Origin of the sequence: Haloprofundus marisrubri, from assembly GCF_001469955.1 — an archaeon.
Taxonomy (GTDB): Archaea; Halobacteriota; Halobacteria; order Halobacteriales; family Haloferacaceae; genus Haloprofundus; species Haloprofundus marisrubri.
Map to the genome: position 1 here is coordinate 772,711 of NZ_LOPU01000018.1, position 55,939 is coordinate 828,649.

Consider the following 55,939-nt stretch of genomic DNA (forward strand, 5'->3'; position numbering starts at 1 on the left):
GCTGCCGCTCACCGGTCGACTCGCAATGGCGAACATCCGATTTCTCGCCCGGTTGGACCGTTTTGTCGGCTACAAAACGCTGAACCGGTGGCAACTGAAAGTCGGCAACCTGCTTCTGCCCGGTGTCTCCGGCGACGAGGAGACGGTCCAACGCCTCGTCGACGATGGTCCGACCATCCCGCACGGCGAGTTCGTCAAGATAGCCGACGCGACGGCCGGATTCCAGCACGTGGACCTCGACCTCTCGGTGGTCACCGTACCGACGCTCGTCCTCCACGGAGAGCATCTCCCGACGGCCAACGAGGAAACGACAGAGCGACTGGTCTCCTCGCTCGAAGACCCGGACACCGTCGTCCGCGTCGTCCCCGAGAGCGGACACGCCTCCAACCTCGACAACCCCGAGTTCTTCACGTCGGTACTTCGGGAGTTCCTCGTCGAACGGGTGTACCCTCAAGTGGTTGGGGACGGTGACTCCGCGAGCGTCGAGGGGTCGGCTTGAAACGTCGAGTCGGTCTCCCGTGATTCTCCTTGCTCTATTTCGTCCCGCGTGATAGAAGAACTGGCCACTCACTCGTCCGAGTAGCGACGAGAACGCCCACGGAGCCACTGACAATTTCCACGTCGGTGAGCGTGTAGCCTGCATCGGCGAGCAGGTTCGCAACAGTCCCCATCTGCGGGAGTGTCTCGTACTCGCCACGAGACTCCGGTGGCCCGAAGAACATCTTGTCGGCGACGACGAGGTGGCGGGGATTCAGCGACGAGATGCCCTCGATTGCGGCCCGCAACTCCTCCTCACCGCCCTCGTCGTACGCCATGTAGAGCGCGTAACTCGCAACGACGACATCTACCGCCTCGTCCACGTTCGGGTCTCGAAACGACCCGTAGTCAAACGAGACGTTTTCGACGCCTCTCTCCTCCGCTTTCTGTCGAGCGTACCGAAGCCACTCGTCGTCGATGTCGCGCCCGAGGACGCGTTCGCACTTCGATGCGAGTTCGAGCGCGACGATTCCGGTTCCGGTCCCCACATCGACCACCGTATCGTCGCGTCCGATTGGTGCGTGTTCGACGATATACGTCACGCACGTCTGGTAGGCTTCGTCCGCCGCGCTATCTTCGTCGTAATTCATCGGCGTATAACCGTGAGAGCCGTTTTCCGCGTCGTTCATAGCTGCTCAGCCGTAGCGCTGGTGAAAGGATAAGGGTTCCAAGAGTTATCGCTGACAGGTCTGTGGCGGAGAAACGTAGGTGGCCGGGCGTCAAGAGCTAACAGCTACCGGGTGCTTTGCTACCGACTCTCTCGTTGCTCGGCCTCGTTTAGTTTGATGACTGAACTCACACGCTCACGTGTACTTTCCGTAGTTTCGGAATTTAGTCTGTCTGTTCTGTTGAGGACGATGAGTGTCGGGTGCTTGTCGCTTGAGTCCCCGAGTTCTAAACTGGCAGTGGCAATTTGATTACTGGATTGTGTCCTCGTTCATCGACCACGGAACGAAAGACCAACTGCTGGAAAGAGAGTTAACTACCCAACCAGCAATACATCCTCTGAAGCGCTCAAATTAGGCTATCTGCTTTCGCGCTGCTCTACCTTGTTCAACTCGACAAAATCTACCATACAAGGCGTTGCAGAAAAGCCGACACTCCTTCCAATTTCGGCTGTCACACAGTCCCGAACGACTCCATCGAAATCCTCAGATTGCGATAGGGTTCAGCATGCGTGCTGAATGGGGTGCGTGAATCGGTTACTGACTGGTCGGAATCCAGTGACGTGTCGGAGTGAGAGAAACAGAGCGCAACTTGGTCGAGAGACTGAACCGGAAAAGAGCCATCTTACGAAGCTCAGATTCGTCTGGTCAGGTTCTACGACAAGTCGAGTACTTTTGCTTCTGCTTTGTGCAAATGTTCGTGGAACGTAGAGGTCGTAATACTCAACTCTTCAGCCAATTCTCCCGCTGTGCTGGCCTTTGGGTGCTGGTAGTAGCCTCGGTTCCGTGCCAGTTGAAAGATTTCCCGCTGCCGATGCGAGAGACGGTCAAGGGGAAGTGAATTCGAGCCCTCCGCACGGCTGGCACTGGTAATCGACTCCACGGTGATCGTTGCGTCTCGTTCGTCTCGAATCTCATCGAGTAGTGATTGAATCGTCTCACGACGGGCGTTCGAAAGGACTGTCCAGTGCTCGGTCTCTCCAAAGGCATCAACTGGGGCACCATATACGAACCCACGAGCGGTGAACGCATCGCTGATCTGTGTCTTTCCGTCGTGTTCGATTAACAGGTCACGGGTTGTATTGGCAGGTGTCGGAGAGTGCCCGTTCCGATACCCGTGGGCCATCTCCGAAACTGAATACACTGCTGGATGAGCTCGAACCAACGACAGGCCCTCCTCGATAGCGTCCTGTTCGTCGCCGTAGACAGTGTAGTGCGTGCTTGCTCTGCCACCCTCACGAGTGTAGATTGCGTATCCCAAGAACCCAACGTCAACCTGCGTCGTCACGTCCAGCACCCAACAGCCGGGATGCCAGACATCTAACGTGAGTCGCAGTGTCTCCGCAGACTCGGTCGCGCTCATAGTCGTACCTAGCGGTCACCGATAAAAAAACGAGATGGGTTGGCACCTGCTATAGCAGGTTACTTGCCTATTTCGTTGGCGTGGATGTACGAAGTATGAGCGAACAAAAGGTCGCTGTGGTGACTGCTGCCGGAAGCGGAATCGGCGAGGCATGCGCACGGAAACTGAGCGAGAATGGCTACACTCCGGTTCTCCTTTCGCGGTCAGGAAGCGCAGTCGACGTGGCTAAAGATCTCGGTGGAGATGGCTTCGAGGGCTCCGTCACGAATCCAGACGATTTAGCAGCCCTCGTCGAGACGACCCACGAACGTTACGGGCGTATCGATGCGGTGGTGAACAATACTGGCCATCCGGCATCTGGCGACTTGCTCGATATCTCCGACGAGGAGTGGCATGAGGGTCTCGATCTCGTGCTGTTGAACACGGTTCGGATGGCGCGACTCGTCACGCCCATCATGGAAGAACGGGGTGGTGGGGCGTTCGTGAACATCTCGACGTTCTCGGCGTTCGAGCCGTCGGCTACGTTTCCGGTCTCGTCGGTGCTTCGAGCTGGGCTCGGAAGCTTCACCAAACTCTACGCCGACCAGTACGCAGCGAGCGGCATCCGGATGAATACTGTGCAGCCGGGATTCGTCGATAGTTACGAGGTTGACGACGAGACACGAGCGCGAATCCCGATGGGGCGACCAGCACGAACGGAAGAAATCGCGGACGCAGTCGCGTATCTGCTCTCCGCAGAGTCGAGTTACATCACTGGGCAGAACATCCGCGTCGATGGCGGCCTTACAGAGTCCGTCTAACCTAAAGGTACGATTTCCCATCTACCGCTTGTACTTCCCGATGAACTCCGCCTCTGTATGCAGCAGATTCTTGTTGTCAGATACGGGTGAGAACCTTGAACCCGAATCGAAAAAACAGCTATCGGAAGAACATCTTTGAGACTAAGCGTCCCTCATACGGCTTGTATTGCTGTATTTCGAGCTATCGACTCTCTCGTTGCTCCACCTTGTTCAACTCGATGAGCAACCGGAAAATCGCCTTCACCAAGTTGGCGTCGACCTCGAACTTTTCGGCGTTCAGGCCCGCCCGTTCCATCACCTTGTCCTCTTGGGCTTCGTCGGTCGTCGGCAGGTCCCGTTCGCTTTTTACCTGCGCGATGGTGTCGGCGACGTAGGTTCGTCGCGCGATGAGTTCGACGAGTTCGCGGTCGATATCCTCTATCTCCTCGCGGAGTTCGTCGAGGCTCATCTCGTCGGGTCGCGGTCGTTGCTCCTCCGTGTCTGTGAGGTCGTCAGTCATGGATGTGTGCTCCGTTAGTTCGCGTCTCTGTCGAAAACGTCGTTCCCGCTCTCTCGTCCCACTGTTCCCGAACGCGTTCGAGCGCCTCGGCGTCGCCGACGGCGACGACGCTCGGTCCGGTCCCCGACAGCGAGACGCCGGTGGCGTCGGGCAGCGCCTCTATCGCTGGGTCCGTCGAAAAGCCGAGCGCCGCCGAGAAGGCGAAGCCGTTGACGGTCATCGCCTCGGCGTAACGCCCCGCGAGTGCGAGGTCGGCCACCGTCTCGGCGACGGAGGCGATGCGGGTGCAGCGGTCGGTGTCGGCATCGGCGCTGTAGGCGCGCTCCGGCGGCGTCCAGACGAGAACGTTCCAGTCGACTTCGTCGCGGGCCAGCAGCGCGTCCTCGCGGTTGTCGGTGACGGTGACGCCGCCGAGCATGCTCGCGGAGGCGTCGTCGAACGCCCCGGTCACCGTCACGCCCGCGTCGCGGGCGGCTTCGACGCCGATTCGGCAGGCGTCGAGTCGCGTGACTGCCGAGTCGTTGGCGTCGGTAGCGTCACGTCGAGTGCCGGCGCCCTCACTCTCGTCGTCGACCACGTCGACACCGAGCGCCGACAGCGTCGCCAACACGGTGGCGTTGGCGGCGGCGCTGGAACTCTTGAGGCCGGCGGCCATCGGCACGTCGCTCTCGGTGCGGACGGTGCCACCCTCGCCGTTTCCAAATCTCTCGACGACGCGTTCGACACAGCGTTCGACGAGTCGTGTGTCGGCGTCGGGGTCTTCGGCGACCTCGCCGCGGACGACGCCGGAGTCGTCGAGTTCGACGGACGCACGCGTCTCGGCGTCGATGGCGAACGCCGACCCGACGCCGGTGGCGAGTGCGTTCAGAACGGTTCCCGCACCGAGTGCGGACGCGCGGCCGTGCATAGCGGGAGGCGGCGACGCGCCACATTAGGTGTGGCGGTCGGTGCCGATTTCGCTGCTATTCGTCGTTGCTATTCGGACGTCCGTACCGCCGAGACGCGACGCTTTTGGCCGCCCCCTCTCTACGTCGGGTATGAGCGCGCGCAACGACATCGCGCCGAGCACACTCGGCGTCGAACTCATCGACATCGGCATCGAGGTGGAGTATCTCGACGGCCGAAAGACGCTGTACCGCGGCGTTCCGAAGAAACACAGCGGACCCCTGCGCACTGGGCCGGGCAAGGAGACACACGTTCTCGTCACCGACCCCACCGAGACGGAGGGTGTGATGATGTACATCAACGACCTGAAAACGCACGACGACATCCTCGACGACAGCGGCGTCGGGCGCATCATCCTCGGGGAGAACGAAGAGGAGGAACTGTTTCCGGGCGTCGTCGTCCGTCGTGTCGGCGGAATGCGCACGGAAGTCGAAGCCGACCCCGAGGTAGCGCGCGGCCGTGTGTTCGTCTTCATCGAAGACGACTGGGGCGAGGAGAGCTTCGAACTCGTCGACGACGAGTAACGCCGTCATCCGATTACTGTGGGCCGACTACTGCGGACCGACTACTCCAAGTGGATAGCGACTCACTCCGAGCGACTCACTGGAGGTACGACGGGTCCTCGGCGTCACACCCCGATTCGTGTTGCTCGGCGTCCGTCTCGTTCTCGAAGAGGAGTCCACACTCCTCGCACTCGTACCACGTCATCTCGTCGCGTTCTGTCGTGGCGACCATACCTCGTGGAAGGATAGCACGGGACAAATGCGTTACTCGGGTCGGACGAGAAAACATCCCAGTAGCGACGCTATCGACGACCGGCCGTGAGGAAGGGTAAAGAGCCATCACTGCAAAGGCGGTGACATGAGCGACGATTCGGGCGTCGAACTCACGGTCCGCGCCGCCGAAAAACGCGACGCCGGCCGTGGCATCGCCCGCCTCCCTGACTCCGCTCGACGCACGCTCGGTGTCCTCAGCGGCGACACCGTCGTCATCGAAGGCGAACGCGAGACGGTCGCCAAAGTGTGGCCCGCCGGGCCGACCGCCCCCGCCGGCACCGTCCAAGTCGACGCCGACACGCGAACGAACGCCGGCGCGAAAGTCGGCGAGTCCGTCCGAGTGCGGAAAGTCGCCGTCGAGACGGCCCGCTCGGTGACTATCACCGCCGCGTCGAGCGTCGGCACCGACGACGAAGACCTCCTCCGGCGTATCCTCAAGCGCGCACTGCTGGACCGCCCGCTCCTCCAAGGCGAACAGGTCCACGTCGAGCAGCTCGGCGACGCCCCGTTCGTCGTCAGCGAGACCAGCCCCGACGGCACCGTCAGAATCGCCGACTCGACGACGGTCCGCGTCGATATCGCCCGCAGTGACGACAGTGGAACCGAGAGCGAACACATCGCTCGGACCGTCGAACGCGCTCGCGAGAGTCGCGGCGAGAGCGACGACACCAGTCCCGCGAAACCCGCCACCGGCATCAACTACGAGGATATCGGCGGCTTGGACGAGGAACTCGAACTCGTCCGCGAGATGATCGAGTTGCCCCTCTCGGAACCGGAGGTGTTCACCCGCCTCGGCGTCGAGTCGCCGAAGGGTGTCCTCCTCTACGGCCCGCCGGGCACGGGGAAGACGCTCATCGCCAAAGCCGTCGCCAACGAAGTCGACGCGCACTTCGTCACCATCTCGGGTCCCGAAATCATGTCGAAGTACAAAGGCGAGTCCGAGGAGCGCCTCCGCGAGAAGTTCGAGGAGGCTCGCGACAATTCTCCTGCGATTATCTTCTTCGACGAAATCGACTCCATCGCCCCGAAACGCGACGAGGGCGGCGACGTAGAGGACCGAATCGTCGGCCAACTCCTCTCGCTGATGGACGGCCTCGAAGCCAGAGGCGAGGTCATCGTCATCGGCGCGACCAACCGCGTCGACGACTTGGACCCCGCACTCCGCCGCGGCGGGCGATTCGACCGCGAGATAGAAATCGGCGTCCCCGGCGAGACGGGCCGCCGCGAGATTCTCGACGTCCACACGCGGAACATGCCGCTGTCGGACGACGTCGACCTCGACCGTATCGCGTCGCGGACCCACGGATTCGTCGGCGCGGACCTCGAATCGCTCGGCAAGGAGGCGGCGATGATTGCACTGCGCCGGTCCAGAGACGGAACCGAGCCGATTTCGCTCGACGACCTCGAAATCACCCGTTCGGATTTCGAGGGCGCGATGGCCGCCGTCGACCCCAGCGCGATGCGCGAGTACGTCGCCGAGACGCCCACGACGACGTTCGAGAACGTCGGCGGCCTCGACGACGCCAAAGACGTGCTCGAACGCGCCGTCACGTGGCCGCTCACCTACGCGCCGCTGTTCGAGGCAGCCAACACCGACCCCCCGTCGGGTGTGCTCCTCTACGGGCCGCCCGGCACGGGCAAAACGTTGCTCGCGCGGGCTATCGCCGGCGAGAGCGGCGTCAACTTCATCCACGTCGCCGGCCCCGAACTCCTCGATAGATACGTCGGCGAGAGCGAGAAATCCGTTCGAGAGGTGTTCGAGCGCGCCCGGCAGGCCGCTCCAGCCATTGTTTTCTTCGACGAGATAGACGCTATCGCGGGCGACCGAGACATGTCCGGCGGCGACTCCGGCGTCGGCGAACGCGTCGTCTCGCAACTGCTGACCGAACTCGACCGCCTCAGCGACAATCCCAACTTGGTCGTGCTGTCGGCGACGAACCGCCGCGACTCGCTCGACCCCGCGCTGCTCCGGCCGGGGCGACTGGAGTCACACGTCGAAGTGCCCGCCCCCGACGAGGCGGGCCGCCGCGCAATTCTCGACGTTCACGTCCGCGACAAACCAATCGACGACGAGGTCGACTTGGACGCTGTCGTCTCGCGGATGGACGGCTTCACGGGCGCGGACATCGCAGCGGTCTGCCGAGAGGCGACGCTGCTTGCGATTCGAGACGTGGCGAACCGCTACGACGGCGAGGAAGCGAACGAACACGCAGACGAAGTGCTCGTCACCGACGACCACTTCGACGCGGCGTTGGAGACGGTCGAACCGACGCTCGGGTGAGCGTCTGAACGTCATCACCGCGTTTCGAGAACAGCCCTGTAGTAGGCGTCGTCGCCGCGGTGTACGTCCGCGACGCGCCACTGCGTTCCGACGACGGCGTCGGCGAGTCGTTCGGGCGAAAAGAGCAGAAACGTCACCGTTCGGCCCACCTCCCGCACCGCTTCGCCGTCTTCCTCACGACGATACTCGACGTGGAACGCCCGACGAGCGACGCCACGTCTGGGGTCCGGTCGGTGGCCGAAAAAGGAGTCCGCGTCGAGGCGGGTCGGGTCGTAGCTGTCGACGACGGCGACACCGGAGTCGTCGGTGACGGCCGCGAGGTCCGACAGAAACGACCGAACGCCCGCGAACGACCCGGCGAGACCGAGTTGCGTGCCGTTGACCAGCGCCGACCGGAATCGGTCGCGGGGGAAGTCGAGCGCGAACATATCCATCACACGGGCGTCGTCGACGCCGGCGTCGCGGGCCGTCTCCACGGCGCGTGGACTCACGTCGACAGCGACGACTTCGCGGTCGGCTTGCAGGAACAACGTGTGCTGTCCGGCACCGCAACCGACATCGAGAACCGGACCGGCGAGCGAGTCGAGAAGCGACCGCCACTCGTCTGACCACTCCGTCGGCGGTGTGAAGTAGTGCTCGGCGACGTGCGCGTCGGTCCGCTCCGCGCCGTCGACGTACTCGCAGACGCCGCGAAGGCCGCCTCGCTGGTAGTCGAGCATCGCGCGTCCGAGAGGGTCGGCGTCGGTCGATTGCTCGTCAACTCCGTCGGCGGGCGTTGCAGGCCTCGAATCGTGTTCCGTCACAGTCTGTCACACTCCACTACATGTGATAAACCCGCAACGAGGTTCGATACCGACTCCCGTAGTTGAGTCGGCGGTTGCGTCCGTCGTCGCTTATTTGTGAGTGGGTGTCACAGAGGCGGGTATGAGTGACACGTTGCTCACCGAGAAAGCACGGGACAGACTCACGACCACCTGTCGAACGGCGGTGGGCGACAGTTTGCGGTCGGTGACGTACTTCAGCCGTTTCGACTACGAGCAAGTGTATCTCCGCCGCGATTTGGAGCAGGACGCCGACCTGAGTTCCTTCATCGGCAACGAGTGGCACGACTTCAAAACGACACAGGACGCCTACCACAACTCGGAGTTGGGCGAGTATCGCTACACGATTCGTGTCTTCGACAACGGGTTTCTCGTCCGCATCACCACCGAAGACACCGGCGTGTTCATCACCACCGACGGTATCACGATGAAGGATTTCCAGTCGCTGGCGGCGGCCGTCGAACCCGTGCTCGAAGACTGGACGTAGCTCACGATTCGAACACAGTCGGCGTCTCCCGACACACGCCGCGCCACGAGTGACTGTTCTCGGGACGTGAAGAGCAGCTAATACGTTCTCTAGCGTACCAAGTCTGCCATGAAACGTGGTATCACGAGAACGGCAAGTGGCAACGCTACGAAACGAGATGTGCTGAAGCTCCTCGGTGCCGGTGCCGCGTTGTCGGCGACCGGAACCGGCGTCGCCGCCGCGCAGCACGGCGGTCACGGCGGTGGAGGCACGACGACCACACAGACGAGCCAAGCGCGAAGCTGTCCACAGCCGAACTGTATCGACCCGGAACTCGGGTATACGATGCTCTCGCCGGGACCGCTCCCACAGCGGATGCGACCCACAGAGCGCGTCCAACTGCTCATCGGCCCGAAGACGCTCACCGTCGGCCCGCAGGAACCGCCGCTGGACTTCTACTTCGAACCGGTCGGCCTCCGCATCGACCCGGGTACCGTCGTCTCATTCGACTTCGTCACACCCGAACACGGCGTCACGGGGTATCACGTGCTTCAGGGCCGCCAGCAACGGGTTCCGGAGTCCGTCCCGCCGCTGACGTCGCCGACGCTCGCGGGGAATCGCAGTTGGCTCTACCGGTTCGACGAACCGGGGGTGTACGACCTGTTCTGTCCGCCGCACGAGGCGTACGGGATGGCGATGCGCATCGTCGTCGGCGACGAACCCGGACCGATCGTCCGCGGCGAGTCGACCGGTGGCGACGAGGAGGGACCGGAACTCCGCCCGCCGCTGCCGGCGTCGGCGGCGGTGCTCGACGACCCGCAGCTACAACCGCAGAACATCGTCGACAGCGGACGCGTCAGTTGGGCGTCGTTGAACGTCACGGGTCAGCCAATGCAGGGCTGACTCCCGACCTGAGCGGCGACGAGCGACGACGAGCGACAGCAGCGCGACGAGCGGCGAACAACAACGAGCGACAGAACGAACCGTCAGTACTGGACGACAGCGTTGACGATACCCATCGTCTGGCCGACGCCGACGAGGCCGAGTGCGAGAACGGTCAACTCGTCGGGGGCGAGCACCTGCGTCAACGCACCGCCGAACACAGCGTCGGCGAAGAATGCGCCCCCGAGAATCGAGAGCGCGCCACCAGCCGTGTAGACGACGGGAGCCTCGTCCGTCGGCACCACCCGACCGGTGTACAGAAGCGCCACCGCCGGCACGACCATCCACCCGAACACCGTTGCGCGGCGTAGTGCCTCGCCACCACCCGTGACGAGCGCGTACGTGCCGACGAGCGTGATTCCGAAGCCGACGGCGATGACTGCCAGCCACGCACGGAGCACGGGGTGTTCGCTCATGTCGCGCCACGAGAGCGCGGCGAAGCCGAACAGGAGTACGTCCATCACGAGGTGAGCGATGAGCACCGTCCGTGGTTCGAGAAGTCGGAGATGTGCGGCCGTCGCAAACGTCCACGCCAAGGGAACGAGAAGAACCGGACCGGTCTCGCGGAGCCGTCGAAGCATCGGTCGGTGTTCGACGCGCGACAGTAAGAGTGTGTGGCGTCTCAGCGTTCGAACGCCGTTTCGGTCTCTGTTTCCGTTCCCGTTCGCATCTCTGCGTCTGTGTCTCTGTCTCCGGCGGAGTCCGCGGAAGTGCCACCGACTTCGGGACTGAGTTCCGAGAGCGCACAGGACCGACAGTAGTGGTTGTACGATTCGGAGTCGGTGTACACCGGGACGCCGGCGACGACGTACTCTTCGCGGAGTCGCCGAACCACACCCTGTTCGACCCGCGAGTCGCAGGCGACGCATCGTTCGCGGCAGTTCTCTTCGGCGCGGACGACGCGGTTGTCGACGGTGCGAACGGTACCGAACCGGTCGACGGAGTGACGGCGGTTCAGTCGACGGCGGAAACGCGGGTTGACGAACACGCCGAAGGTGACGAGCGTCAGCGAAAACAGCAGTACGAAGCCCATCACGAGCGGGTTCGTCGACAGTCCCGAGTTGCCGAATACCGCACTCGTGACGTTGAGGAATCCGGCGGCCCCGAGAGCGACGAGCAGCCATCCGGCGATGCCGTTGGCGAGGTCCGAGATGGAATCTGCGAGCGTGACGATGGAGGAGTCGTCCGACATCAACTGGTCAGATGATATGTTGATGTAAAAATGAATCGAACAGCTATCAGCTGGAGAACAAAATGCAGTCTCGGAACGAAGCACTCAGTCCCAGAACGACTGTGTCCGGGCGTACTGACGCTCCTGTGTGAGTATATCGCGGTAGAAATCGTCCTCGTCCTCGCGGAGTTTGGCGATGATGCGCGCGGCGTTGTGCGGGCCGACGCCGCGGGCGGCCATGGCGACGACGGCCCGCTTGCCGTGGCTCTGGACGAGATTCGCGGATTTGTACGCTCGTCGGGTCATCTTCTCCTGTTCGTCGTCTTTGTTCTTCGAGCGGACCGCTTTCACCACCTCGTCGGCCCATGGGTTCAGCGAGGCGATGCGCGTCGACCCGCAGTCGGGGCACGCCGGTTGGTCGGAGACTCTTCGAACCTTGGTCTTGCGCGTCCAGTCGGTGCAGTGCAGACAGAAGAGAATGACTCGGTCGTCTCTGATGCGCTCTCGAATCGCTTCGATGACGCTCGCGTCGGCGTTCTCGGGCACGAGGAACTCGCGGCCGCTCGACCGGCCGGCGACGCCGATAGGGGTGCGCTCGCGGGCGACGGCGAGTTCTATCTCACCCGACTCGATACGCCGCAGCAACGCCACCGTGTTCGGCACGTCCAAATCACGGTGAAACACTTCTCTCACGGCTTCGTCGTAGACAGGGGTGTCTTCGAGCGCCGCGAGCAATCGGTCCGCGCCGAAGCGGTTGTTGCCTTGATAACGCTTGAGCGCGCCGAACTTCGCGGCGACCTGTGCGAGCGTGAATTTGAGTGTGTCGGAGTTCTTCAACGCGAGTTCGAGCAACCCTTCGACGTGGTCGGGGTCCGTCGATTCTAGAACCTCGACGAACGCCGAAGGCCGGACTTTCGGCGGCACCTCGAACTCGATTCTGTAGGGGTTGACCTCCATCCCCACCGAGGAACCGGTTCGCTGCCCGACGAGCGCCGACAGAAGTCGCCCGAGCGTCTCGTTGACCTGGTGGCCGAAACAGGCGTTGACGACGACCTGTCTGCCTTGGCCTTCGACGACGATGCGGTCGGCCGTCGGCAGCGGTTCGCCCGTCTCGGCGTGGCGGTCCAGCAGTTCCATCGCCTCCGTGATGGTGTGTTCGTCGGTCGGATACCGCGCGAGGAAGTCGCCGGCGACCGACTTGACGGAGGCCCCCGACTCGAACTGCGGGCCGGCGACGTTACGCATCTCGCCGACTTCCTGGGCGACACCCATCGGCACCGGAATCTCCCGGCCGGTCCACGACGGAACTTCGCCCGCCGGGTTCTCGATGGGCGCGACGTTCACCCGCGTCTCCTCGTCGTCGATGTCGTTGATGCGCCACATCTCGCCGCGCTGGATGAACACCTCGCCGGGTTGCGCGAAGTTGACGACGAAGCGCTCGTCGAGCGTCCCGATTTGCTTTCGGGAACTCATGTCGTGGACCTCGTACGTCTCCTCGTCGGGAATCATCGAGAGGTTCGCGTAGAAGTACTGCCACGTCCCACCCGATTTTTCGAGCAAATCCTTCTCCTCGTCGACCCAGAGCAGGCGGTTGCTCGACAGTTCCTGTGCGACCTGTCGGAACTGTTCTTCCTCCAACTCTCGAAACGGATACGCCCGGCGAACCAACTCGAACGCGCCACGAGCGCTCATCTCGCCGGTGTCCATCACGACGCCCACTATCTGGTTCGCCAGCACGTCGAGACTGCCGTGGTGAATCTCGGCGGACTCGACGTCGCCATCGACGGCGCGGCGGGCGATGGCCAGCGCCTCGAACGTGTCGTCGGGGTCGCTCGTGACGACGGTACCGCGGGAGACGGCGTCGCGGCGGTGGCCCGCCCGGCCGACCCGTTGGAGCAGACGGGCGACTTCGCGGGGGCTGCCGTACTGGACGACGTGGTCGACGCGGCCCACGTCGATACCGAGTTCCATCGACGAGGTGCAGATAAGCCCGTCAACATCGCCGGCCTTGAACCGGTCTTCGATGTCGATTCGCGCCTCCTTCGAGAGCGACCCGTGGTGGACGCCGATGTTCGCCCCGAGCGTCTTGAATCGAGAGCCGAGCGCTTCGGCCGTCTGTCGGGTGTTGACGAAAACGAGCGTCGACTCGTTGTCGGCGACCAACTCACGAATCGTCCGGACGTGGCTCGCAATTTCGGCGTCCGTTGCGAGTTTCCCAGCGAGACGCTCGTCCTCGGGCGTCACCTCCGGATGCGTCACGGTGAACTCGACTTTGCTCCCCACGTCGACCTCGACGATTTCGAAGTCGCGGTCGCCGGGTTCCGTCGACGGGCCAACCCCAACCAGAAACTTGGCGACCTCTTCGGGAGAACCGACCGTCGCCGAGAGACCGATTCGCTGGAACGGCCCCGCCACCTCGCGGAGGCGTTCGAGACCGACCGTGAGTTGGGCACCGCGCTTCGAGGAGGCGAGTTCGTGTACCTCGTCGACGACGATGTGTTCGATGTCCGCGAGCGCCTTTCTGAGTTTCTTGCCCGTGAGCATCGCCTGTAGCGTCTCCGGTGTCGTCACTAGCACGTCCGGGGGGTCGTCGGCCTGCTTGCTGCGTTGATACTGCGTCGTGTCGCCGTGTCGGACCTGGATGTCGAGGTCCAGCGTCTCGCCCCACCAGTCGAGGCGCTCGCGCATGTCGCGGTTGAGCGCCCGCAGCGGCGTGATGTACAGCGCGGAGATGCCGAACGGTTTCTCGTCGCGTTCGGCTATTGAGTTGAAAACCGGGAGCATCGCCGTCTCGGTCTTGCCAGTCCCGGTCGGGGCGATGACGAGCGCGTTCTTCCCGGCGGCGAGCGGTGGAATCGCCCGGCGCTGCGGCTCCGTCGGCGTGGTGAAGCCGCGTTCGGAGAGGGCCTCGCGCACGGCGTCGCCGAGCGCGGTGAAGGCCCGAATCCCCGTCGCGGCCTCCGACTCAGACATTGGCCAAATTAGCGGTGCGAGGGGGTTAAGGCCTACGCTTGTGGCGGTCTTCGGGTATTCACGCCCTCGCTCGGACAACTATCGAATCACGCCGATTCTGTCGGGATGTTTATACTGTGTTCGTGTGTTTTCGACGATTATGAACCGGGGTCATCTCGTGCGGGCAGCGCTCGGAATCTACGCTGTGGGTGTGTTCGTCCGAGGCGTGAACGAACTGACGAGTGGCGAGAGCGTCGCCGCCTGGGTCTCGCTTCTCATCGGCGGTGGCTTGCTGGTCGTCGTCGTGTTTCGGTACGACGACTCGATGGAGCAACTGGAGCGGACACCCTACTTTCAACTCATCGTCGGGTCGGTGGTGCTGTTCGTCGTCGGTGTCGCACTGGGCATTCTCTGATTTTTTCGGCTCACACCGTTCGATAGTCGCCCAATCGCGTTCCGTCAAGGAGGTACAACTCACCCGACTCTAACCCCTCGGGCAGAAACGGCGAGAGGAACTCCTGCCCGTCGACGTTCACCCACGTCCCGCCCGAGCGTTCGTTGAACACCGGGAAGACGACGAGTTCCGGGTCCGCCCACTCGAAGGTGCCATCGTCGACGCCGAGATGCTCGGCGAACATCTCGCGTCGAAGCGGGCCCCGAAGCCACGCGGATTCGACGCGGCCGCCACCCACCGAGTCCTGCAGTTTCACGGTGACGTGCTCGTGACCCATGCAGACCGTCTCGGCGCGAAGTACTTCTTGGCTCGGCCACGTGTGCCCGTGGAGAAAGCCGACGTTCCCCATCCGCACACCGTCGCCGGGCGTCACGTCGATTCGGTCTTCGAACGCGTCGGCGACGCCGCCGTCGTGGTTCCCGGCGACGAGCGTCAACGGCACGTCGCGCGAATCGAGGGCGTCGAACAGCGCCACGAGTTCGTCTCGCTCGTCGCCCTTCGGGTTGCCGATGCGGTGGCCGATATCACCGAGAACGACGACTCGCTCTGCACCGATTCGGTCGAGAAGCGAGAGCAGTCGCTCGCGGCGGGCGTCGGCGTTGCTCGCGAGTTCGACGCCGCGTTCGTAGCGGAGACCGACTTCGATACCGGCGTGGTAGTCGGCGACGACGAGCGCTCGCTCGTCGCCGAGGTCGGCGGTCGCCGCCGGTTCGCCCGGTACGGGTTCGACCGCGGGTGGCGCCATCAGATAGCTTTCAGTTTACCGTCGGCGGGTTCGTAACACTGCCCGCTCATCAGTGCGTCCTGAATCGCGTCTTCGACGTTGCCGGGGTCCGCACCGTGTTCGTCGACGACGGCGGCGACGACTTTCTCGCGGTCCGCCCCGTCGCCGTCGTCGAGGTCGGTCATGGCGTCGACGGCCGCGGCTTTGAGGTCCGCTTCGTCGAGCGGTTCGTCCGCGTCGGCTTCGTCGTCCGCCGCTTCGTCCGTCTCGTCGGCAGCGACGTCGTCCGTTTCGGGACCGGCGGCCTCCGCGGGCTCTGCGGCCACGTCCTGCGTCGACTCGGCCGTCTCGTCGACGACCGAGTCGGTCGAACCGGCGGCCGTCGTCTCCGCGGCGGCCGGGTCGGCTTCCTCGTCGCCGGTCGGCACGTCGATGTCGGCCTCGCCGGGTTCGTCGACTTCCGCGCCGCTCGTGAACTCGGTGCCGAACTCCGATTCGACCTCTTGGCGTTCGTCCTCGTCGAGTTCGTACATCCCGTCGTCGAAGTCGCCGAGACCCTCGTCTTCTTCGGCTTCGTCGGTATCGGCCGACTCGGCGGAGTCGTCGAGGTCACCCGACGTGTCGTCGAAGTCACCGAGCGCGTCCGACGGTTCGGTTTCGGTCGATTCGGACTCGCTGGTCGTCGGGTCTGTGGACTCGGATTCGACCGTCGACTCGGTCTCCGTCGACGCGGCGGTCGTCTCCTGTCCCTCCGGAGCGACGGCTTCGGCGGGTTCGGCGGCCGTGTCGGTCGTCGGTTCGGGCGTGTCGGTCGACTCTTCGGTGTCGACCATCGTTTCGGTCGACGCTGCGGCGGTCGACTCTTCGGCGGCCGGTTCAGACGAATCCGTCGTCTCGTCCGACTGAGCCGCCTCGCTCGTCTCGGTCGACGCCGAATCGAAGTCGGACTCGGTTCCGGTGTCTGTGCTCGCCTCGGCACCGGAGTCGGTTCCGGCTCCCGGGGTCGCTTCAATAGTTTCGGCTGACTCCGTGGATTCGACACCTTCGGAATCAGTGACGTCGGACTCGACATCTTCAGACGCTTCGACAGCCACGGCCGAGAGGTCGGGGCGTTCGATATCGGCGGGTAGCGCGCCGAGTTCGGTCGCGTCGCCTTCCGAGGGCCCGACGGTCAGCGGACGAACTTCGTCTCGGTCGCCGGCGACGACTTCCAGCGCGTCGACGGCCAGTTGTCGAATCGCTTCGAGGTACGCCGTCGTCGTGCCGTAGTGGTCGATGGCCCGCGGGATGCCCGCGGCGAGCGTCTCGTCGACGCCTGCGTCGACGAGTGCCTGTTCGAGGTCGTCGCCGCGTCGGTCGTCGGCGAGCGCTGCGTCGAAGGCGGTGACGCGTCGGAGCGTCGCCTCGGCGGTCGAGACGACCCAGCGGTCGCGGGTGTCGGCGTCGACGGCGTTGACGCTCTCAGGGCGGACCGACGTGAACACCCGGTCGGAGTCCTCCGGTTCGAAGGTTCTCGCCTTGCCGGTGAGTGCGACGAACGCCGGCGGGGTCGTCCGGTCGATGAAGGCCATCGCCTCCGGTTGGTACTGGCCGGCGTAGGTGACGAACGCGCCCGTCGGGTCGGCGACGCGCCCGCGAAGCACGTCGTCGTTGACCGATTCGACTTCGGTCAGCACGCCGACGGCGAACAGGCGGTTGACCCGCGCGCCGGTGGGCGTGACGACGTAGTTCGGCGCGCGTTCCTCGTCGCTCTCGGAGTACGACAGCGACGCGTCGTCGTATTCGGCGGCGAAGAGGCGATAGGCGACTTCTCGTCGCCCCGGGGCGTCGGCACTCATTCTGCCACCTCCTCATCCGCGGCCGAGGAGTCGACGGCCGAAAGCTCCGAGAGCACGTCTCTGGCGCGCTCTGCGGGGTCGTCGTCGGTCTCTTCGAACTCGCTGGCGTCGAGGTTCGCGCCGTACTCGTCGACAGAGAGGTTGCCGCGGACGCGGTGTTCGAGGCCGACGAGTTTCTCGCGGATGTCGTCGGCGACGACTTCCTTGTCCATCGCGTCTCTGGCAGCCTCTTTCGCGTCGTCGATGCCGCCGCCGTACACCTCGCTCGTCTCTTCGGCGTCGAGAACGACGGTGACCGTATCGGTGCCGTCGTCGAGAATCGCTTTTACGCGTAGGTCGTCCTCGCCGTCGACGTTGCCGTGGCTTCGACACTGGCCGTTCTGGACGACGCGGCCACACTCCGGACAGCGCTCGATGAGGCCGGAGCCGTCGCGGACGGCGATGACGTTGCCGACGAGTTCGACGTCGAACATCCCGCCGGCGTCGACGGCTTCGTCGATTCGCATTTTGGGGGCGGCGTCGCGGACCTCGACGGGGTCTGTGAGTTCGGAAACAGTGGTGAACTCCGAGAGGTTCACCGAGGGGACACCGCGGAACTCGCGGATGTACACGTCCTCGATACGGAGGTTCGCGCCTTCGGTGACCTCCGCGCGGGGGGTCCAGTCGGTGAAGGGCAGTCGAGCGGTTTCGTCGGCAAGAACGCCGGAGAGGATGTCGGTTTTGCCGTCGCGGCCGTCGATGGTTCGTTCCTCGACTTCGAGTACCCGGACCTCGACGTTGCGGCCGCGGTCACCCGGTTCGAGTGCGAGCAGTGTGGAGTCGCCACCGACTTCGTAGTCGGTCGCAATCGACTCGGAGGCGACGGCGACGCTGCTGCTCTCGCCGAGGTTGAGTTCGGGGCGGCCGTCCCACTCGCGGACGTTCGCGTTACCGATGGTGACGGTGTCGCCGGCCTCGAAACCGAAGTCGGTCCACGCCGTGTACGAGAGTTTCCCGGACTCGTCGGCGAGTTCGCCCTCTCGAATCGTCTGGTCTTTGCCCTGATAGCGAATCGAGCGCGTCCCGACGGTGAGTACCGTCGCGGTGACGGTGACGCTGCCGTCTTCGGGCGTGATGTCGGCGATGTTTTTCGAGGTCGGTGTCGCACCGCCACCGCCGCTACCGCCGCCGTGCTTTCGGCGGATGCTCTGTTTGGCTTCCTCGATGGGGACGCTGTACTGCAGCAGGTTCTCCAAGTCGCGTGTGACCTCCTCTTTGTCGACACCGAGAGCGGAGGCGAGCTCCTCGGCATGGTCGTCTACTTGCATCGGGCGGGGTTTCGACCCGCTGTGTTAAAAAGCGTTGCACGCGCGGGCGCGAGAGTTGGACGAACCGACAGACTGCCCGCGGACGGACCGACAGATTGCCCGCGGAGCGCCGAACGAGCACACCGCCGAACGAACAAACGCCTAAGTAACGTGGCTGAGAGTGTTGGGCATGGACGAGTTCGCGTTCGAGACACACATCGACGAAGACGGCGAGACGATGATAGATGTCGTCGGCGACCGAGCCATCGCCGTCGTCGTCCGCTCCGAGTCCGGAGAACGAATCTACTTGCCGCCGGAAGGGTTCGACCGACAGCGAGACGACGACAGCCCCTACCAGTCGCGCGACAGCCCGTATCAAAGCTCCGGGGACAGTCCGTACCAGAGCAGCGCCGACAGCGACAGCCCGTATCAAAGCTCCGGGGACAGTCCGTACCAGCGAAGCACCGCGCCGAGAAAAATGGGCGTCTCGATGACCGCAGAGGGTCTCCAGATTCGCCATCCCGAACCCGTCACACACGTCGAACTCTACCGCGGCGACGACTGACCGCACCCGACCGTTCGGTGAGTTTCTGTTCTCACCGCGCGTTTTAGACGAGTTCTCTGTAGTAGTCGGCCGTCTCCTCGACCACTTCGTCCCAGCCACGGCGTTCGTACTGCGGCGGTTCGTCGCGCGAGAGCGCCTCTTCGATGCCGTCGGCGATGGAGTCCGAATCGGGTTTCACTTCCACGAGACAGTCGTCGGGGAGCACTTCGGCGACGCCACACTCGGTGGCGACGACGTGGGTTCCGACTTCGAGTGCCTCGGTGATGGTGATGCCGAACGGTTCGGCCAGCGACGGCGAGACGAACACGTCCGCGGAGGCGTAGTAGTCGCCGAGGGCGTCCTCTGGGACGTAGCCGACGAAGTTCACCTGCTCTTCGACGCCGAGCAGTTCGGCGAAGCGCTTGAGTTGGTCGGTCAAGTGACCTTTTCCACCGACGACGAGCGTCACTTCGGGGTCGCGGAGTTTCTTGATGGCGTACAGCAGATGGGCGATACCTTTCTGGTCGGTGTGGCGGCCGACGTACAGCAGCATCGGCCCGTTGATACCCAGTTCCTCTTTGTAGTCGCGGCCGGTCGTGTCCGGCGTCGAGAAGCCGTTGTGGATAACCGTCGACTCGCCGCCGTACTCCTCTTTCAGGTTCCCAGCGAGGAGATGGCTAACCGAAAGCAGATAGTCCGAGCGGTCGGTAACGCGCCGTTCGGTCTCCAGTTCCCGCTGTGGCGGGTCGATGTTGCGGTCCGACGACAGCGAGTGAAACGTCGTCACCCACGTCACGTCGGTTTGCTGCTTGGCGCGTGAGGCCGGACCGTAGCCGAACCAGTCGTGGGTGTGGACGATATCGAAATCGGCGGCGCGTTCGGCGAACTGCTTGCTGATGCGGCCGATTCGGGTGACGATGTCACCGTCGCCCGTCGGCACGCCGACGATGTTCTCGCGGTCCTCCGGCGCGTACTCCTCCGGGAGCATCAGTTCGACTTCGATGTCGGTCTCTTCCAACCCATCGAACAGCGCCCCGACGTGCGTGTCGAGTCCGCCGGCGACGTTCGGTGGAAACCCCCATCCCAACATGAGAACGCGTGGTGGCATTGTAAACGATTCTCAGAGACAATACTTAGTGTTTTGCTGAAACGCCGTGTCGGAGCGCCGACGAGTTCTGAGGACACTGTCGTGAGAACCCACCGACGGAAGCATCGAAAGGGGCATCCCGTCACCTGACGAGTCACCGAGCATGCACGTAGTGGTCAACGCGGCGACGAGCGCCGACGGCAAACTCTCCTCTCGACGGCGCGAGCAGGTCGTCATCAGCGGCGAGGACGACTTCGCGCGCGTCGACCGTCTCCGCGCCGACAGCGACGCGGTGATGGTCGGCGTCGGAACGGTGCTCGCCGACGACCCGCATCTGGTTCTCGACGACGAAGCGTATCGAACCGACCGGCGTGAGAATAACCGACCAGAGAACCCCGCCCGCGTCGTCGCCGACTCGCGCGCACGGACACCACTCGACGCCCGGATTCTCGACGACGAAGCACGCACGTATCTGCTCGTCTCCGAGGCCGCTCCGAGAGACCGTCTCGACGACCTACGCGCCCACGGCGCGACTATCGTCGTCGCCGGCGAGGACCGAGTCGACCTCCCCGCCGCGTTCGACACCCTCGAAGCCGAAAGTGTCGACCGTCTGATGGTCGAAGGCGGCGGCGAACTCATCTTCTCGTTGTTCGAGGCGACGCTCGTCGACGAACTCTCCGTTTACGTCGGGTCGAAGATTATCGGCGGCCGAGATGCGCCGACGCTCGCCGACGGGGAGGGGTTCGTCGAGACGTTTCCGGAACTCGCGCTCGAATCGGTCGAACGCGTCGACGACGGCGTGTTGCTTCGGTACTCGGTGTCCTGACCGTACGGTCTTCCTCGGTACTCGGTAGCGTGATAGAGTGACGAAGCCGTTTTCGGTATTGCGCACACCGGGACAGACTGCTCAACGTTTATGAGTCGCCGACGGTTACTCTTCGTCAGATGAGTACACCAGAAAGTGCAGAGAAGCCGGTATACGTCGAAGGCCAGAGCCACCTCGAATCGCTCGTCAGCGACAACGACGTCGTCGTCGTCGACTACTACGCCGACTGGTGTGGACCGTGCAAGATGCTCGAACCCACGCTCGAAGAGTTGGCCGCCGAGACGGACGCCGTCGTTGCGAAACTCGACATCGACGAACATCAACAGCTCGCGCAGTCGGCGGGCGTGCGCAGCGTTCCGACGCTCGAATTCTACGCGAACGGCGAGGCCGCCGAACGCGTCGTCGGCGTCCAAGAGAAGTCCGCGCTCGAATCGATGGTTTCTCAACTTTCGTCGTAACCGACGTTTCAGAGCGACTGTTACTGTTCTTGTTCTTCGAGCGGGTCGAACGCGTCGACGAGTTCGTCGTGAGCAACTCCGTTCGACGCTATCAGCCCTTCGGAGTCGTGTCTCCATCGGTCGCCCGAAAGGTCGGTGACGGTACCGCCGGCTTGGTGAACGAGAAACGCGCCCGCAATCGTATCCCATGGCGAGAGTTCGACCGTCGAAACCGCCGCGTCCAACTCGCCGCTGGCAACCATCGATAGCGTCGTCTGCCCACTTCCCACTCGGCGCAAGTCGCCGAACTCGGTGACGATTCGCTCTGCGGCGTCGGCGAGCGCCCGACGCTCGACCTGACTCAGTCCGAACACCGGGTCGATGGTGAACTCCGTCGCCGCGGCGGTGTTGCTCACCTGTATCGAACTGCCGTTTCGGGTCGCTTCGTCGCTCGCCGCTACGTATCGCTCGTCCATCGCTGGAAGGTAGTTCACTGCGAGACGGGGGTCACCCGCTTCGACGACTGCGACGCTCGTCGCCCACCGTCTGTCGCCGGCGACGTAGTTGTTGGTCCCGTCGATTGGGTCGATAACCCACGCGATACCGCTGTCGGGCACCTGTTTCGCCGCGTCGTCCTCCTCGCCCACGATGCGGTCCTCGGGAAACTGCTCGGTGATTCGTTCGACGATGCGGTGTTGGACCGCCCGGTCGACGGCGGTGACGGCGTCCATCGGCCCTTTCTTCGTCTCGACGGCGAGGTCCTGTCGAAACGACTCCAGCGCGAGTTCGCCACCTTCGCGCGCTACCTCGAGGAGAAGAGACTCACGTGCGTCGATATCGTCCGTGTCGTCTACGTCGTCCATGTCCGTTCGTCGAACGGGACGCCGAAAGGTCTACGCAATCTGGCGGAACGCGACTCGGTGGCCGAACTGGCTGCTGTGTTCGGTCGAGAGGTCCGACGCCGTGGACTCGCTGGCGGTGAGATGCTCAGTTCGGCAGTCCCGGCAGACGACGTGATACGTACGCTTCATCGATATCTCTGCTTCGGGCTATCGGCCCATAGTTAATCGTCCCGTTACCGTTTTCTGGGCCCCTCTGCAGTATCGACAGCGACCCACTACCGAGGTCAGAACGGAACGTCGGAGAAATCGTCGTCCGGACTCGACCCGAATCCACCCATGCCGGTGGACGCGTGGACCGTCCGAATCTCGTCGAACTCGGAGACCATTCGGCTTTTCAGCGCCTGCACCGTCATCGGCGAGATACCACACCCGGAACACGCGCCGCCGAGCGCAATCCACACTTCGCCGGACTCCTCGTCGATGCCTTCGATTGCGGCACGGCCGCCGTGCATCTGAATCTGTGGGAAGTTACGCATCATGAACAACTCGATGCGGTCTTCGAGGCTCTTTTCGGCGTCTATCGTGCTCATGCGAGAGCGGAGGGTGGGAGCCGTTATAGCGTTTCGTACTCCGTTAGATGAGACGGCGCGTCACCGCGCCGATGACGAGAATGCCACCGGCGAGTGCGGCGAGGCTGACGGGTGATTCGAGCGGGTCCGCGGGGAGAGCGCCGCCGAGGGGGCCGTCGTCTTCACCGTAGTGGTAGGGTTCTTCGTCCCACGAAGCTTGGACGACGGTGTACGACTCGTTCTGGTGGGTCGTAGATTCGTCCGCCGAACCGTTGAATTGGACTTGGTCGTACCCCTCGGAGACGTTTCCGTCGTTCAGTCGCAGTTCTCCCTGGACTCTCGTTCCGGGCGCTTCGTCGAGTGGGATTTGGACCGTCGACGTGTCGTTCGGACCGGTCGAAGCAAGTTGGTAGGTCGAGGTTTCTTCCGTACTCGCAAGCAACACCATCGGATACGGGTGAATCGTTGGGTTCGAGACGGTTGCATTGACGACAGTCGTCTCCTCGCCGTCGATAACGGCTGTTTTGACTTCGACATCGGTTATCTCCGGTGTCGGGACGGGGCCGGAGTCGGTGTTGTTGACCTTTTGTGTGAAGTTGTAGGTCGTGTGGTCGCCGAAGGTTGATATTGTTACTGTGTGGTTGGTTTGGGAGGGATCGATGTGCTTTTTCGGAATAATTTTCCAAGTCCGCTCTTTTGCAGCTTCCATTTTAGTGATTCCATTGATGGCTCTGTCACCATCAATTGAGACAACTATCGTAGAATTCACTGTCTTTTTAGCCTTATTTTCCCCAGTTATTATGAGTTTATCATCCGAAAATGTTATGCAATATTGAACACTTTCTGCAGAAGTAATCGAATCCTCACAAAGGTGTTCGGTTTCAGTTGGTCCTTGTGAGGCAGCAACGATGCCTGTACCGGTACCAATAATAAGCAAAAATGCGAATACCTGAAACCATTTCTTTACAGTGCCTCTCATTGGATTTACCTTCTTCTCCCGCAGTCACAGGCTTCTGAGGTTGTCTTTGAGACGGTAGAGTTGGAGAGAATTTCAGAACGGGTATATAATCCAGAGGCGATAAATTCTTGTTCGGAATTGCCTATGGTTTGGGTAACTGTATCTCCCGTCATCGGATCAGTTAGCGTTTGCTCCACGTGCCCCTCAACCTCAGCCTGTGTTCGAATCACGTCGTTCGCATCGTCGTAGGTGTTTGAAGTTTCTTTCGACTCGCTAACTTTCTTTTTCAGAGACCACCGTCTAATCTTCGATGTGGAAGCAACACGGAAACCATCGTGACGAGTTATCTGGTCGGCACGCGGTCCGCTGGTCGTCGTCTCGTAGTGGACCCAACCGTACTGTGCAGGTCGTACCTGCTCGCGCTTTTCAGCAATGTAGGTCGTGGTGGTTTCCTCGTGACGTTCGCGGTACTCGTACTGGTACTGCTTCTCGTACTCGGCAGGGGCCGTCTGGATGCGGCGAACGTCGCCGGTTCGATAATGGTCGCTTCGGAACGGTTGCGTCGACCAGTAACTCTCGGTCTCTGTGGTGTAGTACGAGTAGGTCTCAGTCGTTGTTACTGTGTACGTCTCGCGGTCGGTAACGGTGTAACGCTCGGTCGACTCGAAGCATCCCCACTGTGTACAGCGGGTGACGGGGCGCTCTCTAACCTCTGTAGTCGTTCTAGTTCTCGTCTCTGTGACTCTTCGTGTTCCAGTCTTCCGAACTCGATGGTCGTACTCGTACTGCCGTTCTGTTCGGTATCGTGCTGGTTCGACTCGAACCGTTCTTGTGTCGCCGGTGAAGCTACCCTCTCCGGCCTTGTTATCCCGCCATTCGGATTCGGTCGTGTACCACATGTCGGTGGTCGTTTCACTCCCTGCGGCGACCCAATCTGAGTTGGTATCCAGGAGCAGTTTGCGAGAATCGTATCTATCGAAATGCTGCTGCTCTGTGTTATATTTCGCTGACTGCGTCTTTTTATACTCCTGTATGTTGTATTCGACTCCTTTTCTGTCGGTGGTGTCGACTACGTAGCCAGCCTCGCGGTACCGCTGGAGACTTGTATAGTCGGTGGCTTGTCGCCAGTTGTACTCTGTATTGAGTACTGTATACTTTAGATTGTTGATACTTTGACCGACGAACCGAACTCTAGTTGGTTCATAAACTGCTACGGATGGAACGTCTTCTGAGCGGACTGTAATATTCGGATTTTCCTTGTTATAGAGCTTGATAGTCGGATCTTTACCCACATCTTGGAATTCTGAAGCCGGAATTTCGATAGTACCATTCCAACGAATCTCGCCCTTGTAGTTGTCTGGTGCTCCACCATAGTCAGGGCCCCATTTCTTGATATGGTAATTATCGGCGTTCTGGACATCTAGTCCGATCGCAAGACCACCTAGTTGCGCGTACTCTTGTGTGACTATGTTTACTCTAACTGTTTCATTTGGCAAATAGGATTGCTGCTTTCGCACTATCTTTATTTTCCCTACTCTCGGAGTGTAATACCCTACAAGACCTTTGCTGTCAGTTGTTGTGTACCCATACGCGTCAATTATTCCTATTTTCATACTAGCTAAGTTCGTAAAATCAACCGGCTGATATATAGCGTCGTCAGCATACATGTCGTCTCTCCAAGAATATTTCAACTCCGTTCCGTCTGGGTCAAACGAGTCGCTAGCATCAATCACAACTGGTCTATCGCCCTCAGCTCGTTTTTCATTGTGATAGCTGACATTGACACGGAGTTCCGGTGGGCTCCGCTCAACCGCTAAAGTATCGGAAGCAACATCACCCGGACCAAGTTTATATCCCAATTTGAACATAATTGGATAACTACCCGGTGTTTGAGCGTGTATACCTCTACGGACGATTAGCAAGTCATCTGAGTCATGATGTTCTCTATTAATACCCTCAATCACGATTTTGGTATGTCCTGTCGGGATGAGAGATTGCGTTGAAACATCCTCCGGATCTGCCCCGTTCAAATCTATCCGCATCTCGTGATACGCGATGTATCGCTCCGAGTCGATACGCTCGTGATACGAGTCTACAGGCGTGTTCAAGAACCGAGAGCTGACAATCTCTGGTGAGCCCGATGGAGTAACTGACCGAGTAAACACCCTTTTTTGCCCTCGCGCGTCGACAACCGTTACACGAAGCACGTGGTCCTCGTTCGGCGTCGCGTTCGCCTCGAAAGAGAGGTCGTTCCGTGACACACCGCTTCCTGACCCCGACCACGAGGCTATCTGTCGCCCGTCGAGTGACACCGTCATTGCGCGAAGGTTTCCGAACGCGTCGCTCCCGACCGCAGTTCCGGAGACTGTCCCCCTTTCGAGGCGTAACTCGGAGACCGAAGCGTTCGGTCGTGGGTCTGCCACAACACTGCGCTCACCGTCCTCGAAGCGAGCGACGTCACGAGAGCCTGTCTCGTAGTGAAGAACCGCGTACAGCGTGTGAGTCCCGGGGTCCCACTCGTGACTGAATCGCTCTCCGTTCCCAATCAGACCGCGTTCGCTGTACCACTCGACGGTCTCGACGTTAGCGAACGACGGGGCGTCGACGCGGTATGGCCCTTCGAGAGGTCGCTCACCGGTCACGACTCGGTCGCCTCTCACGACCGTCGGGTCCGAATCCGGCCCAGTGGGTGCGGTTTCGCCAGTATCCGGTTCCGCTGAGGCCTCAGCAGCGATGTGAACCGATTTTGAGTCAGTATCCGAGCGGTTGTCGCCGTCGACGACAGTCACGGAGATGTCGTGTGTTTCGGCAGTCCCGAACGGCATCTCCAACACCGCGACAGCCGCCTCCGGTGACAGAGACTGTCGGGAGACGACAGTCCCGTCAACACGCCACACTGCCGTATCGAGCGGAGCAGCGCCACGCGTTATCTCTACACGGAACCGTCGTTCCTGGCCCACGAAGCCGTCTTCGGGGCCGGAGAGACGAACCGACGGAGCGTCGCCCGGTTCGACTGTTACGTACAGCGTGTCGGAACTCGTTTTGCCCTCGTCGTCGGTGACGGTGAGAGTGACCTCGAACCGTCCGACGACGTCGGGAACGAAACTCGTGTGTGGTGCGGATGCGTTCTTCGGCACGACTGTTCGGCCGTCCGGACCGCGAATCGACCACTGGTAGGACGTGAGTTCACCGTCGGGGTCACGGGAACCCGTTCCGTCCAGAAGTACGGTTGACCCGCGCTCGACGGTCTGGTCCAACCCGGCATCCACCAACGGCGGTTCTGGCGCTGTCCCGACTGCAGCGTTCGGTATCGTCGCCGTGACGACGAGCAGTACGACGAAGAGTCGACGTTCGTTCATCGTGTCAAGACAAGCATAATCTCCATACAGTTTATAAAACTTTAGAATAAAAGTAGGAATATAATACTGTACGGAGAGTTTATATAGAATAGCGAGTAGTTTAGACAGCCAAATTAGTCTACGGAGAGAAGAAGAGGCCGAGACGGAGTACCGACTCCCCGAGAGAGCGTCGAGTGAGGAGGGCAAGCAGTGCCGAGGAGGGCAAGCAGTGCTTTTAACCCCGGAGGCAGTACTCCGTGGTATGATTTCGCTTGACGACGCCGTGACGGCACGACTCGAATCTCACGGAGCGCGTTTCGAGGTACTCATCGACCCTGACGCTGCCCTCGCCATCAAACGCGGCGAGTTCGACGGCGACTTGGAGGAGGTCATCGCCGCCGAGGACGTGTTCGAGGACGCCTCTCGCGGCGACAGACCCGCCGAGGAGGACTTGGAGAAAGTGTTCGACACGACGGACCCGATGGAGATAATCCCGGAAGTCGTCGAACGCGGTGAGATTCAGATTACGGCCGACCAACGCCGCGAGATGCAAGAGCAGAAACGTCGACAACTCATCAACCGCATCGCGCGCAACGCGGTCAACCCGCAGATGGACGACGCGCCGCACCCACCCGAACGCATCGAACGCGCCCTCGAAGAGGCCGGATTCCGCGTCGACCCGATGGAGCAAGTCGAAACGCAGGTCGACGATGCACTCGACGCACTTCGTCCCGTCATTCCGATTCGGTTCGCGGAGGTCACCGTCGCGGTTAACATTCCCGCGCAGTACGCCGGGAGCGCACAGGCGCGCGTCCGACAGTTCGGAGACTTGGAGCGCGAAGAGTGGCAGAACGACGGGTCGTGGGTCGGTGTAATGACCTTCCCCGCCGGCATGCAGAACGACTTCTACGACCTCGTCAACGAACACACGAGCGGCGAAGCCGAGACCCAGATAATCAAAGACAAAGACGATTTGGCGACACGCTAAGCTAGCGGGGTCGGTTCGCAAACGAAAAAGAAAACGAAACTACCCTTTCTTGAAGCCGACGAGGAACCCGCCCGTGAACCCGGCGGAGATGGAGAGCGTCGACAGAATCGTCATCATCCAGTCCGGCGGCGTGCCCGTCGCGGCGGCGTTACCGGTTTTCAGGAAGCCAGCAGTCAGTTTGTCCCAGTCGACGGAGAGAATCTCGCGCGATTCGAGGAACTTGAACAACGCGAGTTCGAGACCGACGAGGACGGCGATAACCTTCGCTACTTTCTTCGCCGCGAAGCCCATGATGGCACCGATGATGGTGCCGGTCCCGGCTTCCATGGCGAGTTGTTGTACGTCTAGTTCCATCGTACCAGACCGTCCTCACAACTAACTTATTACCTTTGTGGATACGTGTCGGTGCGGCGAGACGAATTAGATGGGCAGCGCGAACTCGGACGAACTCGGACGACGCCGACCCGAGGAAGGTTCAAAAGGACGCACGACATACACCCGCACATGCGAACCGAGGTGGAGAGCACCCATCCCTGAAGACGGGACCGCCGTGGTCGCAAAGCGCGTCGACTCCGGGAGCGCGGACCTCGGAGAGATAACGGAACTGGCGCGTGCGGCCGGGTACAGCGTGGTCGGTGAACTCACACAGAGCCGCGAGGAGGACCCCGCCTACGAGTTCGGCGAGGGGAAAGTCGACGAACTCGCCGCGTTGGTCCGCCGTAGCGACGCGGATACGCTGGTCATCGACAACCGCTTGGGACCGTATCAGACGTACAACATCGGGCAGAAACTCCCCGAGGGCGTCGAAGTCGTCGACCGCTTCACGCTTATCCTCGATATCTTCGGCCAGCGCGCTCAAACCCGCAAGGCCCAGCTTCAAGTCGAACTCGCGGAACTGAGATACGAACTCCCGCGTGCGGAGGCGAAGGCGAGTCTCGCAAAGCGCGACGAGCGCCCCGGCTTCATGGGCCTCGGCGAGTACGACGAGAGCCGCGAGCGGGACATCAAAGCCCAGATAGCGAACATCAAGCAGGAACTGGACGCTATCGCCGACAAGGAGGAAACCCGGCGTGAGCAGCGCCGCGAATCCGGATTCGACCTCGTCGCGCTCGCGGGCTACACGAATGCGGGAAAGTCGACGCTTCTCAGACGACTGGCCGCCGAACTCGACGTCGACGAGAACGAGGACCTGCATCCCGACTTGGAGGCAACGGCGGAGTCCGAAGACCGCCTCTTCACGACGCTCGGCACGACGACGCGGCGCGCCGAAACCGGGAAACGAAACGTCCTCCTCACCGACACCGTCGGGTTCGTCTCGAACCTGCCGCACTGGCTGGTGGAGTCGTTCAAGTCGACGCTCGATTCGGTGTACCGCGCCGACCTCGTGCTGTTAGTGGTCGACGCCTCCGAATCCGTCGAGGAGATGCGCGAGAAGCTCGTGACGAGTCACGACACGCTGTACGAGCGCAACGAAGCGCCCATCGTCACGGTGCTGAACAAGATAGACCGCATCGACGACGACGAACTCGAAGAGAAGAAGGCGGCGCTGACCGCGCTCGCACCGAACCCCGTCGCCGTGTCGGGGAAAACCGGCGAGAACGTCGAAAAACTCCAAGCCCGCGTCGAAAGCGAACTCCCCGCGTGGGAGCGCGAGCGACTCATGATGCCGCTCGTCGACGACACGATGAGCGTCGTCTCGTGGATTCACGACCACGGCCACGTCGAAACCGAGGAGTACGACGACGACCACGTACTCGTCGAGTTCGAGGCGCGGCCCGCAATCGTCGAACAGGCGCGGGCGAAAGCCGCCGATCTGACGCCCGTCGAGTCGGCCTGAACTGCGGTCGACGGGTCGAAAACGAGTACCGTCGACTCACACCGACGAAACGGAGGATTATTGTTTCCGCCCCCCTTCGCTTGTCGGGGACAATGCTACTCTCTGGAACCGTCGTCGCCGACGCCGACACCGTCATCGAAGACGGGGCCGTCGTCGTCGACGGCGACCACATCGTCGCCGTCGGCGAGCGCTCGGACCTCCTCGACGGCTATCCGGACCACGAGCGTACATCGTACGACGTGTTGCTGCCGGGTCTCGTCGGCGGGCACATCCACTCGGTGCAGTCGCTCGGCCGCGGCATCGCCGACGATACGTCTCTCTTGGACTGGCTGTTCGACCACGTCCTTCCGATGGAGGCGAATCTCGACGCCGAAGGGATGCGCACCGCCGCCGAACTGGGTTATCTCGAACTCATAGAATCAGGAACGACGACGGCCATCGACCACCTCTCGGTTCGCCACGCCGACGAGGCGTTCGAGGCCGCCGGCGAAGTCGGCATCCGCGGCCGCATCGGGAAGGTGCTCATGGACAAGGACTCCCCGCCGGGACTCATCGAAGACACCCAAGCAGCGCTCGACGAGACCGAGCGACTCATCCAACGGTACCACGGGTCGTTCGACGACCGCATCCGCTACGCCGTCACCCCGAGATTCGCCGTCAGTTGCACTGAGGAGTGTCTCCGCGGGTCGCGCGAACTCGCCGACCGCTACGACGGCGTCCGCATCCACACCCACGCCAGCGAGAACCGCGACGAAATCGCCACCGTCGAACGCGAAACCGGAATGCGCAACATCGAGTGGCTCGACGAAGTCGGCCTCACCGGCGAGGACGTCATCCTCGCCCACTGCGTCCACACCGACGAGACCGAACGCGAAATCCTCGCCGAGACGGGGACGCACGTCACGTACTGCCCGTCGTCGAACATGAAACTCGCCTCCGGCATCGCGCCCATCGTCGACTACCTCGACCGCGGCATCAACGTCGCACTCGGCAACGACGGCCCGCCCTGTAACAACACCCTCGACGCGTTCACCGAGATGCGGCAGGCGAGTCTGCTCCAGAAGGTGCAGACGCTCGACCCGACGACCACACCGGCAAAAGTCATCTTCGAGATGGCGACCCGCAACGGCGCGAAGGCCGCCGGCTTCGAACAGGTGGGCAAGCTCCAGCCGGGATGGAAGGCCGACATCGTCGGCCTCACGACGGACCTCACGCGCGCGACGCCGCTGCACGACGTGCTCTCGCACCTCGTCTTTTCGGCGCACGGCGACGACGTGCAGTTCACGATGGTCGACGGTGAGGTACTGTACGAGAACGGCGAGCACGTCCGCGTCGACGCCGACGAAATCAGAGCGAAAGCCAACGCGTACGATATCACGAAAAAACGCCGCGAGTGCGAACACGAGCCTCCCGCGTAGTCGCCTCTGCCGACAGACCGCTTTTCGCCGTTTCCGGACGAGCGTTTATCTCCGAAGACGGGGCCACCCCTTCACGTGTAGCGAACGAGGCCGCGATTCGGGCGAGGCGGGTGTACGACGTCCCGGTCGCAAGCGAGTCAAATTCCGGTCCGTCGTCTGTTCGCCCTTCTACTCCCCTGACTCCAGCGTTCGCTTCTCCTTGGAGACGACTTCCACGTCTCGAATCGACGTGCCGGGATACTGCCCGTCGTCGTCTTTCTCGGCAGCCTTCACCATGTCCCAGACGACGTTCAGGCCGGTGGTGACGCCTTCGAGTGCCTCCATCTCGCAGCCGGTCTTGCCGGTAGTCTCGACGGCGACGGTGAGCACCACTCGGTCGTCGCGGACGTCGAACTCGGTGTCGACGTTCGTGATTGGAATCTGGTGGCACATCGGAATCGTCTCCCACGTGTGTTTGACCGCCTGCACCGCGCCCACGCGGGCCGTCGCTAACACGTCACCCTTCTCGATTTCGTCGCCACGAATCGCCTCGATAGTCGATTCGCTCAGTCGAATCTTGCCGCGTGCCTCGGCGCGACGGGACGTGTCGGGTTTCGAGCCGACATCGACCATCTGGACGTTCCCCTGCTCGTCGGTGTGCGTCAGTTCCGCATTCTCCTCTTCGATTTCGTCCCCGTCGACGGGGTCGCTGTGGTCCGCGGGTCGCTTGGACGTTCGGTCTTCGGTCATACGCCTTCAACCTCGCCGCCGCGGTTCATCGCTTTCGGTAACGCGTCCGGGAGGTCCGTCGAAACGAGGCCGTAGCCTCGTTCCGCAGCGACGATGTCGCCGGCGTGGCCGTTCGCCCACGCGGCGACGCAGGCCGCGTCGAACGGCTCTTGGGTCGCTGCGAGCGCACCCGTAACCCCGGCGAGGACGTCGCCCGTGCCGCCGACGGTCATTCCGGCGTTACCAGTTCGACTCACGCGCGTCTGCTCGCCGTCGGAGACGATGTCGTACGCACCCTTCACGAGGAGCGTCTGCCCCACGTCGCCGGCGAACACCTCGACCAGCTCGGCGCGTTCCTCCCAGTCGTCGGCCGTCTCGCCGCCCATCTTCTGCAGTTCGCCTTGGTGTGGCGTGCAGACGAGCGTCGCGTCGGTGTCAACCTCGGGGACGACCTGCAAGGCGTCGGCGTCGACGACGGCAGTGCCCTCGAACTCGGCGAAGAACTGTTCGACGGCGTCGAGCGTCTCGTCGGCGCTGCCGAGTCCCGGACCGAGGACGACGGCGTCTTTGCTCTCGGCTCTCCCGAGCAGTTCGTCGACGTGTGCTGGCCGAAGATGGTCGCCGTCAAGGTCGTGGACGATGAGGTTCTCGCTGTAGCCACGAACTGCATCGGCAACGTCCTCGGGGCACGCGACGTTGACGAGGTCTGCGCCCGCACGGAGCGCCGCCTGCGCCGACAACGCCGGCGCACCCGAAAACGGGCCACCGCCGACGACGAGGATATCGCCGTTGTCGCCTTTGTGACTCGCCGGGTCTCTGACGACGACGTTCAGGTCACCCGGACCGACGAAGCGCTCTGCCGCCGTCGGAATCCCGATGTCGGAGACGACAACGGTCGCGCGGAGATTCGAGAGACCGGGTTTGCCGTCGTGGAACGTCACCACGTGGTCGGCGTCGACGGCCACGCCTTCGGAGTCGCCGGTGTCTGCGTCGACACCGGAGGGAACGTCGACGGCGAGAACGGTCGCACTGTTTCGATTCATCGCTTCGGCGGCCGACGCCTCCGGTTCGCGGAGTTCGCCCGTGACACCGGTTCCGAGCATCGCGTCCACGACGAGGTCCGGGTCGTCGAGGTCCAGCGTCTGAGAGTCACGGACGACTCGCGTGTCGAATTCGGCGTGCTGTAGCGCCTCCCAGTTCTCGCGGGCGATATCGGTCGAAATCGTCTCGGGGCGGCCGAGCAGGTGGACCGTCACGTCGTACGCCTTCAGAAACCGCGCGGCGACGAACGCATCTCCCCCATTGTTGCCGCGGCCGGCGACGATAGCGACCGTTGCACCGTCGTCAGCGAGCGACCGTACCTCGCGGGCGACGGCGTTTCCGCTGGACTCCATCAGTTGTTTTCGCGGGACACCGAGCGCTTCGGCGTTCTCATCGACGGCGGCCATCCGTCGGGACGTAATCATGGGAAAACAATCGGAGGCGCGGGCGAAAAACGATAGGGTCGAGTGAGTCGGGAGAGTCGACAGCATCGAACTGCGGGCAGTATCAGCGTCGGCGACGGCTACGAGAACACGCGGCGACGAACGATGTCGGGAAGCGCGTCGATGAGCAGTGCGACGAGTCGCCACCGTCGGGTGACGTAGGCACGTCGTCGCTGCTTCCGAACGGCGTGGAAAATCTGGTCCGCTGCCGTCTCCGGCGACGCCATCCAGAAGCTGCCGCCCGCGAGTTTCGTGTCCACGAACCCCGGTTCGATGGTCGTCACCGAGAGGGGGAAATCGAGTCGCCGCGCCCGGTACCGAAGCCCGTCGAGGTAGTTCGAGACGAACGCTTTCGAGGCGCTGTACGCCGGCGAGACACCGCTTCCGAAGTGTGCGGCGACCGACGAGATACCGACGAGATGGCCGCCCCCGGCGGCCTCGAACTGCGCCATCGCCGCAGTGGCGATAGCGACGAACCCGCGGACGTTCGTGTCCACCGTCGTCCGCTCGTCGTTCCACGCCAACTCGGGGTTCTCGAAGGCGACGCCCGCGTTCACGACGACCACGTCGACGCCACCCATCGCATCGGCGAGGCGGTCGAACCGCTCGCGCGCGCTGTCGGGGTCGGTCACGTCGATTCGTGCGACGTAGCTCTTCGTCGGCAGTTCCTCGCCGAGTTCGACCAGTCGGTCGGTCCGCCGTGCAGCGAGTCCCAGCGTGTATCCAGCCGCAGCGAACCGTCGGGCGAGTGCGGCCCCGATACCGGAGGACGCGCCGACGACGATGCACCGCTTCTCGTCAGCCATGCATCTCGTGGGACTGCGAAGATGATAATCGGGATGGGTCGGAGTGGTTAGTGCGGCCGGTGTAGGCCAGCCCGAGAGACGCGAGACCCCGGGAACGGCCGCTTTCGCAACGTTTGAAACGCCACCCGACCAACGCCGCAGCAGTGACACGTCGCCTCTTCGGCACGCTCTGTGGATTCGTCCTGCTCGTCAACTTCGGGCGGACGGCGTTCGCTCCGCTGGTCGAACCGCTGCAGGCGGCGTTCGGCGTCGGCCCGGCGGCTATCGGTCTCGTCACCTCGCTCGTCTGGTTCGGCACCGCCGTGCCGCGAATTCCCGTCGGCTATCTGCTCACCCGCGTCTCTCGCCACCGCGTCGTGTTGGGGACCGGCGTGCTGTTGACCGCGGCCGCCGCGTTCACCGCGACGGCGACGACTCTGCTTGCGCTTCAACTCGGCGCGTTCACCATCGGTATCGCTTCCGGCGCGTACTTCGTCGCCGCGGTTCCGCTCGTCGGCGAACTGTATCCCGACGCCGTCGGGCGGGCCGTCGGCATTCACGGCACCGCGAGCCAAATCGCCGCCGTCGTCGCCGCGCCCGTCGTGGTAACGTTGCTGGCCGCCGGCGACTGGCGACACGTGTTCTGGTTGTTAGCAGCCTGTACGGCGCTTATCACGCTCGTCCTCGTTCTCGTCGTCCGTCGCCGCGGGACGGTCCCGTCGTCGGCCGGCGAGGACCGAAACTTCCGCGAGGCGCTCTCGCACTGGCGCGTCATCGTCACCGGGATAGCGATAGTCGGGGTCGCCGGGTTCGCCTGGCAGGGGCTGTTCAACTTCTACGTGCCGTATCTCACCGCGTCGAAGGCGTTCACGCAGACACAGGCGAGTACGATGCTGACCGTCGTTTTCGCCGCCGGCGTCCCCGCGTTCTGGCTCAGCGGCCGCCTCGCCGACCGCCTGCCGCATCTTCCGTACGTGCTCGGTATCGTCGCCGCGTTCGGTGTCTCACTCGTTGCGCTGACGGCGGTGTCGGGGTTCGTTCCGGTGTTGGTCGTGACGGCGACGCTCGGCTACGTCATCCACAGTCTGTTCCCGGCGCTCGACACCTACATGCTCGGTGCACTCCCGGCAAGCGCCCGAGGCAGTGCGTACGCTGTCTACAGCGGTGTCGCCCTCTTCATCGAATCCGGCGGTAGCGGCGCAGTCGGCTTTCTCACGGGCGCGGCCATCCCGTTCGACAGCGTGTTTCGACTGTTCGCGCTGGCGGTCGGTGTCGAACTCGTTGTTCTCTTGATGCTGTACGCCGCGGGACGGCTACCGGACGGTGGTCGAAGCGCCGACGTCGCCGCCGACTGACCGCAATTTCGGTTGTCCAACCACACTGCGACGCTGACTGTCGAGCCGATTGACTGGAACACGTAACTGAATCTGTCGAAGGCTTTACTAACCCGTCCATGGAATGAGAATCCATGTCAGGACTGCTCCCGTCCGACAGGGACACAGAGCGGGAGACGCGAACCCCTCGCGTTCTGTGGCTCGACGACGACGACGCGGAGCAACTCATCTCCTCGCTCTCCTCGGAGACGGCCCGTTCGATTCTCACCGAACTGTACGAACGGGACGCGACGGCCTCGGAACTCTCCGAGGCCGTCGATACCTCCTTGCAGAACGTCCGGCACCATCTCGGAAACTTACAGGACGCCGGCCTCGTCGACATCGTCGGCACGGAGTACTCGGTGAAAGGCCGCGAGATGAACGTGTACGCGCCCGTCGACAGCCCCCTCGTCGTCTGCGCCGGTCAGGAAGACGACCGTGCGTCGGTGCTCGATTCGCTGCGAAAGTTCGTCGGCGTCGCTGCGATACTGGCCGTCGGCGCAGTGCTCGTCCAGTGGCTGTTCGGGGCGGCGGTGACCGTCTCGGACGTCGGCGGGCCGGGAACGGCACCCCGCGTCGGCGACAGCGTCGCAGACGGTGTCGCGCCGCTGCTCGGGACGCTCCCGCCGGGCGTCGCGTTCCTCGCCGGCGGCGCGCTCGTTCTCGCCGTCGTACTCGCACTGGAGGGTTTCCAGCGGTGAGTCGGCCCGGCGCTCGTCGGGGGATGTACGCCCTCTGACCGATGAACCGACGGTTTCTCGCGTGCGTGCTCGCCGTCTGTGTGCTGGTCGCTGCGTCGAGCGCACCGCTCGCCGGGTCCGTCGCGGCGACGGTGCCGTTGCTCTCGGGGACGGACTCGAAGACACCAGCCCCGTTCGGACAAGTGAGTCGAACCGGCGGACACATCGTCTCGACCGGAGACGTCCACGACCGCGGCATCACCGGCAGCGGCGTCGCCGTGGGCGTCGTCGGCACCGCCTTCGAACCGGAGGGGTCGGTCGTCGCCAACAACGTGGCCGGCCACCGACGCGCGCCCGACGAGGGAGCGACCGGCGAAGTCGTCGTCGGCCCTCGCGGTCGTCTCGATAGTCGCCACGACACCGCCGTCGCCGCCGCCGTCGCCGAAACCGCGCCCGACGCCGACCTCTATCTCGCGGCCGTCGGGGACGACCCGACGCCGGAGGAGTACCAGCGGGCTATCGACTGGTTGGCGGCCAACGACGTGGAAGTTGTCGTCGACGCCGGCAGCTACTTCGCCTCGAACCCCCGGACGAACGAGCGACTCACCGCCGTCGCCGAACGCGCCGCCGCCAACGGGACCGTCTTCGTCACCTCGGCAGGCAACTACGCGAACAGCCAGTGGGTCGGCGACGGAACCGCCGACGGCTGGGTCGACTTCTCGAACGCGACGGAAGCAAACCGACTGGCGGGTGGGGAGATAACCGGTGGCGACGTATCGCTCCGTCTCTCGTGGAACTCCTCGGCTGACTACGACCTCTATCTGTACCGCGAGCGGGCGAACGGTCCCGACCCGGTCGTCGCTAAATCCGTCCGGCGGCAGGCGGGAGCGAACAACTCGACGCGTTCGACCAACTCGGCCAACCCGGCCAACTCGACTAATGTGACGAGTTCGACAGACGCTACGGCGTCGTGGGAGTCCATCGATGCGACGGTCCCGCGCGGGAACTACTACGTCGCCATCGACGCCCGCGACGGCGACAACAAGAGTCAACTTAGACTGCTGTCGAGTCGGCAGTCGCTCGAACACGCCGTCTCCCGCGACAGCGTCGTCGCGCCGGCGACGGGGACGGGCGTCGTCGCCGTCGGTGCCGTCGACACCGACACCGGCGAAATCGCGCAGTACAGTTCGCGCAGCGGGTCGTTCGTCGACGTCTGGGGGCCTGCGACGGTACACACGGAGTCGGGGACGCTCGAAGGAACCTCCGCTGCCACACCGTACGTCGCCGGAACGATGGCGCTCGTGGCATCGGCCTGCGAACGCGACGTCCGTACCGACGAACTGGTGGAACTGCTCCGAGCGTCGTCGGTCGGTGACGACCGATACACGCCTGACTCGGTCGGCGTCGTCGAAGCCGCCGCAGCGGTCGAAACCGCCGAGCGAACCACGGATAACCGAAGTTCCGGTGGGTGTTACCTCGCCGACTGAGCGTCGTTCTCGGCCGCTCGCCCTCGACTTTTTCCGTGAAGACGGGCCCACTCCGTCACACCGTGTCGACCCCGAACTCACCGACTGCCTCCGACACCGATAAGCGTCCGCCCCGGCGAGAGTCGGGCGTGACTTGGCGCGAGGTGTTCGGACACGACGAGCCGTATCCCGAGCAGGCCGACGGTATCGACACCGCCGTCGAGACGGCCGACGACGGCGGATTTACCGTCGTCGAAGGTGCCTGCGGGACTGGCAAGACGATGCTCGCGCTGACCGCGGGCATCGACCGCGTCCGCGACCCCGACTCGCCCTACGAGCGCGTCGTCGTCCTCACCAGCGTCAAACAGCAACTCCGCCAGTTCGAAGACGACCTCCGGACCGTCAACGCGAACCTCCCCGACGACTGGCGACCCGTCTCGGGACTGACGCTCGTCGGCAAATCCGACGTCTGCCCCTACAGCCGAGAACGCGTCGCCGGTGTCGACGACTCGAACGTGTACGAACGCTGCGAAGGCCTCCGCGAGCGAACCAGAAACCTCGCAAGCGAGAGTGGACCGACGACCGCATCGGCGCTGGCAGGCGAGGCGCGGCGCGCACAGACCGGACTCGCCGACACCGGTTCCGGTGGCCCCTCCTACCTCGAAACGGCGGGCGAACCGACGCCGTACCTCCCCGAGCTGCCCGAACACGGCGACACCGAGTTCTGCCCGTTCTACGCGCAGTTCCTCGACGACCTCCCCGAGGACGGCGAGCCTGTCGAAGCTGTTCCGTTCGACTTCGAGGACGCAGGGCTGCTGGAACCGTCGGACCTCGTCTCGCTCTCGGCGGGGTTCGGCACCTGTCCGCACTCGACGATGGGGGCTGTGCTCCCACACGTCGAGGTCGTTTTGGGCAACTACTACCACGCGTTCGACCCGACGACGGTGGCGACGTTTACGGGTTCGTTGGTCGACGAGACGACGTTTCTCGTCTGCGACGAGGCGCACATGCTCGAACCCCGAGTGAGGGATTTGGTGAGTTCGGGCGTCGGCGACCGAAGTCTCCGCGACGCCGAAAACGAGGTGACGCGCGTCATCCAACCCGTCGAGTTCGACGAGGCGGGCAGAGAGACACAGGGGTCGACCGCCGACGCCGACCTCGTCAAAGGGGAACTGAAGAAAAGCGACGTGACACTCCGCGAACTGAAGGAGACGCGCGAGTTCCTCCGCGATTTGCGCGAAGAACTCGACCGCCGCGTCACCGCCCATCTCGACCGCGAGATGCCCGACTGGCGAGCGGACCTCACGCGGCTCGATGACGCCGAAATCCCGCTCAGAGAACCCGAAGAACCTGCAGTCGACGAGATAAGCGAGTGGGCCGAAGAAGTCGGATACGACGGCGGGACGTGGGTGCGTGCCGAAACGGTCGGGGCCGTCGTCGGTCGCATTCTCAACTCCGCCGAAGAGGACGACAAGCGTCGGGCCGCGCCGGGCGTCGGCCGCGTCCTCGGCGAGTGGTACCGCTGCGACCACGAGCGCTACTTCCGCGAACTCGAACTGGAGCGGACGTGGGACGAGATGGAACCGCCGGATTCGTGGCGACGCGCGTACAACGCCCGTCTCGCGCTGTACAACTGCGTTCCCTCCGACGCCATCGGCGACCGACTCGCGGAGTTCGGCGGCGGCGTCCTGATGAGCGCGACGCTCGCGCCGATGGATATCTTCCGGACCGTCTCGGGACTCGACGCCCTCGCCGAGTCGGGTCGACCGGTCGAAGAACGAACGTACGGGCTGACGTTCCCCGCGGAGAACCGTGCGAGCTTCGCCGTCGACGCACCGAAGTTCACCTACGCGAACCGCGGGTCGCCGGACGAACAGAACCCGACACGGCAGGCGTACGCCGCCGCCGTTTCAGAGGTTGCTGAGTCGCCCGGCAACGTCCTCGTCGGGATGCCGAGTTACGGCGAGGCGGAGTGGATGGCCGGCGTGCTCCGCGGCATCGTCGACAAGCCGGTCCTCCTCGACGAGTCCAGCGACGATGGGGCAACAGAATCGCTGAAAGCGGAGTTCTTCGGCGGCGAGGCGAAAGTGCTCGTGACGAGCCTCCGCGGGACGTTGACCGAAGGCGTCGACTACCGCGGGGACCGCCTCTCGGCGGCCGTCGTCTGCGGGGTCCCGCTCGTCAACACGTCGAGCCCGCGGACGAAAGCGGTGAAGACGGCGTACGACCGCGCGTTCGACGGTTCGGGCTTCGAGACAGCACTGACGGTCCCGGCAGTCAGAAAGGCGCGACAAGCCATCGGCCGGGTTATCCGCGGCGGCGACGAAGTTGGCGTCCGCGTCTTCGTGGACGCACGCTACGCACGCGAGTCGTGGAACGGCGTCCGCGAGTACTTCCCCGACTACGAACGAGAGGAGTTTCAGCCGGTGAGCCCCGACATGCTGGGGTTCGGACTCGAACGGTTCTGGTCGGAGCGGTAGCTCCGACGTTCAGTCACGCTTCGGCGACGGTTGCGCTCACGGTCCGTGCGCCGCAGCGGTGAGACCGGAGTCGGCGGCGAACAGATACCCGGAGACGACGACGAACGAGAGCGCGAGAACGCCGGTAGCGACGCCGACATCGAAGAACGCTCGCCCGCCGAGCAGCCAGACGACGCCCAGTGCGAGCGTGTGGACGATTGCGACGAGGTAGCCGACCGGTCGCCAGTACGTCGTGAGGTAGACGGCGAGACCGGCGACGTACACCGCACCGACGACGTAAAACGTCGTCAGTCCCGTCTCGGTACCGAGCCAGAGGTGAACGCCCGCGAGCAGCGCCCCGAGACCGAACCCCGTCGCGTGTAGTGGCTCTCGAATTCGTCCGAGTTCGAGTATCGTGTTCCGACGCCGGTCGTCGTTCATCCCTGCCGACGGTGCCACGTCGACGGTGAAAAGTGCTCGCAGACCCGAGATGCGATGAATTCGCCGGGGCGCGTCGAGTCGTCGGTGCCGGAGTGTTCAGCTTGCGTCGTAGCTCTCGCGGCAGTCGTCGCTGCAGAAGTGACGATGCTGGACGGTTCCGTCTTCGACCCATGTGACGACGCGGTGCGTCGGCGACTGGACGATTTTCTCGCCACAGGTTGCACACTCGGGCGCGTTCTCCTCGTCTACGTCGTCGCCGAGCGACGAAGTGGGGTCGACCATGTCGTCGGTGTAAGTAATCGGGGCACTTTACTGCTCTCGTAGTTACTTCTTTCGCCGCAGTTTCCGCCGTCTCAGCAGTCACCACAGTCTCTGTTGTCTCTGCCGTCTCCACCGTCGATGTCGTTTCTCACCCGGAAGGATGCTCGATGGTCATCTCGGTTCGCGCCGTCACGTCGTCGTCGACGCGGACCCGGCCGTCGGGCCACCGCGTGACGAGTCGTGTCGGTGCTGCGTCGCCGAGTCCGAAGTGGGCGACCGGTTCCGACTGGCTGTGCCCGCCGCTGCCGGCGTCGACGAGGCGCGACTGGACGCCGTCTGTCGTCTCCAGCGTGACTGTCGCCCCCCGCGCCGGCGCGCCCGCTTCGGTGAGTGGCCGGGCTCTGAACCAGTCGTTGTCGTTCGGTGCGCAGAACAGCGATAACGGTTGTGCGCCCGCCTCGCCGTGGACGACGAGCAGTTCGAGCGTCCCGTCGCCGTCGACGTCCGCAGTGGTGACGCTCGTGCCGAGTCCCCGCGGTTCGAGCGCCGCCCCCGCGCTCACTCGCTGCCAGACGCCGTCGGTACGGGTGAACACGCGGTTCGGCGCGCCGAGGGCGTTGACGAACAGTTCGAGGGAGCCGTCGTTGTCGAAGTCGGCGGCGACAACCGAACGAGTCCGGGTCGGTTGGGCGAGTTCGGGCGGGGCGACGTCCCGAAAGCGGGGTGACACGGAGCCTGCTTTCCCGTTTCGTGCGAACAGTCGTGTCGGACCCTCCCAGTTGCCGCAGACGAACTCGCCGGTGGGTTCCGCACCTGCGCCGACGAACGAGAGGCAGCGAGCGTCGCAAGCAGCGTCGGCGACGCCGCTCTCGGTGGCGACGTCGGTGAACTGCCCGCCGTCGTTTTTGAGCAGTCGGTTCGGGCCGTGTTCGGTGGCGACGAACACGTCCATTCGCTCGGTGACGAGCGGACCGCTCGCCAGCGCACGGACGTCGGCGGCGACGTCGAGTCCGACCGACTCGGCCATATCGGTTACCTCTCGGTCGTCGCCGAGTTCGTAACAGCGCATCGGAGAGCCGTCACCGGCGACGAGCATGCCGTAACGCCCGGTTCCGTGGCGGTCGACGGCGGCGACGGACCAGCCGTCGCGTCGGTTGCTCCGGCCCACGTTCACCTCCAGCGAGAAAGCGTCGACCCACTCGGTGTCGTCGCAGTCGAACAGTCGGTCGACCGCACCGCCCATCCGCCCGTAGCCGCCCGCGTTCTGGACGTACACCTCCTCGCGGCCGTCGGCGTCCAAATCCGCGGCCGCGACGGCGATTCCGCGTCGCTTCTTGTCGGCGATGATGCCAGTGGCGACATCGACGAGTGCACCCTCGTCGCCTTCGTCTTCGTCCCATCGGAGAAGTTTGTTCGCGCCGCTGCTGGAGGTGACGTAGGTGAGCGGTCCCCGGGGACCGACGGTGACCGCGGCGCCGTACCCCTTGAACGCGGGGTTGGTGGCGAATAGCTCCGAACGCGCCTCGAACACATCCGTTTCAGTCGACCCGGCTATAAGAGTGGACGGTCTCGATTCCCGTCGTCAAGTTGAAACCCGTTCGCCGACGTGGCCGTAGCCGTTCGGCACGGGGTTGGCGACGAACCGGCGACGGTAAACTGTCCGTCAGTCGAGTACGCGGTCGAAAACCGCTCTCGTTCGCGGACTCGGTTCCATCGCATCGAGTTCGCTCTCGACGTCGACGGCTCCGACGACGTCGGCGAACTCGGCCCGCCGACGCAGCGTCGCCACGTGGTAGAGATACGAGAGTCGGAGGAGCCATCGCGCGGCGTCGAGGTCCGCATCGGTCCGAAGCCGAAACGTCGTCCACCCCGAATCGGGAACGACGTGGTGGACGCCCGTTCGTCCCTCGTCGACGAGCGCGTCACGAAGCTGTCTGGGGTAGTTGATGTCGAGGGTACCGAAGCGATGGACGTGGCCGACTTCTCGGGACCCGAGCGTGAACTCGCTCCCGTCGAAGCGGTGCGGGCCGACCTCGATACCGGGCCACGCCGATGCGTCGGCGGTCAGCCTGTCGACGAGTTGCTCGCGGGTCGGTGTGGTCGAACTCATAGCGTCGATACGGCGGCAGCGAGCATAACTCGCGCGCGGTTCGGTAACGGGCAACATAGTCGAGTCGAACACAGGTCGAGACGTCCAGCGAGTCTTGAGTTCGGGGCGGAGATATAGAGTCGAGCGTCGAAGACGGCGCACTGGTTCCGGTCGTCGTCGAAATCCGCCGATTCCAGCGGCGTGAGAATCGCTCGGGGGTACTCACCAACGATATATCCCACTATAGAGCGGTCTTAGCAGCGGTTATGTACCCGACTGTGGGAGATTCTATCACCCCCCGACACGGGGCACCTCTCCATGAGCCTACACACGAGCGACAATCGGTCCGACGTTCCCGCCGCGCACGACTCCCAACTGGACGGCCGCTCGTTCGGTCTCCACAGCGTCACCGTTCGGTACGAAAACGCCTCCGACCGGTGTACCATCTACCCCCGTGATACGCCCGCCGAAGAGCGAGTGACCGTCTGGTTCACCGCCGACCTCGACGCGTTCGTCGGTCTCGAAGAGATGCGCTGACGTCCTACTCGTCGGGCCAACGCGCGTCCGAGCAGCTACCGACCCGTCAGAACCCGAGCGCCGTCACTGTCTCGAACTGAGCGCCGTCACCGTCTCGGAGAGAACCTCCACACCGATACCCAAGCTCCGTTCGTCGACATCGAACCTGCTCGAGTGATGTGGTGCAGGGTGGTCGGTTCCGATGATGGCGTACGAGGCCGTCCCACCCTGTTCCTCGACGGCCTTCATGAGGTAGGTGGCGTCCTCGCTCGCTCCGAACTCGCTCGTCTCCGTGACGTCCGTGACAGCACCGTGTTCCCGAGCAACGTCGGCGACAGTCCTGCTGAACTCGGGGTCGCTGTCGGCCCGTGGCGCTTCGCCCGTGACCTCGAACTCGCTGTCGCAGGAGTGCATCTCGGCGGCCGTGTCGACGACCCGTTCCGTTTCCGCACGCAGGAACTGGAGAATTTCGTTCGTTTCCCCTCGGATTTCTCCTTCGATACGCACCTCCTCGGCGACGATGTTCGGCGCAGTCCCGCCGTCGATACGGCCGACGTTGATTCGGGTCATCCCGTCGACGTGACGGGGTATCGAGTACACGTTCTGGACGGCTGTCGATGCCGCTTGCATGGCGTTGCGTCCCTGACTCGGATTCTTCCCCGCGTGCGCGGACTCACCGCGGAATCGGGCTTCGAAGTTGGTGACCGCGAGTGGTTTCACGATTCCGCCGACGACGCTTCCCGTCGGATGTCCCAACCCGACGTGGAGTCCGAGAAAGTAGTCGACGTCGTCGGTGTGTCGGGAGAGCGCCATCGGTTTTCCACCGCCGGCGCGCTCCTCGGCGGGTTGGAAGATGAGCGTGAACGTCCCGTCGAACTCGTCGCTCCGACTCACGGCTTCGAGCACGCCGAGTCCTGTCGTGATGTGCGCGTCGTGACCACAGGCGTGCATCACGCCGTCGTTCGTCGACCGGAACCCTTCGACGGAGGGCACGTGTTCCGAATCGTTCGCTTCCCGTTGGGGAAGCGCGTCGATGTCGACACGGAGAACGACCGTGGGGCCGTCGGTCCCTTTCTCAAGGACTGCGATGGCCCCTGTGTGTCCATCCTCCGTTAGTTCCAGAACGTCCGACCGCGCACCGGCGTCTGCAGCCCTGTCGTGCCACTCGCGGAGCGTCGCACTGTCCGGGAGAGCCATCCGATGTTCGCTCGCGTACGCCTCCGTTCCGATGTAGAGTCGGTCGACGCCGATTCGTTCGACCTCGTCGACGATGCGACTCGTCGTGTAGTACTCACACCACGCGGGCTCCGGGTACCGGTGGAACTGCCGGCGGAGCGTCCGCAATCGGTTCCGAGCGGACTCGTCACTCATCGTCGAGTTTCCTAGCGTTGGCGTCAGTGTCAGTGTCAGTGTCGGCGTCGGCGTCGGTGTCAGCGTCGGCTTCGGTGTCGAGCGCCCAACGTAGCTTCTCGTTGGAGAGGTTTCGACCGGAGAGTTGGAGGACGACAGTCTTCCCGGCGAGTTCGTCGGCGCGGTCCAGCGCGCCCGCGACACTCGCGGCCCCGGCACCTTCGAGGAGGATGTGTTCTCGTTCGACTATCGTCCGGACGGCCTTCCGTATCGCCTCGTCCGAAACGGTCATCATCTCCGTGAGCTTCTCGCCGAGAATCTCGGAGGTCAACGCGAACGGCACGCGCGACTGGAGCCCCTCCGCGAGGGTGTCCGCAGTCGGCTGGGGGTCGAGATGGCCCTCCTTCCACGCTCGGTACATCGCGTCCGCGTTGGACGACTGGACGCCGACGACGTCCGCGTCCGCCACCTCACCGACGGTCAGACAGTATCCCGACGCACTGCTGCCCCCGCCGATGGGGCAGAACACGGTGTCGACGTCCGGAAGTTCGTCGAGAACTTCCAGCCCCGCCGTTGCGACGCCGGCGATGAGCAGTGGTTCGTTCGCCGAGTGGACGTACCGGTACCCGTGCTCGCTGGCCTGTTTTTCGGCCCACTCGCGGGCGTCGTCGTAGTCGCGCCCCACCCGGTGGACTTCCGCACCGAATCGCTCTATCGCCTCGACTTTGTCCTCGTTCGGCTCGCCGGGGACGGCGATGACGACTGGGATACCGAACGTCCGCCCGGCGTAGGCGATGGACTGGCCGTGGTTGCCCGTACTCGCCGCTATCAAGCCACGGTCGGAGAACTCGGGGTCGAGTTGGGAGCACAGATTGAGACCTCCACGAACTTTGAACGCGCCCGTCGGGAGGGTGTCGTCCCGCTTGAGATACACGTCTGCGTCCAGTTCACCGGAGAGGAACTCGCTTCGGACCAGCGGCGTCTTCGGGAGGTGGCGGTCGATGACTCGTTGTGCGCTGAACACGTCCGCGAGCGTCGGTGGTGTGAGGTCGTGGTAGGGAAACACCGTGGTTTCGTCCGGTGAGTCTACCGGCTCGTACGCTGTCATGCCCGAGAATGGTCTATCCGATTGTTAATTGTTTTCCATGCCCGTATCCTATCAGATTCGGTTCACGTCGTCGCACAGCGCTGCCTTCTCTCCGTTAGCGGCTACTGTCGCTGTTGGCAGTCTCCGGCTCTCGGTGGAGTCGGGCCGTTACTCCCGCCAGCGCGCGTCCGACAACGTCTGTTGGACCGCCTCCTCGCCCACCGCTGCAGCGAGCGTCTGGAACCCTTGCCGCTCGACGTTGTCCTTTGCATTTGCCACTAGTCGTGAGACGATGAACTCCGGCGTGGACTTGCCGACGGTCCCGAATCTGGGCTGATAGTCGACGCGCAGCTTCAGGTCGGGCGTCAGCCCTTCGGCGAAGATGCCGTCGATACGCGCCGCCGCCGGAAGCGGGCTGAGGTCGTCGGCGAGGTGGGTGACGTAGACGCCGACGGCGTTGCGGTCGACGGTGAGGCCGACGAGACCACCCAGCAAGTCCGCCGCCCGGCCGGGTTCGGTGATGGCCTCGAACTCGTCGACGAGCATCAGCGTCCGACCCTCTCCCGACAGCGGCGGGACGATGGATTTCAGCGTCGATTCCAGCACTCCGGCGTTGAAACTCGCGTGACGACGATGGAACACCACGGTGTCGAAGTCGCCGACCTGTGCGCGACTCGCCGGAACGGGCAAGCCCATCGCCGCGAGCAGCGCCACCTGACACAGCGTCTCCAGAAGCGTCGTCTTCCCGCCGGAGTTCGCGCCGGTCAGGACGGTCACGCGCTCGTCTGCGGGCGGTTGCGGTTCGCCCGAGAGCGTGTGGTGACCGACGGCGTAGGTGACCGGTTGCACGTCGTCGTCCAAAAAGAGATGTCGCGCCTCGACGGCGGCGACGCCGAACGGTTGGTCGTCGTTTCCACCTAACTCCGGGCGGACGAGGTCGTACGCGTCCGCAAAGCGTGCAAGCGAGAGTGCGAACGCGCTGTCTTCGACCGCGTCCACGGCGATATCGATGTCGTCGCGGGCGTTCTCTATCGTTTCGTGGAGGTCGGCGGCAACGCTGTCTTCACGTTCGTCGACCCGTTCGCGGAGGTCCGCCGAGAGCGTTCGGAGCGTCGTGCTGACGAAGTCCGCCGCGCCGACGGGGTCGTCCGCGGCCGCGCCGAGCACGTCGTCGCGCGAGAGTTCGGTCTCGGCGGCGACGTAGTCGGCCACCGCGTGCTCGAAGTCGTCGAGGTTGCGCGCACCCGCCTCCCGAACGGTTTCGAGCAGGTCGAACGCGCCGGATTCGAGGCGTTCGGCGGCCTCTAAGCGCCTCCGAAGGCGGTCGAGCGTCTCGTCTGCACCCTCCAGCACGTCGTCTCCGTCGACGTAGCCGAGAGCGCCCATCGCCTCCGAGAGCGCCTCCTCGTCGGCGTCCGAAAGCGGCGCGAACGGTCCCGTGTCGAGGCCGATGTCGCGGAGGGTGACTGCGGCTTCGACGGCGGCACGCTCGGTGCCGCCCGCCTCGTCGTAGGTAGCGAACGCCGCGAGCACGTCGTCGCGGGCGTCGTCGTCCAACCCCGCCCACGCCTCGCGGGCGGCCTCGATTTCGTCGAGTCGTGCCTCGCGCTCGGCCCGCTCCGAAAGGGGTGTGAGCACACGGATTCGGTCGCCGGCGTGGCGCGTCACCGCGTGTTCGCCCGCCAGCGAGAGCAACTCGTCGTAGACGGTACGGGCGTCTCTGGTTCCGAGCGTCGCCATCCCGGCGTCACCGTTGGCGCGCCGGAGGATGCGCGTCGCGCGCCCGGCGGGGATGCCCGCCTCGGTCAGCGCCCGCACGTCGGCGGATTCGATAGCTTCGACGGCGGCGGCGACGCCGAGCGTCTCCTGTAATCTGTCGCTCGTCTTCGGCCCGACTCCCCAGTACTCCTGCAGTCGCATGGTCGTGGCTGAGGCGGACGCGTCTTAGTGGTACTCGTTCGCCGCCACAAAAAGTCGAGTTAATCGAACGCGACGGTCGATTCTCTCGTCGTCTCCGACGTAGAGCGCGTGGCGAGAATGTGTACGAGCGTGACGACCGCTTCCTCGTGGTCGGCACGTGACGCCTGCAGCGACATCGGCGTGACGCCGAGTTTTCGGTATGGTTCGAAGTCCGCTCGCGTCGCGTCGCCGCGGCGGACGTACTCTTGGCCGAGGAGGACGAGCAGGGAGTGATACTGGACGAGTTCCTGCTTTTTCATTGCGACCGTTCTTAGGGCTGAAGCCGTGTAAGCGCCACGGTGAGGTGGGTGACGGAGACGACCACCGTCATCACCACCCGAGAGGTGTGGAAAGCTATCTAGATAGCTTTCCAGATATCTTGTTAGGTATGCAGTCGCCGAGGCGCTGTACCGGTGACAGATTAACCGAACCGTATGAAATCCGGAGGAGTCGTTCAGTAGCCATCTCCCAGTGTCGCCCGCGTCGTCGCCGAGACAACCGCCCGCTGTGTATCCCTCCTCTCCGGCCGGCGTTCGTTCGAACTACTCGTCGCCTTCGTATTCGTCGTCGGTGACGTGCTCCATCCAGGTGACGACGTCTCCGTCGAGTTCCTCCTGAATCGCGACGTGCGTCATCGCCTTCTCGGGTGATGCGCCGTGCCAATGCTTCTCGTCCGGTGGGAACCAGACGACGTCGCCCGCCCGTACCTGTTCGATTGGCCCCCCTTCGCGCTGGACGAGGCCACATCCACTCGTGATGATGAGTCGCTGTCCCAGTGGGTGGGTGTGCCACGCAGTCCGCGCACCGGGTTCGAACGTCACACTCGCCGCCGCTGCACGGGCATCGTCCCGCGAGTCGAACAAGGGGTCGATTCGAACATCGCCTGTGAAGTATTCGTCCGGGCCTTCGTTCGACGGGAGCGAACAGCCGTTTGTGATTTCCATGGTCTGTCTCCACGTGTGAGTCGCCGTCGTGGCCCTTGGGTTCGATGCTATCTGTGAAGGATGGTTAAATACCGCATGTCGCAGTCGCCGTTGCGTTCTCGCATTCTCACGTTCACAGCGAGTTAGAGTGGAGGGCGAATGAGACTGGAGGAGTTCAGCGACTGGAGCGGACCAAGACAGGATTCGAGTCCAACTCGGGACTCAGTACCGAACGGCTCGAATTACGGCTGAACCTGGTCGAGTGGCCGGATTAGTACTTCGTTGATATCGACGCGCTGGGGTTGCGTCACGACGAACGTGATAGTGCGAGCGATATCTTCGGGTGCGAGTGCGTCCATCGACCCGACGTACTCCTTGACGTTCGACTGGACGTCGTCGTCCGGAATGTGTTCGAGCAGTTCGGTATCGACTGCACCGGGTTCGATGGTAGCCACACGAATGCCTTCCTCGGCGACGTCGAGTCGCAGCGAGTCACCGAACATCTTGACGCCAGCTTTCGCCGCGTTGTAGTGGGAACTGTTCGGTTGGAGGAACCGCCCGACGACCGAGGAGAGATTGACGATGTGTCCGCGCTCCTGTTCTATCATCGTGGGGACGACGGCGTGGGTGAGTGTGATGAGGCCGCTGAGGTTCACGTCGATAGTCGTCTGCAGCGTCTCGCGGTCCGCCTCCGCGATGTGTGCGAGCGGCATGAGACCGGCGTTGTTCACGAGGATATCGATGCGACCGTACTCGTCGAGTGTGGTCTCGACCAAGTTGTCGATGTCGTCGTCGTCGGTAACGTCGGTTGCAACGACGAGTGCCTCTCCGTCGCCGTCTTCGATACGAGCTTCGAGTGCTTCGAGTTCACCTTCACGACGGGCGGCGAGCACGACGCTCGCTCCACGCGATGCGAGTGACTCGGCAGTTGCGCTACCGATGCCCGAAGAGGCCCCGGTGACGATTGCGACCTGTCCATCCAGTTCCGAACCGAATTCTGTCGACATCAACTAGATGGAGACTCGTCACGGCTTTCGCAGTTGTGCTATCCTGAAAGGGTGTTTAAATATGCCGTGCTGTCGAACTCGTTCGTCCGAACGTCAGCCCCGACGAACGCGAGACGAAAGGAGAGTCCGATACTACTTGGGAAGGGTGTTTATCTGCGGCTGTGAACCGAGCGCCGAAGTGATGAGTTGGCGCTCACCGCGTCGGAGGAGACCCGACATAGACGGTTGTGAGATGCCCATCTCTTCGGCCAGTTCTTCGCTGCTGACCTGACGCGGACTTTCGTAGTAGCCTCGACCGATTGCCAAGGTGAGCGCCTCCTGTTGGCGGTCGGTCAGGCCGTACTGAGACGACGTGTCGTCTTCGGGCGGGTTCTGCGATATCGAGACGAGTTCGACCCCGATTCCGTACTCCTCACACCGGGTTCGCATTCCGTTGAACGCACTGTAGTTCTGGAACAGTTTCTTCTCGTACCAGCCGTCGGGTGTGACGACCGTAGGTTCCACTTGACTCGCCGTGAACCGCTCGGGGGCGAACGCGTCCGCGACGACGTCTTCGAGTTCGATGGTGAGTTGGTAGACGTCTTTGCCGCTGGCGTGTCCGAGCGGTGTGGTTTCGACGACTTCGTCGAACGTTGAGAGGTCGTCTTCGGAGACGTCGTCGGTCGAATCGAAGTAGACGGTGAACACTCTCGCAGTTCGTTCGCGACAGAGTCCGTGAACGCATTCGAACTGACTCGACGGAACCGAGTCGGCGAGCGTGACGAGTGGGAGTGAAGGTGACCGGATAACGAACTCCGTGGTGAGGGTCATGAGACAGCGGTATGCTTCCCTCGGAGTTAAACGACACGCGCCTGCTGTTCGACAGGCGACTCAACGGAGATTGATATGTTCTGCGGAGCGATGGAGGTCGATTCTGTAACGGGTCCGATTATCGGTTCCACCCGCCGTCGAACGACTCGAACCGTTCGAGGTCGTGACCGTACAGCACGTCGGCGTCGTGGCGACGCTGGAGTTCCTTGACGAGTTGGAGGCTGTCGAACCAGTCGCGGTCGCTCCACAGCAGGCCGGGTCCGAGCGGAACTTCGTCGGTGTAGTTGGCGTCGACGTAACACTCGTCACCGGCGATGAGGACAGTGTCGTCGGGGAGGTCGATTTTTGCGCCCATCACGCCGGGCGTGTGTCCCGGCAGGTGCAGAAGTTCAAAGTCGTCGAACAAGGTGGTGCGGTGACGGTGGACGATTTCCCAGTTGAGGTCGTAGTCGAAGTCCGAGGCGAGATACGCGATGGAGCCTTCCATCGTCTTGGCGCTGTAGTACGCGAACTTGAACTCCTCCTCGTGGACGTAGATAGGCACGTCAGTGTCGGCGAAGTTGTAGAGGCCGCCCGCGTGGTCGAGGTGGAGGTGACTCATCACGACGGCGTCGATGTCCGAGAGGTCGTAGCCGGCGGCGTCGAGGTCGGATTCGAGGTCGTGGTCGGCGGCGTCGTAATGTTCGAACGCGCCGTACAGCGGTGCGGGCCAGTAGCCGTCGCCCGCTTTCGGGTGCGACCCGGTGTCCCACAGCACCGTCGCGTCGGGGTGGTCGACGACGGCGTTCCAGACGACGAACTCCGCGAAGTCGTGTTCCGGGTTGGGGTTGTCGGCACTGGCCATCGCGTAGCCGTCGACGACGTAGTTCATATCCGCGCGGACGCGTCCCCGGTCGAGCAGGTGGATACTGGCGTCAACCATACGATGAGTAGGGCCGCCCGGACGATAACTGTTCAACACGCCGAGAGATGCGACGAGCGAAGTCCTCACGCGTTGTAGCGTCTGCATGGACGAACCCACTGTGGCCGAAGGCTGGCCCGACCGCCCGTTGAGTGGTGAGGAGACCCGCGACCTACTCGACGACGAGGTCACCACCGTCCACGTGATGGACCACGACCCGGCGACGCGCGGCGTGATTCTCGGCGACGACGACCCCGGCCCCGACGAATCTATCGTCGAACTCGTACTCGAAACCGACGACGAGTACCGGATGTACAGCTACACCCGCGACAACGACGGCACGCGCTGGATGGACTACGGCACCGAGCGGAAAGGAACCGACGGCGAGGAGCAGATGCAAGCGACGCTCGGAAGTTACCGCGTGTTCGCGTCGAGAGAGACATAATATAGCGAGTCGTAGCGACATCGGTCGCGGCACCGACGGTGAGGAATCGCGGAAACGCGGGCCGCCACCGAACCGTTCAGGAGGGCCGCCGGAGAACCGCTCGTCGTGCGAACTCCCTCGTTGGACGCCGTGCGCGGCTTTCGTCGGCCCGTCTATCTCGTCGCGCTCGGCCAACTCGTCAATCTGTTCGGCTCCGGTCTCGTCTACCCCTTCGCCACAGTTCATTTTCACCTCGAAGTCGGTATCTCGCTCGGCGTCGTCGGCTTCGGCCTCCTCCTAAACAACGTTGCTACCGCGGTGGGCACGGCCGTCGGCGGGTTCGCCGCCGATAGGATAGGGAGAAAACCCGTGATGGTGACGAGCATGGCGCTGTCGACGGTGACGCTCGCCGCGTACGCTGCGGTCTCGACTGCGACTGGGTTCGTCGCCGTTGCGACTGCTGCTGGACTAACCTTGGGCCTCTTTCCGCCGGCGAGTCAGGCGATGATAGCCGACCTGACCGACGGAAGCGAACGTGACCGAGCGTTCGCACTGCTCAAAGTCGCCAACAACGCCGGCTTCGGTCTCGGCTTCGTCGCCGGCGGCGTGCTCTACAGCGTCGCTCAACTGGCGGTTTTCGTCGCCGACGGCCTCACCTGCGGTGTCGTCGCCGTGTTGCTGTGGGCGACACTCCCGCGGGTTCGAGGCGGTAGAGAAGACGAGGGTGACCCGTCTCCAGACGCCAAATCCTCGCTGTCGACGGCGCTCTCGGAGTGGCGACGCGCCGTTACACGCCCACGAATCGTCACGCTCGCGCTGCTCAACGTCGGGTTCGCAGTGATGTACGCACAGATGCAGGCGACGGTTCCTGTCGTCGCCACCGAGACGTTGGGACTCTCGTCTGCGGAACTGGGGACGCTCTACGTCCTCAACCCGCTCGTTATCGTCACGCTCCAACTCCCGCTCGTCGCCGCTATCGCCGACTGGCGGCGCACGCGTGGCCTCGTCGTCTCGGCCGGCTTTTGGGCGGCCGCGATGCTCGCGGTCTGGGTCGTCGTCCTCGGGCCGTTCGTCGGTGTTTCGATTCCGGTGGTCGTCGGTGTCGCGTTGGTCGGTGCGTTCCTCGTGCTTCGGACGCTCGGCGAGATTCTGCACGCGCCGCTGGTCTCCTCGCTCGCCAGCGACATCTCACCCGAGCGAGAACGCGGGTCGGGACTCTCGCTCGTCGAAATCGCCAAACGACTCGGCTTCGGCATCGGGGCGGCGCTCGGCGGCGCGTTCTTCGATTTCGGGATTGACCACTGGCTCTGGCCGACGCTCGCCGTCGGCTGTGTGGGTCTCGCTGTCGGCGTGTTGGCGCTGGAGCGCCGCGTGACACCGGCGGAGAACGGTGTGTCGAACACGGCGACGACGGCGGATTGATGCTCAATCGGCGACTGCCGCTCAGTCGGAGACTCGGAGGTCGATTTCGGTGTCGAGAAATCGCCCGACATCTTCGATTTCGTCTCGCAGCGGTGCGTCGAGTTCGGGGTCCACGGAATCGAAGGGGTCGACGACCACTGCCGGCGTCGCACGAGTCCGGTCGAGTCTCCACGTGCCGACGACCTCGCCGTCGGCGACAACCGTCGGTCGAATGACGCCCGCTCCCGGCCAGACCTGTTTTTCGTACTCGCGTGGAACCGGTCGACGCTCTTTTTCGTAGCCCAGCAGAAACGAGTCGTAGCCGGGAAGCAGCCGAAGGGGGTCGGTCGCGTCGGATTCGGCTACCGACTCGTACGCGTCCACGTCGTCGGTGAGCATCTCGGCGGGCTGACGCTCGACGAGCACCTCGGTCGTCTCGTCGGCGACGAGACCCCACGCGTGTCTCACGTCGCGCATGTACAATCCCGACCACGCCGCGAAATCGTTCATCGATGCGGGCTGAAACGCCCGAAGGTAGCGGCGCGCGAGTTCGACCAACGCGTCCTGTCTGTCCGGGGGGTCGGCGACCGAAACCCACTCGGAGAGCAGGTCGTACGCTATCGTTCCCTCCTTGAGTCCGACCTCGCAGAGAATCCCGAGCAGCGCGGCCCGGCGGACGAGGAAGTACGGCGCTTGGCTCTCCGGGTCGGCGTCGATACCATCCTCCCGGAGTCGCGTTGCGAGTTCCTCGCGTGTGAGCGGCCCGTCCTCCCGAAGTGCGTCGCGGATGGCGTCCAGCGCCCGGTCGATATCTCGCTCGTCGAGTCCCATCGCTTCGAGTCGTTTCGGTTCCGGGCCGCGCGCGGCGAACGTCTCGCCGAACAGCGAGAGATACAGCGGCAGGTCCGCGGCGGCGACGAGATGGAACGTCCCGCGCATACACCACGTTCTGACGACCGAGCGCTCCTTGTACAGTGCACGTTCGAGGTCCGATTCGGTCAGCGACTCGCTTCGCGCGCGGACGCCGAGGGCGGCCGCCGGTTTCTCCTGTGCTTGCACGCCGCAGACCGACGTCAGCAGTTCCCCGACGGACGTCTCGGTGGCGCGCGGGGCGAGTCGTTGCGAGCGGAGGCGGTAGCGAGCGGCGTCAGCGGCGGTGAGTTCGAGCGGCACGGTCTGAATCCTTCGTCGAACCGTCACCCAGTCGGTGTGTGACGTCCGACGGGGTCGGAACAACGCGACGCGACTAAACGTTTCGTCGCGGTCGTCAGCAAGAGTAAATCGTAGAGAAAAATCCGAGTCGACTCTACCGCGACTGGCGGTAGATGAGGTTCCGCTGAATTTCGTTTGCGCCCTCGTAGATGACCGGGATGCGCACGTCGCGGTAGACGCGAGCGATGCGGCGGTCGGTCAGGATGGAGCGGCCACCGTGCAGTTGCATGCCGCGTTCGGCGCAGAAGTTGGCGACTTCCGTCGACTTCGTCTTGGTCGCTGCGGCCCAGAATCCGGCGTCCTCGTTGTCCTGCACTTTCTGTGCGGCGCGCCAGTTGAGCGCACGTGCGGCCTCGAACTCCATGCGCATGTCCGCGAGGATGTGCTGGACGGCTTGGAACTCCGAGACGTTACGGCCGAACGCTTCGCGGTCGTGGACGAACGCCCACGCCTCTTCGATGGCCGCCGCGGCGAGGCCGAGACCGTGGCCGCCGACGGCGACGCGGCCGTGGTTGAAGAAGTCCGCGAGCATGTAGAAGCCGCCGCCTTCGCTGCCGATGAGGTTCTCCTCGGGGACGACGCAGTCGTCGAAGAAGATGTGGCCCTGCTTGGAGGCGCGCATCCCCATCTTCTCGGGGATGTGCTCGGCCTCGTAGCCCTCGGTGTCGGTTTCGACGATGAACATCGAGTAGTTCGAGTAGCGGTCCTCGCCCTCGCCGGTTTTCGCGTAGACGGTGAGCCAGTCGGCTTCGACGGCGTTGCCGACCCAGTACTTCTCGCCGTTGAGCGCGTAGCCGTCGTCGACTTTCTCGGCGGTCGTCGTCATCCCGGCCATGTCCGACCCGGTGTCGGGTTCGGAGACCGCGAGGCCCGAAATCTGTTCGCACTCGGCGACGGGTCGCAGGTACTCCTCTTTCTGCTCTTCGCTGCCGTAGTCTTCGACGATTTCACAGCCGAAACTGGCGAGCATGAGGGTGAGACCGATACCGGCGTCGGCGCGGTAGAACTCCTCGGCCAGTGCGAGCACTTGGTACATGTCGAAGCCCTTGCCGCCGTATTCCTCGCCGATGTCTTGGGCGATGATGCCGGCGTCTTGGGCCGCTTCGAGAATCTCCCACGGGTAGTCGCCCGTGCGGAAGTACTCCTCGGCGTTCGGTTCGATGTGTTCTTCGGCGAACTCCCGGGCCGCCTGCTTGACCTCGCGGGCGTGCTCCGGGACGATAGTGTCGTCCAGAAGGT

Annotated in this window: 56 protein-coding genes (2 of these 56 running past the window's edge); 20 read left to right on the forward strand and 36 right to left on the reverse strand. The window is 63.6% G+C overall.

Annotated features, from left to right (window positions below; all coding sequences use genetic code 11):
* Window positions 1-499, forward strand: the 3' portion of a protein-coding gene (locus tag AUR64_RS09740) for an alpha/beta fold hydrolase (RefSeq protein WP_058581709.1). The gene continues 371 nt to the left of window position 1, outside the view; only the last 499 of its 870 coding nucleotides appear in the window; the start codon falls outside the window, past its left edge; the stop codon is at window positions 497-499.
* A gap of 34 nt (window positions 500-533) precedes the next feature.
* Here the strand turns inward: AUR64_RS09740 and AUR64_RS09745 are convergent, their stop codons facing one another.
* Together AUR64_RS09745 and AUR64_RS09750 are read right to left on the reverse strand one after the other, a co-directional pair.
* Window positions 534-1,166, reverse strand: coding sequence for a class I SAM-dependent methyltransferase (locus AUR64_RS09745; RefSeq protein WP_058581710.1), 633 nt, complete (start codon window positions 1,164-1,166; stop codon window positions 534-536).
* Window positions 1,167-1,857: 691 nt separating this feature from the next.
* A complete protein-coding gene (locus AUR64_RS09750; protein ID WP_058581711.1) occupies window positions 1,858-2,565 on the reverse strand; it encodes a helix-turn-helix domain-containing protein in 708 nt (235 codons plus the stop codon).
* A gap of 95 nt (window positions 2,566-2,660) precedes the next feature.
* Between AUR64_RS09750 and AUR64_RS09755 the strand changes: the two genes are divergently transcribed.
* Window positions 2,661-3,365 (forward strand): SDR family oxidoreductase, encoded by a 705-nt coding sequence (locus tag AUR64_RS09755; protein ID WP_058581712.1) that lies wholly within the window; start codon window positions 2,661-2,663, stop codon window positions 3,363-3,365.
* A gap of 181 nt (window positions 3,366-3,546) precedes the next feature.
* On the opposite strand, the gene AUR64_RS09760 is transcribed toward AUR64_RS09755, so the two are convergent.
* Both AUR64_RS09760 and AUR64_RS09765 read right to left on the reverse strand, forming a co-directional pair.
* Window positions 3,547-3,864, reverse strand: a complete 318-nt coding sequence (locus AUR64_RS09760) for a chorismate mutase (RefSeq protein ID WP_058581713.1) — start codon at window positions 3,862-3,864, stop codon at window positions 3,547-3,549.
* Complete coding sequence (locus tag AUR64_RS09765; protein ID WP_058581714.1) at window positions 3,857-4,771, reverse strand: shikimate kinase; 915 nt, start codon at window positions 4,769-4,771, stop codon at window positions 3,857-3,859. The genes AUR64_RS09760 and AUR64_RS09765 overlap by 8 nt, the downstream gene beginning before the upstream one ends.
* Before the next feature lie 130 nt (window positions 4,772-4,901).
* Here AUR64_RS09765 and AUR64_RS09770 point away from each other — a divergent pair, with 130 nt between their 5' ends.
* Entirely contained in the window at window positions 4,902-5,333 is a 432-nt protein-coding gene (locus AUR64_RS09770) for a DUF5796 family protein (protein ID WP_058581715.1), read from the forward strand.
* Window positions 5,334-5,409: 76 nt separating this feature from the next.
* On the opposite strand, the gene AUR64_RS21245 is transcribed toward AUR64_RS09770, so the two are convergent.
* Window positions 5,410-5,544 (reverse strand): DUF7128 family protein, encoded by a 135-nt coding sequence (locus AUR64_RS21245; RefSeq protein WP_058581716.1) that lies wholly within the window; start codon window positions 5,542-5,544, stop codon window positions 5,410-5,412.
* 126 nt (window positions 5,545-5,670) lie between these two features.
* Here AUR64_RS21245 and AUR64_RS09780 point away from each other — a divergent pair, with 126 nt between their 5' ends.
* Window positions 5,671-7,866 (forward strand): CDC48 family AAA ATPase, encoded by a 2,196-nt coding sequence (locus AUR64_RS09780; RefSeq protein ID WP_058581717.1) that lies wholly within the window; start codon window positions 5,671-5,673, stop codon window positions 7,864-7,866.
* Window positions 7,867-7,880: 14 nt separating this feature from the next.
* Here AUR64_RS09780 and AUR64_RS09785 read toward each other — a convergent pair whose 3' ends face one another.
* Window positions 7,881-8,669, reverse strand: a complete 789-nt coding sequence (locus AUR64_RS09785; RefSeq protein WP_240479598.1) for a class I SAM-dependent methyltransferase — start codon at window positions 8,667-8,669, stop codon at window positions 7,881-7,883.
* Between the two features lie 121 nt (window positions 8,670-8,790).
* Between AUR64_RS09785 and AUR64_RS09790 the strand changes: the two genes are divergently transcribed.
* Window positions 8,791-9,174 carry a DUF7522 family protein gene (locus AUR64_RS09790; protein ID WP_058581718.1) on the forward strand — a complete coding sequence of 128 codons (384 nt, stop codon included), beginning with the start codon at window positions 8,791-8,793 and terminating at the stop codon, window positions 9,172-9,174.
* Between the two features lie 159 nt (window positions 9,175-9,333).
* Window positions 9,334-10,056, forward strand: a complete 723-nt coding sequence (locus AUR64_RS09795; protein ID WP_155120559.1) for a cupredoxin domain-containing protein — start codon at window positions 9,334-9,336, stop codon at window positions 10,054-10,056.
* A gap of 83 nt (window positions 10,057-10,139) precedes the next feature.
* Here AUR64_RS09795 and AUR64_RS09800 read toward each other — a convergent pair whose 3' ends face one another.
* The 3 genes from AUR64_RS09800 to AUR64_RS09810 form a co-directional block, all read right to left on the reverse strand.
* Window positions 10,140-10,676: a hypothetical protein gene (locus tag AUR64_RS09800; protein ID WP_058581720.1), complete on the reverse strand. Its 537-nt coding sequence runs from the start codon at window positions 10,674-10,676 to the stop codon at window positions 10,140-10,142.
* Between the two features lie 41 nt (window positions 10,677-10,717).
* Entirely contained in the window at window positions 10,718-11,287 is a 570-nt protein-coding gene (locus AUR64_RS09805) for a hypothetical protein (RefSeq protein ID WP_058581721.1), read from the reverse strand.
* 84 nt (window positions 11,288-11,371) lie between these two features.
* The gene (locus AUR64_RS09810) at window positions 11,372-14,239 is read right to left on the reverse strand and encodes a DEAD/DEAH box helicase (RefSeq protein ID WP_058581722.1); all 2,868 of its coding nucleotides are present in this window, start codon (window positions 14,237-14,239) and stop codon (window positions 11,372-11,374) included.
* Between the two features lie 139 nt (window positions 14,240-14,378).
* Here AUR64_RS09810 and AUR64_RS09815 point away from each other — a divergent pair, with 139 nt between their 5' ends.
* A complete protein-coding gene (locus AUR64_RS09815) occupies window positions 14,379-14,633 on the forward strand; it encodes a hypothetical protein (protein WP_155120560.1) in 255 nt (84 codons plus the stop codon).
* A gap of 10 nt (window positions 14,634-14,643) precedes the next feature.
* Here AUR64_RS09815 and AUR64_RS09820 read toward each other — a convergent pair whose 3' ends face one another.
* Genes AUR64_RS09820 through AUR64_RS09830 form a run of 3 tightly spaced genes read right to left on the reverse strand, consistent with a single transcriptional unit; the run spans window position 14,644 to window position 18,541 of the window.
* Window positions 14,644-15,417, reverse strand: a complete 774-nt coding sequence (locus AUR64_RS09820; protein WP_058581724.1) for a metallophosphoesterase — start codon at window positions 15,415-15,417, stop codon at window positions 14,644-14,646.
* The gene (locus AUR64_RS09825; RefSeq protein WP_058581725.1) at window positions 15,417-17,234 is read right to left on the reverse strand and encodes a hypothetical protein; all 1,818 of its coding nucleotides are present in this window, start codon (window positions 17,232-17,234) and stop codon (window positions 15,417-15,419) included. Before AUR64_RS09825 ends, AUR64_RS09820 begins: the two co-directional genes overlap by 1 nt.
* Window positions 17,231-18,541: a Single-stranded DNA binding protein gene (locus AUR64_RS09830; RefSeq protein WP_058581726.1), complete on the reverse strand. Its 1,311-nt coding sequence runs from the start codon at window positions 18,539-18,541 to the stop codon at window positions 17,231-17,233. Before AUR64_RS09830 ends, AUR64_RS09825 begins: the two co-directional genes overlap by 4 nt.
* Before the next feature lie 169 nt (window positions 18,542-18,710).
* Between AUR64_RS09830 and AUR64_RS09835 the strand changes: the two genes are divergently transcribed.
* Complete coding sequence (locus AUR64_RS09835; protein ID WP_058581727.1) at window positions 18,711-19,085, forward strand: DUF7510 family protein; 375 nt, start codon at window positions 18,711-18,713, stop codon at window positions 19,083-19,085.
* A gap of 43 nt (window positions 19,086-19,128) precedes the next feature.
* Here AUR64_RS09835 and AUR64_RS09840 read toward each other — a convergent pair whose 3' ends face one another.
* A complete protein-coding gene (locus AUR64_RS09840; protein WP_058581888.1) occupies window positions 19,129-20,154 on the reverse strand; it encodes a glycosyltransferase family 4 protein in 1,026 nt (341 codons plus the stop codon).
* 160 nt (window positions 20,155-20,314) lie between these two features.
* On the opposite strand from AUR64_RS09840, the gene AUR64_RS09845 reads away from it, so the two are divergent.
* Entirely contained in the window at window positions 20,315-20,977 is a 663-nt protein-coding gene (locus AUR64_RS09845) for a 2,5-diamino-6-(ribosylamino)-4(3H)-pyrimidinone 5'-phosphate reductase (RefSeq protein ID WP_058581728.1), read from the forward strand.
* A gap of 119 nt (window positions 20,978-21,096) precedes the next feature.
* The gene (gene trxA, locus AUR64_RS09850; RefSeq protein ID WP_058581729.1) at window positions 21,097-21,435 is read left to right on the forward strand and encodes a thioredoxin; all 339 of its coding nucleotides are present in this window, start codon (window positions 21,097-21,099) and stop codon (window positions 21,433-21,435) included.
* Between the two features lie 20 nt (window positions 21,436-21,455).
* Here trxA and AUR64_RS09855 read toward each other — a convergent pair whose 3' ends face one another.
* The 5 genes from AUR64_RS09855 to AUR64_RS09870 all read right to left on the reverse strand — a co-directional run bounded on the left by AUR64_RS09855 (window position 21,456) and on the right by AUR64_RS09870 (window position 27,142).
* Complete coding sequence (locus tag AUR64_RS09855) at window positions 21,456-22,277, reverse strand: inositol monophosphatase family protein (protein ID WP_058581730.1); 822 nt, start codon at window positions 22,275-22,277, stop codon at window positions 21,456-21,458.
* Between the two features lie 30 nt (window positions 22,278-22,307).
* Window positions 22,308-22,445 carry a hypothetical protein gene (locus AUR64_RS20925; RefSeq protein WP_169794664.1) on the reverse strand — a complete coding sequence of 46 codons (138 nt, stop codon included), beginning with the start codon at window positions 22,443-22,445 and terminating at the stop codon, window positions 22,308-22,310.
* 95 nt (window positions 22,446-22,540) lie between these two features.
* Window positions 22,541-22,846 (reverse strand): NifU family protein, encoded by a 306-nt coding sequence (locus tag AUR64_RS09860; protein WP_058581731.1) that lies wholly within the window; start codon window positions 22,844-22,846, stop codon window positions 22,541-22,543.
* 43 nt (window positions 22,847-22,889) lie between these two features.
* Window positions 22,890-23,804: a hypothetical protein gene (locus tag AUR64_RS09865; protein WP_155120561.1), complete on the reverse strand. Its 915-nt coding sequence runs from the start codon at window positions 23,802-23,804 to the stop codon at window positions 22,890-22,892.
* A 5-nt stretch (window positions 23,805-23,809) separates the two neighbouring features.
* Complete coding sequence (locus AUR64_RS09870) at window positions 23,810-27,142, reverse strand: PKD domain-containing protein (protein ID WP_058581733.1); 3,333 nt, start codon at window positions 27,140-27,142, stop codon at window positions 23,810-23,812.
* A gap of 241 nt (window positions 27,143-27,383) precedes the next feature.
* On the opposite strand from AUR64_RS09870, the gene AUR64_RS09875 reads away from it, so the two are divergent.
* Window positions 27,384-28,109, forward strand: a complete 726-nt coding sequence (locus AUR64_RS09875) for a ribosome assembly factor SBDS (protein WP_058581734.1) — start codon at window positions 27,384-27,386, stop codon at window positions 28,107-28,109.
* A gap of 39 nt (window positions 28,110-28,148) precedes the next feature.
* Here AUR64_RS09875 and AUR64_RS09880 read toward each other — a convergent pair whose 3' ends face one another.
* Window positions 28,149-28,463 carry an FUN14 domain-containing protein gene (locus AUR64_RS09880; RefSeq protein ID WP_058581735.1) on the reverse strand — a complete coding sequence of 105 codons (315 nt, stop codon included), beginning with the start codon at window positions 28,461-28,463 and terminating at the stop codon, window positions 28,149-28,151.
* A gap of 196 nt (window positions 28,464-28,659) precedes the next feature.
* On the opposite strand from AUR64_RS09880, the gene hflX reads away from it, so the two are divergent.
* Window positions 28,660-29,946: a GTPase HflX gene (gene hflX / locus AUR64_RS09885; RefSeq protein ID WP_394326101.1), complete on the forward strand. Its 1,287-nt coding sequence runs from the start codon at window positions 28,660-28,662 to the stop codon at window positions 29,944-29,946.
* Window positions 29,947-30,038: 92 nt separating this feature from the next.
* A complete protein-coding gene (locus AUR64_RS09890; protein ID WP_058581736.1) occupies window positions 30,039-31,364 on the forward strand; it encodes a 5'-deoxyadenosine deaminase in 1,326 nt (441 codons plus the stop codon).
* Window positions 31,365-31,532: 168 nt separating this feature from the next.
* Here AUR64_RS09890 and moaC read toward each other — a convergent pair whose 3' ends face one another.
* From moaC to AUR64_RS09905, 3 genes are all read right to left on the reverse strand, one after another.
* Window positions 31,533-32,093 (reverse strand): cyclic pyranopterin monophosphate synthase MoaC, encoded by a 561-nt coding sequence (moaC, locus tag AUR64_RS09895; RefSeq protein WP_058581737.1) that lies wholly within the window; start codon window positions 32,091-32,093, stop codon window positions 31,533-31,535.
* Window positions 32,090-33,538, reverse strand: coding sequence for a bifunctional ADP-dependent NAD(P)H-hydrate dehydratase/NAD(P)H-hydrate epimerase (locus AUR64_RS09900; protein ID WP_058581738.1), 1,449 nt, complete (start codon window positions 33,536-33,538; stop codon window positions 32,090-32,092). Before AUR64_RS09900 ends, moaC begins: the two co-directional genes overlap by 4 nt.
* Window positions 33,539-33,636: 98 nt before the next feature.
* Complete coding sequence (locus AUR64_RS09905) at window positions 33,637-34,362, reverse strand: SDR family NAD(P)-dependent oxidoreductase (RefSeq protein WP_058581739.1); 726 nt, start codon at window positions 34,360-34,362, stop codon at window positions 33,637-33,639.
* Between the two features lie 143 nt (window positions 34,363-34,505).
* Here AUR64_RS09905 and AUR64_RS09910 point away from each other — a divergent pair, with 143 nt between their 5' ends.
* The 4 genes from AUR64_RS09910 (at window position 34,506) to AUR64_RS09925 (ending at window position 40,340) form a co-directional block, all read left to right on the forward strand.
* Window positions 34,506-35,696, forward strand: a complete 1,191-nt coding sequence (locus tag AUR64_RS09910; RefSeq protein ID WP_058581740.1) for an MFS transporter — start codon at window positions 34,506-34,508, stop codon at window positions 35,694-35,696.
* Between the two features lie 113 nt (window positions 35,697-35,809).
* Window positions 35,810-36,415 carry an ArsR/SmtB family transcription factor gene (locus AUR64_RS09915; RefSeq protein WP_058581741.1) on the forward strand — a complete coding sequence of 202 codons (606 nt, stop codon included), beginning with the start codon at window positions 35,810-35,812 and terminating at the stop codon, window positions 36,413-36,415.
* 41 nt (window positions 36,416-36,456) lie between these two features.
* Window positions 36,457-37,881, forward strand: a complete 1,425-nt coding sequence (locus tag AUR64_RS09920; RefSeq protein WP_058581742.1) for a S8 family serine peptidase — start codon at window positions 36,457-36,459, stop codon at window positions 37,879-37,881.
* A 128-nt stretch (window positions 37,882-38,009) separates the two neighbouring features.
* Window positions 38,010-40,340, forward strand: coding sequence for an ATP-dependent DNA helicase (locus AUR64_RS09925; RefSeq protein ID WP_058581743.1), 2,331 nt, complete (start codon window positions 38,010-38,012; stop codon window positions 40,338-40,340).
* Between the two features lie 36 nt (window positions 40,341-40,376).
* Here the strand turns inward: AUR64_RS09925 and AUR64_RS09930 are convergent, their stop codons facing one another.
* The 4 genes from AUR64_RS09930 to AUR64_RS09945 all read right to left on the reverse strand — a co-directional run bounded on the left by AUR64_RS09930 (window position 40,377) and on the right by AUR64_RS09945 (window position 43,131).
* On the reverse strand, window positions 40,377-40,760 hold the full coding sequence (locus AUR64_RS09930) for a hypothetical protein (protein ID WP_058581744.1): 384 nt from the start codon (window positions 40,758-40,760) through the stop codon (window positions 40,377-40,379).
* A gap of 96 nt (window positions 40,761-40,856) precedes the next feature.
* Window positions 40,857-41,042 (reverse strand): DUF7576 family protein, encoded by a 186-nt coding sequence (locus tag AUR64_RS09935; RefSeq protein ID WP_058581745.1) that lies wholly within the window; start codon window positions 41,040-41,042, stop codon window positions 40,857-40,859.
* Between the two features lie 127 nt (window positions 41,043-41,169).
* On the reverse strand, window positions 41,170-42,552 hold the full coding sequence (locus AUR64_RS09940) for a CRTAC1 family protein (RefSeq protein WP_058581746.1): 1,383 nt from the start codon (window positions 42,550-42,552) through the stop codon (window positions 41,170-41,172).
* A gap of 132 nt (window positions 42,553-42,684) precedes the next feature.
* The gene (locus AUR64_RS09945; protein WP_058581747.1) at window positions 42,685-43,131 is read right to left on the reverse strand and encodes a luciferase domain-containing protein; all 447 of its coding nucleotides are present in this window, start codon (window positions 43,129-43,131) and stop codon (window positions 42,685-42,687) included.
* A gap of 297 nt (window positions 43,132-43,428) precedes the next feature.
* Here AUR64_RS09945 and AUR64_RS09950 point away from each other — a divergent pair, with 297 nt between their 5' ends.
* Window positions 43,429-43,647 (forward strand): DUF7511 domain-containing protein, encoded by a 219-nt coding sequence (locus AUR64_RS09950; RefSeq protein ID WP_058581748.1) that lies wholly within the window; start codon window positions 43,429-43,431, stop codon window positions 43,645-43,647.
* Between the two features lie 63 nt (window positions 43,648-43,710).
* Here the strand turns inward: AUR64_RS09950 and AUR64_RS09955 are convergent, their stop codons facing one another.
* The 8 genes from AUR64_RS09955 to AUR64_RS09990 form a co-directional block, all read right to left on the reverse strand.
* Entirely contained in the window at window positions 43,711-44,997 is a 1,287-nt protein-coding gene (locus tag AUR64_RS09955) for an amidohydrolase (protein ID WP_058581749.1), read from the reverse strand.
* Window positions 44,990-46,084 carry a threonine ammonia-lyase gene (locus tag AUR64_RS09960; protein WP_082230685.1) on the reverse strand — a complete coding sequence of 365 codons (1,095 nt, stop codon included), beginning with the start codon at window positions 46,082-46,084 and terminating at the stop codon, window positions 44,990-44,992. Before AUR64_RS09960 ends, AUR64_RS09955 begins: the two co-directional genes overlap by 8 nt.
* 147 nt (window positions 46,085-46,231) lie before the next feature.
* Entirely contained in the window at window positions 46,232-47,983 is a 1,752-nt protein-coding gene (locus AUR64_RS09965) for a DNA mismatch repair protein (RefSeq protein ID WP_058581750.1), read from the reverse strand.
* 59 nt (window positions 47,984-48,042) lie between these two features.
* On the reverse strand, window positions 48,043-48,282 hold the full coding sequence (locus AUR64_RS09970; protein ID WP_058581751.1) for a UPF0058 family protein: 240 nt from the start codon (window positions 48,280-48,282) through the stop codon (window positions 48,043-48,045).
* A 282-nt stretch (window positions 48,283-48,564) separates the two neighbouring features.
* Window positions 48,565-48,966 carry a (R)-mandelonitrile lyase gene (locus AUR64_RS09975; RefSeq protein ID WP_058581752.1) on the reverse strand — a complete coding sequence of 134 codons (402 nt, stop codon included), beginning with the start codon at window positions 48,964-48,966 and terminating at the stop codon, window positions 48,565-48,567.
* Window positions 48,967-49,187: 221 nt separating this feature from the next.
* Complete coding sequence (locus tag AUR64_RS09980; RefSeq protein WP_058581753.1) at window positions 49,188-49,952, reverse strand: SDR family oxidoreductase; 765 nt, start codon at window positions 49,950-49,952, stop codon at window positions 49,188-49,190.
* Window positions 49,953-50,084: 132 nt separating this feature from the next.
* A complete protein-coding gene (locus AUR64_RS09985; RefSeq protein WP_058581754.1) occupies window positions 50,085-50,762 on the reverse strand; it encodes a helix-turn-helix domain-containing protein in 678 nt (225 codons plus the stop codon).
* A gap of 118 nt (window positions 50,763-50,880) precedes the next feature.
* A complete protein-coding gene (locus tag AUR64_RS09990; protein WP_058581755.1) occupies window positions 50,881-51,684 on the reverse strand; it encodes an N-acyl homoserine lactonase family protein in 804 nt (267 codons plus the stop codon).
* An 85-nt stretch (window positions 51,685-51,769) separates the two neighbouring features.
* Between AUR64_RS09990 and AUR64_RS09995 the strand changes: the two genes are divergently transcribed.
* Window positions 51,770-52,108 (forward strand): hypothetical protein, encoded by a 339-nt coding sequence (locus tag AUR64_RS09995; RefSeq protein ID WP_058581756.1) that lies wholly within the window; start codon window positions 51,770-51,772, stop codon window positions 52,106-52,108.
* Between the two features lie 105 nt (window positions 52,109-52,213).
* Window positions 52,214-53,509 carry an MDR family MFS transporter gene (locus tag AUR64_RS10000; protein ID WP_058581757.1) on the forward strand — a complete coding sequence of 432 codons (1,296 nt, stop codon included), beginning with the start codon at window positions 52,214-52,216 and terminating at the stop codon, window positions 53,507-53,509.
* Between the two features lie 21 nt (window positions 53,510-53,530).
* Here the strand turns inward: AUR64_RS10000 and AUR64_RS10005 are convergent, their stop codons facing one another.
* Window positions 53,531-54,661, reverse strand: a complete 1,131-nt coding sequence (locus AUR64_RS10005; RefSeq protein ID WP_058581890.1) for a winged helix DNA-binding domain-containing protein — start codon at window positions 54,659-54,661, stop codon at window positions 53,531-53,533.
* 133 nt (window positions 54,662-54,794) lie between these two features.
* Window positions 54,795-55,939, reverse strand: partial view of an acyl-CoA dehydrogenase family protein gene (locus AUR64_RS10010; protein ID WP_058581758.1) — the 3' portion only. The gene runs 4 nt beyond the window's last position; 1,145 of the gene's 1,149 nt are visible here — the last part of the coding sequence; its start codon lies beyond the right edge, outside the window; it ends in the stop codon at window positions 54,795-54,797.

Bases quoted from the DNA above. Each gene is read 5' to 3' on its own strand.
- AUR64_RS09745 (WP_058581710.1), bottom strand. From the start codon at position 1,166: ATGAACGACGCGGAAAACGGCTCTCACGGTTATACGCCGATGAATTAC.
- AUR64_RS09750 (WP_058581711.1), bottom strand. From the start codon at position 2,565: ATGAGCGCGACCGAGTCTGCGGAGACACTGCGACTCACGTTAGATGTC.
- AUR64_RS09755 (WP_058581712.1), top strand. From the start codon at position 2,661: ATGAGCGAACAAAAGGTCGCTGTGGTGACTGCTGCCGGAAGCGGAATC.
- AUR64_RS09760 (WP_058581713.1), bottom strand. From the start codon at position 3,864: ATGACTGACGACCTCACAGACACGGAGGAGCAACGACCGCGACCCGAC.
- AUR64_RS09765 (WP_058581714.1), bottom strand. From the start codon at position 4,771: ATGCACGGCCGCGCGTCCGCACTCGGTGCGGGAACCGTTCTGAACGCA.
- AUR64_RS09770 (WP_058581715.1), top strand. From the start codon at position 4,902: ATGAGCGCGCGCAACGACATCGCGCCGAGCACACTCGGCGTCGAACTC.
- AUR64_RS21245 (WP_058581716.1), bottom strand. From the start codon at position 5,544: ATGGTCGCCACGACAGAACGCGACGAGATGACGTGGTACGAGTGCGAG.
- AUR64_RS09780 (WP_058581717.1), top strand. From the start codon at position 5,671: ATGAGCGACGATTCGGGCGTCGAACTCACGGTCCGCGCCGCCGAAAAA.
- AUR64_RS09790 (WP_058581718.1), top strand. From the start codon at position 8,791: ATGAGTGACACGTTGCTCACCGAGAAAGCACGGGACAGACTCACGACC.
- AUR64_RS09800 (WP_058581720.1), bottom strand. From the start codon at position 10,676: ATGCTTCGACGGCTCCGCGAGACCGGTCCGGTTCTTCTCGTTCCCTTG.
- AUR64_RS09805 (WP_058581721.1), bottom strand. From the start codon at position 11,287: ATGTCGGACGACTCCTCCATCGTCACGCTCGCAGATTCCATCTCGGAC.
- AUR64_RS09810 (WP_058581722.1), bottom strand. From the start codon at position 14,239: ATGTCTGAGTCGGAGGCCGCGACGGGGATTCGGGCCTTCACCGCGCTC.
- AUR64_RS09815 (WP_155120560.1), top strand. From the start codon at position 14,379: ATGAACCGGGGTCATCTCGTGCGGGCAGCGCTCGGAATCTACGCTGTG.
- AUR64_RS09820 (WP_058581724.1), bottom strand. From the start codon at position 15,417: ATGGCGCCACCCGCGGTCGAACCCGTACCGGGCGAACCGGCGGCGACC.
- AUR64_RS09825 (WP_058581725.1), bottom strand. From the start codon at position 17,234: ATGAGTGCCGACGCCCCGGGGCGACGAGAAGTCGCCTATCGCCTCTTC.
- AUR64_RS09830 (WP_058581726.1), bottom strand. From the start codon at position 18,541: ATGCAAGTAGACGACCATGCCGAGGAGCTCGCCTCCGCTCTCGGTGTC.
- AUR64_RS09835 (WP_058581727.1), top strand. From the start codon at position 18,711: ATGGACGAGTTCGCGTTCGAGACACACATCGACGAAGACGGCGAGACG.
- AUR64_RS09840 (WP_058581888.1), bottom strand. From the start codon at position 20,154: ATGTTGGGATGGGGGTTTCCACCGAACGTCGCCGGCGGACTCGACACG.
- AUR64_RS09845 (WP_058581728.1), top strand. From the start codon at position 20,315: ATGCACGTAGTGGTCAACGCGGCGACGAGCGCCGACGGCAAACTCTCC.
- trxA (WP_058581729.1), top strand. From the start codon at position 21,097: ATGAGTACACCAGAAAGTGCAGAGAAGCCGGTATACGTCGAAGGCCAG.
- AUR64_RS09855 (WP_058581730.1), bottom strand. From the start codon at position 22,277: ATGGACGACGTAGACGACACGGACGATATCGACGCACGTGAGTCTCTT.
- AUR64_RS20925 (WP_169794664.1), bottom strand. From the start codon at position 22,445: ATGAAGCGTACGTATCACGTCGTCTGCCGGGACTGCCGAACTGAGCAT.
- AUR64_RS09860 (WP_058581731.1), bottom strand. From the start codon at position 22,846: ATGAGCACGATAGACGCCGAAAAGAGCCTCGAAGACCGCATCGAGTTG.
- AUR64_RS09865 (WP_155120561.1), bottom strand. From the start codon at position 23,804: ATGAGAGGCACTGTAAAGAAATGGTTTCAGGTATTCGCATTTTTGCTT.
- AUR64_RS09870 (WP_058581733.1), bottom strand. From the start codon at position 27,142: ATGAACGAACGTCGACTCTTCGTCGTACTGCTCGTCGTCACGGCGACG.
- AUR64_RS09875 (WP_058581734.1), top strand. From the start codon at position 27,384: ATGATTTCGCTTGACGACGCCGTGACGGCACGACTCGAATCTCACGGA.
- AUR64_RS09880 (WP_058581735.1), bottom strand. From the start codon at position 28,463: ATGGAACTAGACGTACAACAACTCGCCATGGAAGCCGGGACCGGCACC.
- AUR64_RS09890 (WP_058581736.1), top strand. From the start codon at position 30,039: ATGCTACTCTCTGGAACCGTCGTCGCCGACGCCGACACCGTCATCGAA.
- moaC (WP_058581737.1), bottom strand. From the start codon at position 32,093: ATGACCGAAGACCGAACGTCCAAGCGACCCGCGGACCACAGCGACCCC.
- AUR64_RS09900 (WP_058581738.1), bottom strand. From the start codon at position 33,538: ATGATTACGTCCCGACGGATGGCCGCCGTCGATGAGAACGCCGAAGCG.
- AUR64_RS09905 (WP_058581739.1), bottom strand. From the start codon at position 34,362: ATGGCTGACGAGAAGCGGTGCATCGTCGTCGGCGCGTCCTCCGGTATC.
- AUR64_RS09915 (WP_058581741.1), top strand. From the start codon at position 35,810: ATGTCAGGACTGCTCCCGTCCGACAGGGACACAGAGCGGGAGACGCGA.
- AUR64_RS09920 (WP_058581742.1), top strand. From the start codon at position 36,457: ATGAACCGACGGTTTCTCGCGTGCGTGCTCGCCGTCTGTGTGCTGGTC.
- AUR64_RS09930 (WP_058581744.1), bottom strand. From the start codon at position 40,760: ATGAACGACGACCGGCGTCGGAACACGATACTCGAACTCGGACGAATT.
- AUR64_RS09935 (WP_058581745.1), bottom strand. From the start codon at position 41,042: ATGGTCGACCCCACTTCGTCGCTCGGCGACGACGTAGACGAGGAGAAC.
- AUR64_RS09945 (WP_058581747.1), bottom strand. From the start codon at position 43,131: ATGAGTTCGACCACACCGACCCGCGAGCAACTCGTCGACAGGCTGACC.
- AUR64_RS09950 (WP_058581748.1), top strand. From the start codon at position 43,429: ATGAGCCTACACACGAGCGACAATCGGTCCGACGTTCCCGCCGCGCAC.
- AUR64_RS09955 (WP_058581749.1), bottom strand. From the start codon at position 44,997: ATGAGTGACGAGTCCGCTCGGAACCGATTGCGGACGCTCCGCCGGCAG.
- AUR64_RS09960 (WP_082230685.1), bottom strand. From the start codon at position 46,084: ATGACAGCGTACGAGCCGGTAGACTCACCGGACGAAACCACGGTGTTT.
- AUR64_RS09965 (WP_058581750.1), bottom strand. From the start codon at position 47,983: ATGCGACTGCAGGAGTACTGGGGAGTCGGGCCGAAGACGAGCGACAGA.
- AUR64_RS09970 (WP_058581751.1), bottom strand. From the start codon at position 48,282: ATGAAAAAGCAGGAACTCGTCCAGTATCACTCCCTGCTCGTCCTCCTC.
- AUR64_RS09975 (WP_058581752.1), bottom strand. From the start codon at position 48,966: ATGGAAATCACAAACGGCTGTTCGCTCCCGTCGAACGAAGGCCCGGAC.
- AUR64_RS09980 (WP_058581753.1), bottom strand. From the start codon at position 49,952: ATGTCGACAGAATTCGGTTCGGAACTGGATGGACAGGTCGCAATCGTC.
- AUR64_RS09985 (WP_058581754.1), bottom strand. From the start codon at position 50,762: ATGACCCTCACCACGGAGTTCGTTATCCGGTCACCTTCACTCCCACTC.
- AUR64_RS09990 (WP_058581755.1), bottom strand. From the start codon at position 51,684: ATGGTTGACGCCAGTATCCACCTGCTCGACCGGGGACGCGTCCGCGCG.
- AUR64_RS09995 (WP_058581756.1), top strand. From the start codon at position 51,770: ATGGACGAACCCACTGTGGCCGAAGGCTGGCCCGACCGCCCGTTGAGT.